This window comes from Arcticibacter pallidicorallinus (assembly GCF_003002875.1).
In the GTDB taxonomy this organism is placed as follows: Bacteria; Bacteroidota; Bacteroidia; order Sphingobacteriales; family Sphingobacteriaceae; genus Arcticibacter; species Arcticibacter pallidicorallinus.
Window position 1 is genome coordinate 1 of record NZ_PVTH01000001.1, and the last position, 57671, is coordinate 57671.

General features: G+C 44.0%; 55 protein-coding genes and 6 tRNA genes (1 of these 61 running past the window's edge). 41 read left to right on the forward strand and 20 right to left on the reverse strand.

The window, feature by feature from the left end; translation table 11 throughout:
• The first annotated feature begins 423 nt into the window (after window positions 1-423).
• Complete coding sequence (locus B0I27_RS00005; protein ID WP_106290145.1) at window positions 424-1407, forward strand: acyl-ACP desaturase; 984 nt, start codon at window positions 424-426, stop codon at window positions 1405-1407.
• A 52-nt stretch (window positions 1408-1459) separates the two neighbouring features.
• Here the strand turns inward: B0I27_RS00005 and B0I27_RS00010 are convergent, their stop codons facing one another.
• The 8 genes from B0I27_RS00010 to B0I27_RS00045 form a co-directional block, all read right to left on the reverse strand.
• Window positions 1460-2416, reverse strand: coding sequence for a transglutaminase family protein (locus B0I27_RS00010; protein WP_106290147.1), 957 nt, complete (start codon window positions 2414-2416; stop codon window positions 1460-1462).
• 17 nt (window positions 2417-2433) lie between these two features.
• On the reverse strand, window positions 2434-3369 hold the full coding sequence (locus tag B0I27_RS00015) for an alpha-E domain-containing protein (RefSeq protein ID WP_106290149.1): 936 nt from the start codon (window positions 3367-3369) through the stop codon (window positions 2434-2436).
• Window positions 3370-3384: 15 nt separating this feature from the next.
• Window positions 3385-4836, reverse strand: coding sequence for a circularly permuted type 2 ATP-grasp protein (locus tag B0I27_RS00020; RefSeq protein ID WP_106290151.1), 1452 nt, complete (start codon window positions 4834-4836; stop codon window positions 3385-3387).
• 104 nt (window positions 4837-4940) lie between these two features.
• On the reverse strand, window positions 4941-6140 hold the full coding sequence (locus B0I27_RS00025) for an aspartate aminotransferase family protein (RefSeq protein ID WP_106290153.1): 1200 nt from the start codon (window positions 6138-6140) through the stop codon (window positions 4941-4943).
• 67 nt (window positions 6141-6207) lie between these two features.
• Entirely contained in the window at window positions 6208-6636 is a 429-nt protein-coding gene (locus B0I27_RS00030) for a hypothetical protein (RefSeq protein WP_146133065.1), read from the reverse strand.
• Between the two features lie 7 nt (window positions 6637-6643).
• Complete coding sequence (locus B0I27_RS00035) at window positions 6644-7270, reverse strand: hypothetical protein (protein ID WP_106290157.1); 627 nt, start codon at window positions 7268-7270, stop codon at window positions 6644-6646.
• Between the two features lie 33 nt (window positions 7271-7303).
• Window positions 7304-7846, reverse strand: coding sequence for an RNA polymerase sigma factor (locus B0I27_RS00040; RefSeq protein WP_483860636.1), 543 nt, complete (start codon window positions 7844-7846; stop codon window positions 7304-7306).
• A 110-nt stretch (window positions 7847-7956) separates the two neighbouring features.
• Window positions 7957-8781, reverse strand: coding sequence for an alpha/beta hydrolase family protein (locus tag B0I27_RS00045; RefSeq protein WP_106290161.1), 825 nt, complete (start codon window positions 8779-8781; stop codon window positions 7957-7959).
• 236 nt (window positions 8782-9017) lie between these two features.
• Between B0I27_RS00045 and hemA the strand changes: the two genes are divergently transcribed.
• From hemA to B0I27_RS00115, 14 genes are all read left to right on the forward strand, one after another.
• On the forward strand, window positions 9018-10244 hold the full coding sequence (gene hemA / locus B0I27_RS00050; protein ID WP_106290163.1) for a glutamyl-tRNA reductase: 1227 nt from the start codon (window positions 9018-9020) through the stop codon (window positions 10242-10244).
• A gap of 63 nt (window positions 10245-10307) precedes the next feature.
• Window positions 10308-11888: a hydroxymethylbilane synthase gene (gene hemC / locus B0I27_RS00055; RefSeq protein WP_106290165.1), complete on the forward strand. Its 1581-nt coding sequence runs from the start codon at window positions 10308-10310 to the stop codon at window positions 11886-11888.
• Between the two features lie 9 nt (window positions 11889-11897).
• Complete coding sequence (hemB, locus tag B0I27_RS00060) at window positions 11898-12869, forward strand: porphobilinogen synthase (protein WP_106290167.1); 972 nt, start codon at window positions 11898-11900, stop codon at window positions 12867-12869.
• 33 nt (window positions 12870-12902) lie between these two features.
• Window positions 12903-14252, forward strand: a complete 1350-nt coding sequence (gene hemL, locus B0I27_RS00065; protein ID WP_106290169.1) for a glutamate-1-semialdehyde 2,1-aminomutase — start codon at window positions 12903-12905, stop codon at window positions 14250-14252.
• Complete coding sequence (locus tag B0I27_RS00070; RefSeq protein ID WP_106290171.1) at window positions 14245-15120, forward strand: sensor histidine kinase; 876 nt, start codon at window positions 14245-14247, stop codon at window positions 15118-15120. Before hemL ends, B0I27_RS00070 begins: the two co-directional genes overlap by 8 nt.
• Entirely contained in the window at window positions 15110-15814 is a 705-nt protein-coding gene (locus tag B0I27_RS00075; RefSeq protein WP_106290173.1) for a response regulator transcription factor, read from the forward strand. The genes B0I27_RS00070 and B0I27_RS00075 overlap by 11 nt, the downstream gene beginning before the upstream one ends.
• A gap of 2 nt (window positions 15815-15816) precedes the next feature.
• Window positions 15817-16332 (forward strand): hypothetical protein, encoded by a 516-nt coding sequence (locus tag B0I27_RS00080; protein ID WP_106290175.1) that lies wholly within the window; start codon window positions 15817-15819, stop codon window positions 16330-16332.
• Window positions 16332-17375 carry a uroporphyrinogen decarboxylase gene (gene hemE, locus B0I27_RS00085; protein WP_106290177.1) on the forward strand — a complete coding sequence of 348 codons (1044 nt, stop codon included), beginning with the start codon at window positions 16332-16334 and terminating at the stop codon, window positions 17373-17375. Before B0I27_RS00080 ends, hemE begins: the two co-directional genes overlap by 1 nt.
• A gap of 11 nt (window positions 17376-17386) precedes the next feature.
• Window positions 17387-17926: a CopD family protein gene (locus tag B0I27_RS00090; RefSeq protein ID WP_106290179.1), complete on the forward strand. Its 540-nt coding sequence runs from the start codon at window positions 17387-17389 to the stop codon at window positions 17924-17926.
• A gap of 26 nt (window positions 17927-17952) precedes the next feature.
• Entirely contained in the window at window positions 17953-19080 is a 1128-nt protein-coding gene (locus B0I27_RS00095) for a hypothetical protein (protein WP_106290181.1), read from the forward strand.
• A gap of 49 nt (window positions 19081-19129) precedes the next feature.
• Window positions 19130-19699 carry an RNA polymerase sigma factor gene (locus B0I27_RS00100; RefSeq protein WP_106290183.1) on the forward strand — a complete coding sequence of 190 codons (570 nt, stop codon included), beginning with the start codon at window positions 19130-19132 and terminating at the stop codon, window positions 19697-19699.
• Window positions 19680-20435: a hypothetical protein gene (locus tag B0I27_RS00105; RefSeq protein ID WP_106290185.1), complete on the forward strand. Its 756-nt coding sequence runs from the start codon at window positions 19680-19682 to the stop codon at window positions 20433-20435. The genes B0I27_RS00100 and B0I27_RS00105 overlap by 20 nt, the downstream gene beginning before the upstream one ends.
• 12 nt (window positions 20436-20447) lie before the next feature.
• Window positions 20448-21269: an outer membrane beta-barrel protein gene (locus tag B0I27_RS00110; RefSeq protein ID WP_106290187.1), complete on the forward strand. Its 822-nt coding sequence runs from the start codon at window positions 20448-20450 to the stop codon at window positions 21267-21269.
• Window positions 21270-21381: 112 nt separating this feature from the next.
• Window positions 21382-22371: an ABC transporter ATP-binding protein gene (locus tag B0I27_RS00115; RefSeq protein ID WP_106290189.1), complete on the forward strand. Its 990-nt coding sequence runs from the start codon at window positions 21382-21384 to the stop codon at window positions 22369-22371.
• A 65-nt stretch (window positions 22372-22436) separates the two neighbouring features.
• Here B0I27_RS00115 and ilvA read toward each other — a convergent pair whose 3' ends face one another.
• From ilvA to ilvD, 10 genes are all read right to left on the reverse strand, one after another.
• Complete coding sequence (gene ilvA, locus B0I27_RS00120; protein WP_106290191.1) at window positions 22437-23684, reverse strand: threonine ammonia-lyase IlvA; 1248 nt, start codon at window positions 23682-23684, stop codon at window positions 22437-22439.
• 175 nt (window positions 23685-23859) lie between these two features.
• A complete protein-coding gene (leuB, locus tag B0I27_RS00125; protein ID WP_106290193.1) occupies window positions 23860-24921 on the reverse strand; it encodes a 3-isopropylmalate dehydrogenase in 1062 nt (353 codons plus the stop codon).
• A gap of 37 nt (window positions 24922-24958) precedes the next feature.
• Window positions 24959-26476, reverse strand: coding sequence for an alpha-isopropylmalate synthase regulatory domain-containing protein (locus B0I27_RS00130; protein WP_106291161.1), 1518 nt, complete (start codon window positions 26474-26476; stop codon window positions 24959-24961).
• A gap of 100 nt (window positions 26477-26576) precedes the next feature.
• Complete coding sequence (gene leuD, locus B0I27_RS00135) at window positions 26577-27173, reverse strand: 3-isopropylmalate dehydratase small subunit (RefSeq protein ID WP_106290195.1); 597 nt, start codon at window positions 27171-27173, stop codon at window positions 26577-26579.
• Window positions 27174-27213: 40 nt separating this feature from the next.
• Window positions 27214-28611 carry a 3-isopropylmalate dehydratase large subunit gene (leuC, locus tag B0I27_RS00140; RefSeq protein WP_106290197.1) on the reverse strand — a complete coding sequence of 466 codons (1398 nt, stop codon included), beginning with the start codon at window positions 28609-28611 and terminating at the stop codon, window positions 27214-27216.
• Between the two features lie 74 nt (window positions 28612-28685).
• The gene (locus B0I27_RS00145; RefSeq protein ID WP_106290199.1) at window positions 28686-30194 is read right to left on the reverse strand and encodes a 2-isopropylmalate synthase; all 1509 of its coding nucleotides are present in this window, start codon (window positions 30192-30194) and stop codon (window positions 28686-28688) included.
• Window positions 30195-30308: 114 nt separating this feature from the next.
• Window positions 30309-31367 (reverse strand): ketol-acid reductoisomerase, encoded by a 1059-nt coding sequence (gene ilvC, locus B0I27_RS00150; protein WP_106290201.1) that lies wholly within the window; start codon window positions 31365-31367, stop codon window positions 30309-30311.
• A gap of 58 nt (window positions 31368-31425) precedes the next feature.
• Window positions 31426-32046, reverse strand: a complete 621-nt coding sequence (gene ilvN, locus B0I27_RS00155; RefSeq protein WP_106290203.1) for an acetolactate synthase small subunit — start codon at window positions 32044-32046, stop codon at window positions 31426-31428.
• Window positions 32047-32064: 18 nt separating this feature from the next.
• Entirely contained in the window at window positions 32065-33804 is a 1740-nt protein-coding gene (ilvB, locus tag B0I27_RS00160; RefSeq protein WP_106290205.1) for a biosynthetic-type acetolactate synthase large subunit, read from the reverse strand.
• 61 nt (window positions 33805-33865) lie between these two features.
• Entirely contained in the window at window positions 33866-35584 is a 1719-nt protein-coding gene (gene ilvD / locus B0I27_RS00165; RefSeq protein WP_106290207.1) for a dihydroxy-acid dehydratase, read from the reverse strand.
• A 782-nt stretch (window positions 35585-36366) separates the two neighbouring features.
• Between ilvD and B0I27_RS00175 the strand changes: the two genes are divergently transcribed.
• Window positions 36367-37341 carry a hypothetical protein gene (locus B0I27_RS00175; RefSeq protein WP_106290211.1) on the forward strand — a complete coding sequence of 325 codons (975 nt, stop codon included), beginning with the start codon at window positions 36367-36369 and terminating at the stop codon, window positions 37339-37341.
• Between the two features lie 123 nt (window positions 37342-37464).
• Here the strand turns inward: B0I27_RS00175 and atpC are convergent, their stop codons facing one another.
• Both atpC and atpD read right to left on the reverse strand, forming a co-directional pair.
• Window positions 37465-37710, reverse strand: coding sequence for an ATP synthase F1 subunit epsilon (gene atpC, locus B0I27_RS00180; RefSeq protein WP_106290213.1), 246 nt, complete (start codon window positions 37708-37710; stop codon window positions 37465-37467).
• A 6-nt stretch (window positions 37711-37716) separates the two neighbouring features.
• Window positions 37717-39222 carry a F0F1 ATP synthase subunit beta gene (gene atpD, locus B0I27_RS00185; RefSeq protein WP_106290215.1) on the reverse strand — a complete coding sequence of 502 codons (1506 nt, stop codon included), beginning with the start codon at window positions 39220-39222 and terminating at the stop codon, window positions 37717-37719.
• A gap of 204 nt (window positions 39223-39426) precedes the next feature.
• Here atpD and B0I27_RS00190 point away from each other — a divergent pair, with 204 nt between their 5' ends.
• The 25 genes from B0I27_RS00190 to rpoC form a co-directional block, all read left to right on the forward strand.
• Window positions 39427-39690 (forward strand): hypothetical protein, encoded by a 264-nt coding sequence (locus B0I27_RS00190; protein WP_146133066.1) that lies wholly within the window; start codon window positions 39427-39429, stop codon window positions 39688-39690.
• A gap of 115 nt (window positions 39691-39805) precedes the next feature.
• Window positions 39806-40267, forward strand: coding sequence for a redoxin domain-containing protein (locus B0I27_RS00195; RefSeq protein WP_106290219.1), 462 nt, complete (start codon window positions 39806-39808; stop codon window positions 40265-40267).
• A 10-nt stretch (window positions 40268-40277) separates the two neighbouring features.
• Window positions 40278-41261, forward strand: coding sequence for a flotillin-like protein FloA (gene floA / locus B0I27_RS00200; protein ID WP_106290221.1), 984 nt, complete (start codon window positions 40278-40280; stop codon window positions 41259-41261).
• Window positions 41262-41402: 141 nt separating this feature from the next.
• A tRNA-Arg gene (locus B0I27_RS00205) sits at window positions 41403-41479 on the forward strand.
• Window positions 41480-41535: 56 nt separating this feature from the next.
• The gene (locus B0I27_RS00210) at window positions 41536-42114 is read left to right on the forward strand and encodes an adenylate kinase (protein ID WP_106290223.1); all 579 of its coding nucleotides are present in this window, start codon (window positions 41536-41538) and stop codon (window positions 42112-42114) included.
• Between the two features lie 21 nt (window positions 42115-42135).
• Window positions 42136-43131 (forward strand): GTPase ObgE, encoded by a 996-nt coding sequence (obgE, locus tag B0I27_RS00215; protein ID WP_106290225.1) that lies wholly within the window; start codon window positions 42136-42138, stop codon window positions 43129-43131.
• A 157-nt stretch (window positions 43132-43288) separates the two neighbouring features.
• A complete protein-coding gene (locus tag B0I27_RS00220; protein WP_106290227.1) occupies window positions 43289-44233 on the forward strand; it encodes a ComEA family DNA-binding protein in 945 nt (314 codons plus the stop codon).
• Window positions 44226-44753, forward strand: a complete 528-nt coding sequence (locus B0I27_RS00225; RefSeq protein WP_106290229.1) for an adenine phosphoribosyltransferase — start codon at window positions 44226-44228, stop codon at window positions 44751-44753. Before B0I27_RS00220 ends, B0I27_RS00225 begins: the two co-directional genes overlap by 8 nt.
• Before the next feature lie 655 nt (window positions 44754-45408).
• Window positions 45409-45600, forward strand: coding sequence for a 30S ribosomal protein S21 (gene rpsU / locus B0I27_RS00230; protein WP_106290231.1), 192 nt, complete (start codon window positions 45409-45411; stop codon window positions 45598-45600).
• A gap of 68 nt (window positions 45601-45668) precedes the next feature.
• The gene (locus B0I27_RS00235; RefSeq protein WP_106290233.1) at window positions 45669-46547 is read left to right on the forward strand and encodes a tyrosine-type recombinase/integrase; all 879 of its coding nucleotides are present in this window, start codon (window positions 45669-45671) and stop codon (window positions 46545-46547) included.
• Window positions 46548-46560: 13 nt separating this feature from the next.
• Entirely contained in the window at window positions 46561-46908 is a 348-nt protein-coding gene (gene hpf / locus B0I27_RS00240) for a ribosome hibernation-promoting factor, HPF/YfiA family (RefSeq protein ID WP_106290235.1), read from the forward strand.
• A 253-nt stretch (window positions 46909-47161) separates the two neighbouring features.
• Window positions 47162-47237 (forward strand) — tRNA-Thr (locus tag B0I27_RS00245).
• Between the two features lie 32 nt (window positions 47238-47269).
• Window positions 47270-47350 (forward strand) — tRNA-Tyr (locus B0I27_RS00250).
• Window positions 47351-47438: 88 nt separating this feature from the next.
• Window positions 47439-47514: transfer RNA gene (locus B0I27_RS00255), tRNA-Gly, on the forward strand.
• An 84-nt stretch (window positions 47515-47598) separates the two neighbouring features.
• Window positions 47599-47670 (forward strand) — tRNA-Thr (locus B0I27_RS00260).
• 62 nt (window positions 47671-47732) lie between these two features.
• On the forward strand, window positions 47733-48920 hold the full coding sequence (gene tuf / locus B0I27_RS00265; protein ID WP_106290237.1) for an elongation factor Tu: 1188 nt from the start codon (window positions 47733-47735) through the stop codon (window positions 48918-48920).
• Window positions 48921-49022: 102 nt separating this feature from the next.
• Window positions 49023-49093: transfer RNA gene (locus B0I27_RS00270), tRNA-Trp, on the forward strand.
• A 15-nt stretch (window positions 49094-49108) separates the two neighbouring features.
• Complete coding sequence (gene secE, locus B0I27_RS00275) at window positions 49109-49306, forward strand: preprotein translocase subunit SecE (protein ID WP_106290239.1); 198 nt, start codon at window positions 49109-49111, stop codon at window positions 49304-49306.
• Between the two features lie 12 nt (window positions 49307-49318).
• Window positions 49319-49861 (forward strand): transcription termination/antitermination protein NusG, encoded by a 543-nt coding sequence (gene nusG, locus B0I27_RS00280; protein WP_106291163.1) that lies wholly within the window; start codon window positions 49319-49321, stop codon window positions 49859-49861.
• A gap of 70 nt (window positions 49862-49931) precedes the next feature.
• The gene (gene rplK / locus B0I27_RS00285) at window positions 49932-50375 is read left to right on the forward strand and encodes a 50S ribosomal protein L11 (protein WP_106290241.1); all 444 of its coding nucleotides are present in this window, start codon (window positions 49932-49934) and stop codon (window positions 50373-50375) included.
• A 20-nt stretch (window positions 50376-50395) separates the two neighbouring features.
• Window positions 50396-51094, forward strand: a complete 699-nt coding sequence (gene rplA / locus B0I27_RS00290) for a 50S ribosomal protein L1 (protein WP_106290243.1) — start codon at window positions 50396-50398, stop codon at window positions 51092-51094.
• A gap of 2 nt (window positions 51095-51096) precedes the next feature.
• Window positions 51097-51615, forward strand: a complete 519-nt coding sequence (gene rplJ / locus B0I27_RS00295; RefSeq protein WP_106290245.1) for a 50S ribosomal protein L10 — start codon at window positions 51097-51099, stop codon at window positions 51613-51615.
• 57 nt (window positions 51616-51672) lie between these two features.
• Window positions 51673-52050, forward strand: coding sequence for a 50S ribosomal protein L7/L12 (rplL, locus tag B0I27_RS00300; protein ID WP_106290247.1), 378 nt, complete (start codon window positions 51673-51675; stop codon window positions 52048-52050).
• A 146-nt stretch (window positions 52051-52196) separates the two neighbouring features.
• A complete protein-coding gene (gene rpoB / locus B0I27_RS00305; RefSeq protein ID WP_106290249.1) occupies window positions 52197-56003 on the forward strand; it encodes a DNA-directed RNA polymerase subunit beta in 3807 nt (1268 codons plus the stop codon).
• 75 nt (window positions 56004-56078) lie between these two features.
• A protein-coding gene (gene rpoC, locus B0I27_RS00310; RefSeq protein WP_106290251.1) for a DNA-directed RNA polymerase subunit beta' crosses the window boundary here: on the forward strand, window positions 56079-57671 show its 5' end (the start). It continues 2694 nt past the right edge of the window; 1593 of the gene's 4287 nt are visible here — the first part of the coding sequence; its start codon is at window positions 56079-56081; the stop codon falls past the right edge of the window.

The window sequence follows — 57671 nt, forward strand, 5'->3', positions numbered from 1 at the left end:
CCGATGGTACTGCAGTAACATGTGGGAGAGTAGGTCGGTGCCAAATCTTAAATCAGCCCGGTAGTTTCAGTACTACCGGGCTTTTTTGTGCGTTATGCTTTTTTGCTTAGGCGTTAAAACTCCGTACTAACCTACTATTTATTACAAGCAAAAAGCGTATTTGTATATTTTACCCAATCTTTTTATTTTAGTATAAGACGGCTGTCGCGATTGTTCACCAGGTACGTTACTTCGCGAGATCGCAGGAGTGACTCTATACCTATAAAGGTTGAATATTCCCTTCAGGTGGGTTTCTCTTTTGAGTTTCCTGACATTCCGCGTAACACCCGATGTTTTTTAGTAAGAAACTTAAATCGTCAACTCCTGTTATACACTGATAGGACGTCGGATAATTACTTTAAACATCATATAATATCAATTCCCATGGAAATCAACGTAGGAGCAAGGAGAGAAGTTATGCAGCATATTGAAAAGTATATGCTGGACAATATGTTTAATTATCTCAAACCTGTTGAAACTATCTGGCAACCGGCCGACTTTCTGCCGGATTCAACTGCTGAGGATTTCTTTGAAAAAGTTAAGGAACTGCGTCAAAGTGCAGAGGGTCTTCCTTATGATCTTATAGCAGTTCTTATCGGTGATACCATTACGGAGGAGGCCCTGCCAACTTATGAGTCCTGGTTGTCTATGGTTGAAGGTGTCTCTAAAGATGAGGAAGGCGGATGGATGAAGTGGTTAAGGCACTGGACCTCGGAGGAGAACAGGCACGGAGATCTTCTGAATAAGTACCTTTATCTTTCCGGGCGTGTTAATATGAAACAACTCGAGATATCTACCCAATATTTACTCGCCGATGGGTTTGATATTGGCACCGACCAGGATCCATATCGCAACTTTATATACACGAGTTTCCAAGAGCTGGCCACGAATGTTTCTCATAGACGGGTTGCGTCGCAGGCTAAGAAGAATGGGGATACCCTGCTTTCTAAAATGTGCGGAGTAATTGCAGCTGATGAGGCGCGCCATGCTAGAGCCTATACGGATTTTATATACCAGATCATAAAGGTTGATCCTAACGAGGTGATGATCGCGTTTGAAGATATGATGCGTAAAAAGATAGTCATGCCAGCGCATTTCCTTCGCGAATTAGGCAAGAAGGCAGGCGAAACGTTCACTCATTTTGCTGATGCCGCTCAGCGCCTGGGTGTGTACACGGCAATAGACTATGTTGATATACTGAAGCAACTCACCGCAGAGTGGGATTTAGCAGGTTTGAAAGATCTGAATGAGCAGGGTGAGAAAGCAAGGGACTATGTAATGAAATTACCCGATCGCCTGATACGGATCGCCGACCGAATGAAGAACCCTTCATTGGATTACAAGTTTAGCTGGATTCATTCGGCATAACGGATAAAGCCATCGTCTCATGTGCGTTGTATGGATTGTTAAGGATATGAAGCTATTGCTGTTGCTGCTGCATTTCTTCGTATCGGCGGTAGCTATTATCAGATATGTCTTCAGTCGCTTTTTCAATTACAATATTAGGTAGTTCCTGCAAATAGTCTTCGTCATCCTCGTATGACACACTAACGGAGACCTCCAGTTTATGCTGCGGCAATCCTTTGTAGACTCCTTTTACCGGAGAGCAATCACTGAAATTTCTTCCCACAGCGAGTCTGACATGTGTTTCGTTTGCTATACAATTATTCGTTGGATCGAGTCCCAGCCATCCATAATCTGGAATATAGGCTTCGACCCAGGCATGTGTAGCGCCTTCGCCCCGCATACCGTTCTTATGGGGGCAGATGTATCCGCTAACGTAACGGGCAGGGATACTTGCCAATCTCAACATGACAAGCAGAATATGTGCAAAGTCCTGACATACTCCGGCTTTCAGCTGCCAGATAACGTCCGTCGTAGTTTCCACCGTGGTAATCCCCGGGATGTAACTGAAGTTTTCGTAAACATACTTGCAGTACCTTAGGGCAAGTTGATAGGGACTGTTTTGCGTCTGGTTCTCGTTGCTGAGAATGGATTGCAGAGCCTCCATGCCCTCGATATGCTCTCTATGGAGGAAGTCGATGAAGCCGATGTCACGTTTCAGTGCCTGAAGCTTATTCCATTGAATTTCCAGTGGCATATCATCTACGGGAAGCGGCTTACTGCGTGTATCAACAACTATTGTTGAGAGAATGACCAACTCGGTGTGTGGGCTGCTATAGCTGAAGTTACCTACTTCGTTGCCATAATAGTCCTTGGAAACATACACTACTGGATCCCCGCTTATAGAAAGATCGTGCATCTGCACGGTTTGATAGTCATCGTTTATTGGAAACAAAATAATTTGATTCGCGCTGTCTCTTACCGGTTTCTGGTAGGTATACTGCGTTAGATGCTTTATCTTAAATTCTGGCATTTTGAGGCTTGCTAATGTTATGCGTAGGCAAAATAGTTCAGGTTGAGCGCATTGCCTATTCCATACAAATCTTTCTTAATCTGACCCAGGTAGGCATGAAGTCCTTGATGGGTAATGGATTCTACTGTACTATATTTGATTGTGCTCTGGAGCTTTCCTATCATAAAGGAGAGCTCTTTTGATTCTACTATATCGTTGTTCTGCTTCAGGCGTTCAAAATAGCGAAAAATGTTGTTTACCGAGTATAACACCGAACGCGGAAAGTCATTATTCAGAACAACAAGTTCAAGAACGTTTTCCGGATCAAATCCTTGCCTGTACGTCTTCAAATACAGATCATACGCTCCTAAGGAGAGCAAGAGATAGCGCAGGTATGTAGTGCCCCTTAACAGGTCGGGATCACTGTTTGCTTTATTGAATTTGATATCCAGAATATCGGTTGATTGAATGCTTCGTTCCAGGTATTTGCCGATATTCATGAAGCTGCGGCCTTCCCCTCTCTCCATGGTGACTTCGCCAATGCCGTAATACAACATAACTTGCTTGATGAGTTCATCCAGAACAGAAACCGGGTCTCCTTTCTTTAACGAAGAGATAAGACGTTTATCGTTGACGAGATGGTAATACTCGTTGAGGCATTGCCACAAGTCTTTGGTCAGGTGGTCTTGCACACTCCTTGCGTTTTCGCGTGCGAGGGTAATGATATTGATTATCGAGTTGGGATTGCTTTTTCCGGTGATCATATATTGAAGCACATCCCTGCTTTTAAATTCAATGTCTCGTATTATGGCTTCTTCCGGAGAATCGTAAATCCGTATTACCGGGCGCCAGGAGAATTCGTTCAAGGCGTCTTGAGAAGATGCATAGTTAATTTTCAGGATGCGTAGTATTCCGTCGCTTCTTTCCATATAGCGACTCAACCAATATAAGTTTGAAGCAACTCTGCTTAGCATATTTCGGATTTTAAATTATGATGCCAGTACCCAGGTATCTTTGCTTCCGCCGCCCTGTGAACTGTTTACTACCAATGAACCTTCATTCAAGGCTACTCTTGTTAAGCCTCCCGGTACGATTTCGATACCATCAGGCCCACATAGCGCGAAGGGGCGAAGGTCAATTCGTCGTGGATGCAGGGCTTTGTTGATGAAGCAAGGTGCTGCTGAAAGGCTGATCGTGGGCTGTGCTATAAATTGACGCGGATCGCTGTTTATTTCCTGCTTGTACTGATGGATTTCCTCGTCGGAAGCGACATGACCCATTAGCATACCATACCCGCCACTGCCGTTTGTTCGCTTCACTACCATCGAATTTATATTTGCGAATACATACTCCCGCTCATCTTTGTTGCCTAGTTGATAGGTAGGAACGTTTTTCAGCAAGGGTTCTTCATTCAGATAATATCTTATCATTTGAGGAACATAGGAATATATCGCTTTATCGTCTGCAACTCCGTTACCTACAGCGTTGACGATAGCGACGTTCCCTTTCTTGTATGCACTCATTATGCCTGCTACGCCTAAAATACTGTCGGGATTAAAGACAAGCGGATCAAGGTATTCGTCATCAACCCTGCGGTAAATAACGTCAACTTGCTGACGCCCGTTCGTCGTTTTCATGTATACCGTTTGATTCTCTACGAGCAGATCGCGCCCTTCAACGAGTTCCACACCCATAAGACGGGCGAGGGTGGTATGTTCAAAATAAGCCGAGTTGTAGCTCCCGGGACTTAACAACACGATGGTAGGGTTCGAAATCTGTCGGGGAGATATGGCTTTGAGGTTTTTATAGAGAATCTCAGGATATTCGGTCACGCTTCTGACTTTGCACTGAGGCAGGAGGTCGGGAAAGAGGCGCTTGGTAATCTCTCTGTTCTCCAACATATAGCTAACTCCGGAGGGCGTTCGCAAATTGTCTTCGAGCACGTAAAACGTGCCGTCAAAGTCGCGAATCAGATCAATACCTGCAATGTGGACATATATATCGTAGGGTACTTTTACTTTGTACATCTCGCGCAGGAAGTGCGGACATGAATAGATGATGTCGGCGGGCACCACCCCGTCTTTCACGATAAACATGTTACTGTAGATGTCTTTTAGGAAGGTATTCAGCGCTTTTAGCCGCTGTTTAATTCCTTTTTCGATGAAGCTCCAGTCTTGAGCAGTAATGATGCGTGGAATAATGTCGAAGGGGAAAATCTTCTCAATGCCTTCGCCACTATTATAGACGGTAAAGGTTATACCCTGACTCATGAAAAGATTTTTTGCCAAATCTTCTTTTTTGGCTAAGCCGTCGGCAGATTCTGTCGACAGATATTCAATTACTTTTTGATAAGGAGGTCGAATATTGTTGTCTGAGCTGAACATTTCATCCCAGGTGTCGGGGGTTTGAGGATAATGATTTAAAAAGTCCAGTTCGCTCATTCTTTATTCGTGGTTTTTTATAAAAATACCAAATTATTTGCGAAAATAACCGCCGGAAAATCAATAAATGGGAAAAAATAGGAAGAAGAGTCGATAGATTGTTTTTATTTTGCTCTCATTTCATATTCTGTTAGTGCATTTTTGATGATATTACATGCACTAATAATCTCGCGATGAGAAATTATCAGTGGAGGCGCAATACGAAGTGCAGTATCGCAATGCAGGAACCAGTCGACAATAACACCTTGGGCGATGCAAAGCTTACTTACCTCCTCAACTTGTGCAAAGGAATCGAGCTGAATGCAAAGCATCAGTCCCTTTCCCCGCACTTCCTTGATAGCGGGATGGATAAGTTCGCTCCGAAGCAACGCTTCTTTCTCATCAATACCGGCCATCATGTCTTCCTCAATGATGGCTGACAGCGTTGCCAGCCCTGCCGCACAGCAAACCGGATGTCCACCGAAGGTAGTGATATGACCCAAAATCGGATTATCTGCTAACACACTCATCACATCGCGATTGGCGCAGAAAGCACCTATAGGCATTCCACCGCCGATTCCTTTCGCCAGAAGAAGGATATCTGGAACGATATCAAAGTGTTCAAAGGCAAAAAGTTTGCCTGTTCTGCCAAAGCCTGTCTGGATTTCGTCGAGTATCAACAGCGTACCCGTCTCGGTACAACGTTTTCTTAAGGCCTGCATATAAACCTGGTCGGGAACCCTAACGCCAGCTTCGCCCTGGATAGTTTCCATAATGACACAGGCAGTCTCCTCATCTATCTTTAGCAGGTCAGCCTCTTTGTTGAATTCGATAAATTCCACACCAGGAAGCAGAGGCTGATACGCGTCTTTATAATATTCGTTGCCCATCACGCTTAAAGCGCCATGAGTGCTTCCATGATAAGCTTTGTTGCAGGATAGAATCTTTTTCCTTCCGGTGTATCGTTTAGCCAGTTTCAACGCTCCTTCGGTAGCTTCGGCTCCTGAATTAACGAAATAAACCGAATTAATACTCTCGGGAAGTACGGAGGTTATTTTAGCAGCGTAAAGAACCTGGGGTGATTGTATGTATTCGCCATACACAGCAAGATGCATGTAGCGGTCTACCTGATCCTTGATTGCCTGGACTACCTTTGGATGGCGATGTCCGACGTTGCTTACTGCGAATCCTGAGACGAAATCAATATAGGATTTATTATCAGGACCATAAAGGTAGACACCCTCTGCCCGTTCGATATGGAGCATCCGCGGAGTGAAGGAAGTTTGAGCGTTATTTAGAAGGAATAGCTGTCGTAAACTTAACATGTACAAAAATACAAAAGCCTGCGGCAGAACCGCAGGCTTAAACTATTATAAAAAATAAAACTACTAACTAATCTCGCTTTTCACGCCTTTCCTTGAGCTGATTGATCAGGTGTTCTCTGAACTCGCGTTCGGCAGGGTAGACCCGATCTGCTTTGCTTTTAGGCAGTACCTGATAGAACTGGCTGAGGTAACGTTTCTTTGTTTCCAACATACGCGTTTCAAAGTTCAGTCCGTTCACTGAAGAGGGGCTGCCTTCGTCTTTGGCGCGTTTCCGCGCTGCGTGCCTTTCCTTGAAGAGCTTATTCATCTCCTGTCGGTAAGTATTGTATACAGGCCAGAATCCCTGAGCTTCTTCCTTATTCAGATCAAGGCTCTTTGTAAGGAATTCAGCATTTAATGCCTCTATCTTTTCAAACTTGGCGCGATCTCCCGGCTGTGCCATAACGGTTGCCGTTAAAGAAAGTCCAAATAGTATGGTGAATATTATGTGTTTCATATATGTGCTAAAGTGTAGTCTCTAAATACTGTTCAATCTCCTGGTCTGATAATTCCAGTTCCGAACTGATGTCTGCTGTGTTATTTATATTATCAATAATAACGGGCATGTCTCCAGCATCGCTATTAACAAGAAGATAATCCACGATTGCTTCATCAGGGATGTAAGCAAGTTGCTTATCGATGGAGTCGGATTTCTGAAACAGGTAAAAACCTGCGCTTGCTGATATCATAATACATGCCGCCGCCGCATATTTAAGCCATGATGGTACAAGCGTTCTGACTTTTGCGTCTTTGCTTTTCGCAAAGCCTGCTTTAAGTTTTATAGCATCATTCAGTGAATCGAAGTAACCTTCGGGAACAGTAAAGCCGCCGTCTTCAGCTGACTCTTTTAATTTCTCGACTCTGATGGAAGACATAATTTGATCTTCAAGCGTATCGAAGTAGCCTTCTGGTACGGTTAGGCTGCTTTTAGAGTCACTTGAGCTGACAGATTCGATAGCTATTCTGCTGGAAATCTGCTGTTGCATGCTATCAAAGTAACCATCGGGTACATTGAACGGATTTTCTTTTCCAACTGCTCCAAGCAGCGGAAACTGCTTATCCCATCTCTCGTCCATGTTATTTGCATCCATAATACTTTTTAGATTAATTTCGCTTATGAAGGTTTAATCCTTGCTTAATAAAAAACTTTCTATCTTTTTCACTGCATGGTGAAAAGAAGCCTTTAGCCCCCCCACACTTGTGCCCAGTATTTCTGAAATCTCTTCGTACTTTAAGTCGTCAAAATATTTCATGTTAAACACCAGGCGCTGCTTCTCCGGAAGTGTTAAAAGTGCTTGCTGAAGCTTCAATTCTGCCTGATTTCCGTTGAAATAGGATCCTTCCTTTAGCGACTCGGCAAGATCGTAGGACACCTCATCAAGTGGAATATTATTTTGTTGTTTCTTCTTGTTAAGAAAAGTCAGACATTCATTCGTCGCGATCCGGTAAATCCAGGTGTACAGCTGGGAATCGCTTCTGAAATTGCCGAGGTTCTTCCAGACTTTTATAAAAGCGTCTTGAACGAGATCATCAGCATCGTCATGATTTAAGACGAGCCTTCTGACATGCCAGTATATTTTCTGTTGATACTTCTTCAACAGAAGCGTAAATGCCTCTTCTTTAGTACGCTCGTTCGCGAACTTTTCGAGTATTACCGCGTCTTCGATTTGTTGCATTTTTATTGCTTAGTGCTCTTGAAATTCGGTCGACATATTTGTTCGACTCTAATTACGGTCTGATGGTTTAATCTGGACTGTCAAATCGCGAAGTATCACCATTATTGTCTTATGAATGATAAGGTACTGTCGCAAGCCTGCTTTAAGGCTTCCGGCAGGAATTTATCGGTCCATGGGTGCCGTGCGTTGAAAACATGGTCGGCATTTTCCAGTACCATCAGATAACTTGTAGGGTGCTGACGCTTCAGCAGCTGAGCTTGTTTAATATCTACCACGTTGTCCTGGTCTCCATGAATAATGAGCCAGGGCTGTTTAAGAGACTGGGCTGCGGCAAGAAGGTCCAGCTTTTCAGCATTCTTTTCCAGGTCTGTCAACACATCCAGATAAAGAGGCATTTGCTGGTTTGTTCTTGAATTAGACATATATATTACACCTTCTTTTCTCCAATAAGATTCATAGTCCACATTCCATAGACCTCTGAAATTGCTGATAGAAGCCCAGGTAACCAGTTTGTCAACTCTTTCATCAACGTTTGTCTGCAAGATACTGATACCGCCACCGAGGCTGTGTCCGATGAGAATGATCTTATGTGGAGACGGGAAATCTTTACCGCTTTTAGCATAGGTAATCACCTCGTCGAGGTCATTAAGTTCTTTACTGAACGTATTACGGGCGAATGTTTCCAGATCATCAAAAACATCAATACCGTCTTTCGTCATTCCGTTATGCGAGAAGTTGAATTTCAGGAAGCTAACGCCGTTATTAGCAAAGTATTCAGCTACCAAATAATGCGTGCCCCAATCTTTGAAGCCTTTAAATCCGTGGACGAAAATGACTAAAGGCGCATTCGCGCTTTCGGATATTATATAGTCTATAAGTATCGGCTTTCTTTCAAAACCCGGTATCTGCGTTTTTTGTAAAATCATGTGGATGCGCGTTTACTTAACTGTAAGCTATATAACTTTATATAGTTTTCAAAATTTAAAATGATCGACTGCGTTGCTGATATTTGATACGCCTTTTTTGATATATTTATTTACAAATTAACACATTATATCTTATTTATATATAATCTAAATAATCCTGTTTGACAAAGGAATGACAGCGGTGCTTATGGGTATTGGTACCTTTGATGAGGTTTTTTTTTTAAACATACTCAGAGTTGAAACAATTAAAAGTTTTAGCATTTACGCATCAGCAGATTGATCTTAAGGATTTAGGGAAATTGGTAATCTGTAATCAATCGTTGGTTGGCAGATTAAGTGCTGTTAAACAACAATTTGGTATTGCTGAAATCTTTTACGTCGGCACATGTAACAGGGTTGAATTCGTGTTCTGTGCGTCTCAGCAAATTACTCCTGCTTTTATAAAAGATTTTGTCCGCTCTCTCGATTTTTGTATCGAAGAAGATAAGCTGGATGATTTCGTTCATAAAGCAAAGTGGTATGAAGATGAAGAAGCGCTAAACCATTTGCTTCGTATTTCATGTTCTTTGGAAAGTCTGGTTGTAGGAGAGAAAGAGATACTGGCACAAGTTCGCAAATCTTATGAAATATGCAGAGAAGCGGGCTTTACGGGCGACTATCTTAGAATGATCATGAATCAGGTGGTGAAGGCAGCGAAGCGGGTTTATACGGAGACGAGGATCTCTAAAAATCCGGTATCCGTAGTTTCACTCGCTTACCGTAAGTTAAGAGAACTGAATATGTGCTCCAATTCCCGCATTCTTATCGTGGGCGCAGGAGAAACCAATAAGACCATTTCCAAATATCTTCAAAAACATAAGTACTCCAACTTTGCCGTCTTTAATCGTACGTTGTCTAAGGCGGAAGAACTTGCAAAAGACTTGCGAGGGGAGGCTTATCCGCTTGAAGAGCTTAAAAATTATAAGAAAGGGTTTGATGTGATTGTGACTTGTACAAGTGCCACAGAGCCTTTGATAACGAATGATATCTACCAGTCGCTTCTGAACGGAGAGACCGATAAGAAGGTGATTGTGGATCTTGCGATTCCAAACGATACAGATGAAGCGGTGCTGGATAGTAATCCGGTTCACTATATTGAGGTTAAAAGTCTTCAGGAGGTTGCAAACCGCAATATGCAGGAGAGATATCAGGAGCATGTTCATGCAGAAGTAATCATCGAGCAGACAATAGACGAATTCAGACCGCTTTTAAAGCAACGTCGTATTGAGCTGGCGATGCGTGAGGTTCCCCTGAAGATCAAGGAAATTAAGAGTACGGCGATAAATTCTGTATTTGCCGCCGATATCGAGCAGTTGGACGACAACTCAAGGGAGGTTCTGGAGCGTGTTATTAACTACATGGAGAAGAAATATATCAGTGTTCCTATGGTCATGGCCAAGGAAATATTGGTTAACAATAGTTAATTTTCAAGTCTCTGTGCATCAGATGCGATATTCGTTATTTTTGCAAAAAGGCTATATTTTATTTTGGATAGAAAACTTATTATTGGAACACGGGGGAGCGAACTTGCTCTCTGGCAAGCGAACTTCGTTAAAGACAGACTTTCGGAACTGGGTGTTGATGCAGATCTGAAAATTATAAAAACTCAGGGAGATAAAATTCTTAATCTCCGTTTAGACAAGCTGGAAGGTAAAGGGTTTTTTACCAAGGAATTAGAAGAGGGTTTACTCGATAATTCGATTGATATAGCTGTCCATTCACATAAAGACCTACCTACTCAACATCCTGAAGGATTGGTTATTGCGGCCGTCTCCGAGCGTGAAGATCCCCATGAACTTTTATTGATATTGAAAGACTGCGTGGATGTTAAACAAAAGCTATCCGTGAAGTTTGGTGGTATGGTGGGAACGTCTTCAAACAGAAGAAGGTCTCAGCTGCTGGCTTTTCGTCCGGATTTTGAAATCGAAGATCTGCGCGGTAACGTGCTGACGCGTATTCAGAAGCTGCGGGACGAGGACTATGATGCCATTATCCTGGCTAAGGCAGGTGTTGCACGATTAGGTCTTGACCTTAGCGAGTTTCATGTAGAAGAGCTTGAGCCAATAGAACTTATACCGGCACCGGCACAGGGTGTTTTGGCTATACAGATTCGTGAAGGAAATCCTGATCTTTATAATCTGCTTCAGCGTATCCATAACAAGGACGTCGCAGAGGTTATAGCCGTTGAGAGAAAGGTTCTTAATCTTTTCAATGGTGGTTGTCATATGCCCTTAGGGTGTTATTGCCGCAAGGAGGATGGAAAGTTTCATGTTTGGACCGCTAAAGCTGATGAGGGAGATATGTTCCCGAGCAGACTTTATATGGAGGCAGATTCTACCGAGGGGTTGGCAGAGCGTGTTGTTGCCAAGTTCTCTAAAGAGCGTAGCTTCCCGTCCAAGGTCTTCATCACCCGTGAAATATCCGAGTCAAGTTATTTCTACAAAGCGATGGCAGCAAATGGTATCGCGATAGACGGGCGTTCTTTAATTCGCACGTTTCCGATCATCAATAAGCTTGATTCTTATATACTTCGTGATATTGACTGGATTTTCTTCAGCAGTAAGAACGCTATCGAGTACTTCTTTAATCTTGATCCGCAGATTGCAAAGCGCACCAAATTTGGTGTTCTTGGTCGTGCTTCTGAAGAGACGTTAAGGCGCTTCGGCAGGGTACCGGATTTTAGCGGGGAAGATGAGGGAATTGACACAACTGAGATCGCAAAAGAGTTTGCGAGTATCGCAAGCGGTACGAAGGTCTTGTTCCCTGGCGCAAAAGGCTCTTTACGCACGGTGCAACAGCTTCTGTCAGAGCAGACCAAGATCATTGATCTTCCGATATACGAAACTGTTCAGGAAACTAACGTCGAGCAATCTCATGCAGAAGTGCTTATTTTCACAAGCCCCTCAAATGTTGAAGCCTATTTCAACAGCAACTTGCTTGAACCCGGACAAAAGGTAATCTGTATCGGCAAATCTACCGGGAAAAAGTTTGACGAGATGGGTGTTCATTATTCGCTGCCTTACTCGCCCGACGAAATCGGTCTTGCGGAGGCGGTATACGGACTTTAATCATTAAAAATGCTACAAAGACCAAGAAGAAACAGAAAGAGTGAAGTGATTCGCCAGATGGTTAAAGAGACTCATTTGACGGCTGCTAATCTTATTTTTCCGCTTTTTATAGTAGACGGACAAAATCAGAAAACAGAGGTAAGTTCCATGCCTGGGATTTACCGTTATTCCATCGATAACTTACTAAGAGAAGTTGAGAGTTGTATGAATCTGGGTCTTAAGTCCTTTGACCTGTTTCCCTATATCGAAGAATCGTTAAAAGACAAATACGCTTCGGAAAGTTACCGTGAAGGCTCACTTTACCTTCGCGCTATCGCAGAAGTGAAGCGTAATTTTCCTGAAGCTTGTGTCATTACCGATGTGGCGATGGATCCCTATAATTCTGACGGTCACGACGGGATTGTTGAAAACGGCGTTATCCTAAATGATGAAACCCTCGAAGTGTTGGGCAAAATGGCCCTGGCGCATGCCCGGATGGGTGCTGATATCATCGCTCCATCAGATATGATGGATGGGCGAATCGGTTATATACGTCAGGTGCTGGACGATAATGATTTTCAGCATGTATCGTTGATGTCTTACTGCGCGAAATATGCAAGCGCCTTCTACGGTCCTTTCCGCGATGCTTTGGGCTCTGCTCCGAAGGCGGGGGATAAGAAGACCTATCAAATGGATCCTGCGAATCAGCGCGAGGCACTGATTGAAGCGTCGCTGGATGAGCAGGAGGGTGCCGATTTTCTGATGGTTAAACCAGCACTTGCTTATCTTGATGTTATCAAATTATTGAAGGACCACACTGATCTGCCCATAGCGGCATATAATGTAAGTGGAGAATACTCGATGATAAAGGCAGCGGCTCAAAAGGGCTGGCTTGATGAACAGCGCACTATTGCAGAGGTTCTTACCAGTATCCGCCGTGCAGGGGCTACTGCCATTCTATCATATCATTCGAAGGAAGTTCTGCTCAATAAGTGGATCTAAGCCTTTTTACTTGGAAAATAAGTTATTTCAGACATGTCAAAACCCAGTATAGCATCAATCAATACCGTTAAATCGCCGGATATCAGCAGGGAAAAATCGTCTGCTCTCTATGAAACAGCGAAAGGATATTTTCCGGGAGGCGTGAACTCACCTGTGAGGGCATTTAAATCTGTTTTCGGATCTCCCCTGTTTATCGAAAAGGGCGACGGATGTTTTGTCTGGGATGCAGATGGAAACAAGTTTATCGATTTCTGCTGTTCCTGGGGGCCGCTGATTTTAGGTCATAATAATCCGGTGGTTAAAGAGCATGTATTGAAGGCTATTGATAACGGAATGAGCTTTGGTGCGCCAACCGCACTGGAGAATGATCTTGCATCACTTATCTTGAGCAATAACAAAAAGATCGAAAAGATTCGGTTTGTGAGTTCAGGTACGGAGGCCGTAATGTCGGCAATCCGCCTGGCGAGAGGATATACCAAACGCGATAAAATTCTGAAGTTTGACGGTTGCTACCACGGGCATGTTGACTCTTTGCTCGTTAAGGCAGGCTCAGGCCTCGTTACTTTTGGAGAAACTTCCTCAGCGGGAGTTCCGCAAAGTTTTGCTGAAGAGACGGTCGTTATACCCTTGAACGATAAAGATGCAGTAAGAGCAGCATTTGAGCAGTTTAAGGATCAGATAGCAGCAATCATTATAGAAGGAATTCCAGCGAATAACGGTTTGCTAATTCAGGACAAGGACTTTGTTCATTTCTTGCGTGACATAACCAAAGAAAATGGGTCGCTCCTGATCTTCGACGAAGTCATTACCGGCTTTCGGCTGGGTTTTGAAGGAGCTGCGGCTTATTATGACGTTAACCCCGATATCATTACCTACGGCAAGATCATAGGCGGTGGTATGCCTGTTGGTGCTTATGGCGCTTCAGCAGAAATAATGGGAAATATATCGCCTGAAGGCTCTGTTTATCAGGCAGGGACTTTATCGGGAAATCCGGTAGCGATGTCTGCCGGCATTGGTCAGCTTTCTCAATTGCTGAAGCCAGGGTTCTACGAGGAACTTCTGTCTAAAACAGCAGGCTTTGTTAGCGACATACAGGAATTTGCTGACCAGCGCGGATATGCGTTTAAGATATTTACCATCGGCTCACTTTTCTGGTTCGCCTTTACTGACAAGGATATTAAAACTGCGGCAGCTATTGATGCGTCAAGTATGCAATATTTCAAAGTTTTTCATCGTGAATTGCTGAATCGTGGAATCTACATAGGTCCTTCGGGCTATGAAGTAGGCTTCGTTTCTGCAGCGCATTCACAGGCAGAGCTCGAGAGTGCAAAAAAGGCTATCTTTGACAGTCTGGACATAGTGTTTTTGAAAGATCATGCGTAAGTCTCTGGTTATATTTTATGCTTTGGTTGTATATGCTTTCGCCGAGCTTATCTGGTGGGGCATATTGCTTGTTGAGATTCAGCCTGAGCGTAGAACGATGATCCTTGGCGAAGGCGCTGTATTTATCCTGCTCTTTTTTACAGGAGCCTACCAACTGCAAAAGACGCTGCGTAAGGAGCAAAAACTCCACGAGCAGCAGAAAAACTTTCTTTTGTCGGTTACCCACGAGTTAAAGTCGCCCCTTGCATCCATCAAGCTGTATCTGCAGACTATTCTCAAGAGGAATCTGGATAAAGAACAGATGCATTCTTTTCTGAATAATTCACTTAAAGATATTGAGCGCCTGGATGATCTGGTCGAGAATATGCTCATCGCCACTCGCATAGATAATCATTCCTATAGCTTCCCCAAGGAAGAATTTAATCTCTCGGATCTTGTTGAAAGAGTCGCAAGCCGACTGCAAATACACACCTGTAGTTCGCAGATTATTAAGCTTGATCTGGAACCTGAGATATGTGTTACCGGAGACAAGTTTGCATTAACTCTGGTGATCTCGAACCTGATCGAAAACGCCGTTAAATATTCTCCGCCATGTGAAGAGATCGCTGTGGGACTGAAGAAAACAAGTAACGGAATTAGCTTCACGGTTGCTGATAAGGGAATCGGAATAAAGGACGAAGAAAAAGCTCGTATTTTTGATAAGTTTTATCGTGTGGGTAGTGAGGATACGCGAAAAACTAAAGGGACTGGACTGGGTTTATATATTGTCAAGCAGGTGCTTGACAAGCATCTTGCATTAATCAAAGTGAAAAACAACCGGCCTGCCGGGAGTATTTTCGAAGTAACATTTAACTCAAATGGCCACTAAACAACGCATTTTATTAGTTGAAGATGAAGAACATCTTCTGGAAGCGATTAAGCTTAACCTGGAGCTGGAAGGTTACAAAGTAACAACAGCAAATGATGGTAAGAAAGCGCTTAAAGTATTCAAAGAGGAAAGGTTCAATTTGATCATTCTCGATGTAATGCTTCCGGAAATCGACGGCTTTCAGGTTGCAGAGACCATTCGTCTGGAAAACACGGAAGTTCCGATCATGTTTCTCACCGCCAAGAATACAAGCGAGGATAAGGTTACCGGACTTAAAAAAGGTGCTGATGACTATCTGGTGAAGCCATTTAATCTTGAAGAGCTTATACTTCGCGTAAATAACCTTGTGAAACGTGGTCTTTCGGGAGAAGAAAAGAAGGAGCTTAACACCTATAAAATAGGAGATAAGACCATTTATTTCAACTCGTTTGAATTAAGGAATGATGATGGCTCGGTAACACCGTTAACGAAAAAGGAGACGATGCTTCTTAAGCTTCTTATTGAGAGAAGGAATGAAGCAGTGTCAAGAGAGCAGATCCTTGAAACGGTGTGGAATTACGATGTATATCCATCCACTCGAACAATTGACAACTTCATCCTTACTTTTAGAAAATACTTCGAGCCAGATCAGAAGAATCCGGTATACTTCCACTCTATCCGCGGAGTAGGATATAAGTTTACTGACAATCACTAATTATGTTAACACGCAATGTCCGCTTTGCGCTTATAGCGTTAGCTACCGTATTACTGGCCTGGACAGTCTCCAGGGAAGAGTATGAGCTAACGGCTTTAGTGGCACTGGGTATTGTGCTATTAGTTGTCAGTTATTTCCGTGATGGTACCGTTTTACTTGCGGCACGCTCGCTTCAGAGTAAGGATTACGAAAAGACGGAACGCTTACTGAAAGAGATCAAGTATCCCGACCGTCTTCGTAAGAACAGACGTGGGTATTACGAGTTCATATACGGTAATATAGAACTGCAGCGTAAAAATTATGAAGAGGCGGAAACGCACTTTCAAATAGCAAGCCGCTTTCCGCTGAAGAATGAAAATGATAAAGCGCTTGTGTTCGTCCATCTGGCAAATCTCAATCTGAGGAAGAAAATGATGGACAGAGCAGAGGCTTATCTGGTCAAAGCACGCGAATTGAAGACAAGTGCCAGAGTCCAGAATATCATATTAAAAATTGAAACAGAAATACAAAAAGCATAGTGATTAACAACCAAAAAGATTCCTTGTTTATTAGAGCAGCGTTTTCGCAGCCAACCGAGCGCCCCCCTGTATGGATGATGCGTCAGGCAGGACGTTTTATGAAAGAATATTGGGAAATCAAGAACAAATATTCTTTTCTTGAGATGTGCAAAACTCCCGAGATTGCAGCTGATGTAACTATGTTACCTGTTGACTTGTTGGGTATCGACGCAGCTATTTTATTCTCTGATATCCTGGTTACAGGCGAGGCAATGGGAGGGGATTTGAGCTTCACTCAAGGGATCGGTCCGAAGTACGCGAACCCTGTCCGCACTCAACAGGATGTTGATAACCTTACTACTGATGTCGAGGAGAAGCTTCAGTATGTTCCTGACGCTATCAAGGTCATTCAGCAAAGGCTGAATGGGAAGACGCCTTTGATCGGTTTTGCAGGTGCTCCTTTTACCGTCATGAGCTACCTGGTAGAAGGCGGCTCTTCAAAGGACTTCAAGCTGACCAAGCTGATGATCCATAACCAGCCGGAACTTGCTCATCAGTTGCTGAACAAAATTGCCGATGTAACGATTACCTACCTCAATATGCAGATAGATGCCGGGGTTAATGCCTTGCAGCTGTTTGATAGCTGGGCTTTAGCGCTTTCATGGGATGACTATAGGGAGTTCTCGCATCAGTACAACACACGGATTATAGCCGGACTGAAACGACAAGACATACCCATCATATCATTCTGCAAGGGTAGCTCTGTGTTTGCACCTGTCATGGCAGAAGCAAAACCTGACGTTATATCAGTAGACTGGAATGCAGATCTTTTAAATATCAAAAAAAGCATCCCTGCCGGTATTGCCGTTCAGGGAAACCTGGACCCTCATATCCTGTACGCCGATAAAAAGGTGATCAGAGAGCGTATCCTCAGGTTGCATGATCGTATGAAAGAAGAGAACGGCTTTATATTCAATCTGGGTCACGGGATAATGCCTGATATTCCATTCGATAACGTAAAGTATGCCGTTCAGGTAATTCAAAATGAACTCGTTAACTCCTAACCGATAAGCCGTTGTTATACCTCTACGTAAAAGCAATTCATATCATTTTCGTCATCTGCTGGATGGCAGGTCTTTTCTATATAGTGAGACTTTTCATTTACCATGTTGAAGCGAATGATAAATCAGAGGTAGAACGGAACATTTTGCATCCACAGTATGAACTGATGGAAAGCCGGTTATGGAATGTAATTACGACTCCCGCGATGGTGCTGAGCGTCCTCGCGGGGGCTTATATGTTTTACCTGAATCCCTATCTTTTGGAGATGAACTGGATGTGGGTCAAGATAGGATTCGTAATAGGATTGCTGGTTTATCATTTCATATGCCAGAGAATGATTCATCAGCTGAGAAAAGGTATCTTTAAGTGGACGTCTATGCAGTTGCGGATGTGGAATGAGGTCGCTACATTGCTGTTATTTGCGATCGTGTTTGTTGTTATCCTGAAAAGTGCGCTGAACTGGATCTACGGACTCGTCGGTTTGTTTCTCATCATGATCCTCCTGATGATCGGTATAAAGGCTTATAAGCGTTACCGGCTAAGGAAAGGATAACCGCCATATAATTATACCATTCTTAAATGAAAAAGATTATTCTGCTTGCCCTGCTCATAAATTTGCCGTGGTTAGTCAGTGCCCAGATAGCAAATGATAGTTTAGAGTATAGGATCCGTCCGGATAGTGCTAAAACAGGAGAACTTCATTTAAGCATCAATAATTTCAATTACCTCCGGAACTACGAGTTCTTTAGCAAGTTTCAGGATGGATATACCTTGTATGGTACCCAGCTGGAACCCCAGGTTGTTTATTACGCACATCCCCGTCTGGCCATTACCGCTGGTATTCACCTGCGAAAGGACTTTGGCGAAGAAGGGATATATAAAACCTACCCATTATTCAGTATCAAATATCAGCATAAGGGCCTGGCGCTAATTAATGGCGTGCTCGAAGGAAATATCCACCATCGCTTTATTGAGCCGGTGTTTGATATGGAAAGAAGGATCACCAATCCGGTCGAATATGGTACCCAGCTGCAAATTACAAAGCCGCGTCTTTTTGTAGACGCGTTCCTCAACTGGAATAAAATGATCTATAAGCCTTCTGCAGAACAAGAACAATTGTTCGCCGGAGGTTCCGCAGATATTACACTTTTTAAATCAGACAAAGCTATCCTGTCCATTCCCCTGCAGATACTGGCTTTCCATCAGGGAGGCCAGATTGACACAGTCGATGCGCCATTAAAAACCATCATCAACGGTGCAGCAGGATTCAAGCTCCAGTATTCGCTTGGCGGAACGTTCAGGTCGGTCTTTACGGAAAACTACCTCGTAGGATACACCGACAATTCCAGCACGCAACTGCAAACTTACGATAAAGGCAATGGCGTGTATCTTAATGCGGGACTTAAAAGCAAATATGGCGATTTGATATTCTCTTATTGGAATGCCGATTCGTACCTCTCTTCCGCCGGTATGCCTCTTTACCAATCTGTTTCTTATAAGATCGGCAATGAAGGATACAGCGAGAAGAACAGAGAACTTCTGATCGTCCGCTATGCCTATCAGAAAACGCTTATCCCCAACTTTTACCTCGACTTCCGGGTAGAACCCGTGTTCGACCTCGGTAGTAATGCCTCCAAGTCTTTTGACTTCCATCACTCACTTTTCCTTGTTTATAAGCAAGAATTCAGGTTATTTAAAAGAAAATAGATTTTCATGCAACCTATGTTGCTAAAATTTCATCTACCTTCTGATTAATATGAATTCAAGTCGTAAAGTGCTCGTTGCCGATTTACTGGATGGATGCCGTAGGGGAGATTCTAAGACACAGGAACTTCTTTATAAGGTGCTTTCCAATAAGATGCTGGGTGTCTGTGCAAGATACGCCCGCAATAGCTACGAAGCAGAAGAAATGTTGCAGCTCGGATTCATTAAAGTGTTCAGGAAAATAAACGACTTCAGAGAGGAAGGATCTTTTGAAGGATGGATACGGCGGGTCATGGTGAATACGGCAATAGAGGTTTACCGGAAAGAGCAGAAGTCGCTAGGCCTGGTTGACCTTAGTGATGTCCATGATGCTCCACAGCAGATGTTCGCTATGGACAGTCTCGAAGTGAAAGACCTGCTCGCCATGGTTCAGGAATTATCGGTCGGATATCGTCTGGTATTCAACCTGTATGCCATAGAGGGATATTCGCACAAGGAAATAGCGCAGCAATTGGGTATAACAGAAGGAGCATCAAAATCTCAACTGTCGAGAGCGCGTGCTGTACTGAGAGAAAAGTTATCAAGAATGGAGGCTAAGAAGTATGAAAGCAATGTCAGATGAAGAAATAGATGAAATGTTCCGTCAGAAGCTGCGGTCGTATGAAGATACGCCTTCGGTTCAGGTGTGGAAGAATATCTCGGCTGAACTGAACCCAAAAAAGCAGAGCAACAGCGGCACTCCCCGCATTTGGATGGCAGCGGCAAGTTTTATTCTGCTTGCTTCTCTTGCACTGCTTTTATCACCCGGAAAGCCACCCGTAAAGCTACAGGCATCAAGGTCTATAGAGCCTAAGCCCCTTGAACATAAAGAAACCCCCAGAGCAGAGACGACTAAGTCCCACGAACCTAAAGGCATATTGTTTCTTGAACGTCTCGCATCGATGAAAATTGAGGGGGATAAGCAGGTGCAGGAGTATAAAAAAAGGGGCAGGGCAATTTCTGAAAATATCGCTCATATTAACGAAGTTCAGCAAACAGAAAGGGAGGTAGTAAGCGTCGCAGCAGCGCTCAGCCAGGTGGATGCACCTCAGATTCCTATAACTGAGGAGGTAAGCGTTGAGAAAGCATCGCCAGCCGTGGTTTTAGCTTTAGCCAAACAGGAAGAGGAAGACCCCGTAGCCCATAAAGGAAAAATAAAGTCACTGGGAGATATTGTCAACTTTGTGGTACGGCAGGTTGATCCCCGCAAGGAAAAGATAATTGAATTTACTAACCATGACGAAGGAAGCTCGGTTTCTTCCATAAATCTTGGCGTTCTTAAGATAAAGACAAAACAAAACGAAGCTAAATTGAATTAAGGATACGATATTATGAAGCAATTAATTTTCTCTCTCATCCTGATGGCGGGTTTTCAGTTTACCCAGGCTGCGGTCAACACCGATACATCGGCAGTATCCCCGGAAGCCGACTCCGCCGGCTCGGCTAAGAATAAAAGGACAAACGTCACCTTAACCTGGGGCAAGAATGAAAGGACCTCCAGTGATACCATTCGCACAAAGTCTAAAGCGCCGGGTGTGTCATTTGGCCTAACCTTGTCGCGCTTTGACCTGGGCTTTTCCAAGCTCGTCGACAATGGAAGTTTCACCTTATCCGATCAGAACAGCTTTCTGGACTACCACGGCTGGAAAACCAGCACCGTAGGCTTCGACGTTGTGCAGTTTGGATATCGTTTTAATAGTAGCTTCAAGATATACTTGTCAGGGGGCTTTGACTGGACGCATATCCGTCTGCGGAGAGACATAACCATCCGTCAGGATGCTCCCGTTCTCCAATATGACGAGTCGGATATCGATTTTGACAAAAACAGATTCTCTTCGACGTATATACGCTTGCCTCTTTCCTTTGAATGGCGTTCTAAAGACAATGATCGCGGCAAGAAGTTCCGGATTATCGCAGGACCTGACTTTGGCTTCCTGCTGAACGGTAAAGTGAAGCAGAAGAGTGATGAGAATGGAAAACAGAAATTTAATGATAATTACCACTTTACCAAGTTCCGCTATGGAGGCTTCGCCCGTCTTGGATATGGTTCAACAGGTATCTTTGCCAAGTACTATCTCAATGATATGTTTGAGAATAGCCCGGCACAGGAGGGACTTCAGAATATGTCCTTCGGCGTAACCTTCGGGTTTTAATACCGTACGCTCTTAATTTGTTATCTATTAATTACACACTAGATAAATTCCGGTTAACCTAACCCTGCTTTCCGTAATATGGAACTGCAGGGTTTTTTATTTAATATTGTGCATGAACAACCTGCCTGCTATAGAACTAGAGCAAGTAACGAAGATATATCAGACTCAACCGCGTTCCGGGGTGGAATCAGTGAGCTTAAGCATTGAGAAAGGTACCATAAACGTAATTGCGGGCGCGAGTGGAAGTGGTAAGAGTACGCTGTTGAAACTTATAGCCGGACTGCTCACTCCTGACTCAGGAGAAATCAGATATCTGGGGAAACGGGTGCTTGGCCCAACCGAGAAGCTTATCCCCGGACATGAAGCCATGAAGGTTGTGGCCCAGGATTTTAATCTGAACATCTACGCCAAGGTCTACGATAACATCGCAGGACTTCTTTCCAATACCGATCTCAAAGGCAAACAGCGCAAGACGCTCGAGGTAATGGAGTTTCTCCGAATTGATCACCTCGCACAGAAGCGTGCTGTCGATCTAAGCGGAGGCGAACAGCAACGGGTAGCGATTGCAAGGGCAATTATCACCGGACCCGAAGTACTGTTGCTTGATGAGCCCTTTAGTCAGGTAGACGCTATGTTTAAAAATGAACTGAGGGCCGATATCCGCCGTATGGCTACCTATCTGGGGATAACAGTCGTCCTCGTGTCGCACGATCCCGTAGACGGTCTTTCTATGGCCGATAAGATGATGATCATTAAAGATGGTAACCTGGTAGAGGAGGGGAGTCCGCATTCTCTCTATAACCGTCCAAAAGAATTGTATACGGCTACACTACTCACTAACTGCAATGTATTAAGTGCAGATGAAGCCCGGGTCATTGGTATTCATACAAACAAGGATCAAGTGGTCATATATCCTGAATGGATCGATCTGGCTGAAGGCGGACAAGAATGGCGTGTAAAAGAGCGTCTTTTTAAGGGCTTCTATGAGGAAATTTTATTGGAGTACGAAGGAGTGGAGTTACGGGCATTGAACACAGAGCCAGGCCTCTATAAGACTGATTCGATTATCAACTCCGGGATCCGCAAGTTCCGGGAATACTAGCTCCCGGAATTAGCAGTAGGCCCGAGCCATACCCATACATCCGGGAAATCATGTACCATACCCAGCTATACCAGGTATTCAAATAACGTTTTATCCCGGTTAATCTCCTTATAGTCGAAGCGGTGCGCCTCCATCCGCTGTATCAAAGACGCATAATCATCGGCAGATTTTAATTCGATACCTACCAATGCCGGTCCGTACTCCCGCTGCGTTTTCTTGATAAACTCAAATCGGGTGATATCATCAGTAGGGCCCAGTACGTTGTTGACGAACATTTTCAGAGCACCCGGACGCTGAGGAAAGCGCACAACAAAATAATGTTTTAAATTTTCATATAACAGCGACAACTCCTTGATCTCCTGCATACGTTCAATATCATTATTGCCCCCACTGATCACGCAGACTACTTTCTTACCCTTTATCTGTTCCTTACAGAAGTCGAGAGCCGCTACTGACAGCGCTCCTGCCGGCTCAGCAACAATGGCTTCCTGATTATACATCTGGAGGATGGTCGTGCATACTTTCCCTTCGGGAACCAGCAAAACCTGATCCACGGTATCCTTGCAAATGGCAAATGTTAATTCACCCATACGCTTTACAGCTGCACCATCTATGAACGAATTAACGGTTTCAAGAGTAACGGGACCTCCATTCTCGAGCGCTCTTGTCATAGAGGGTGCACCCAGAGGCTCAACACCAATGACGTTCAAGTCCGGACGCGCCTGCTTCAAATAACTGCCGGCACCGGCCGCCAATCCTCCTCCACCCATCGGAAAGAGCACAACCTCCACATCTTCCAGATCCTCGAGTATCTCCACACCAACCGTCCCCTGTCCCTCAATAATATGCCCATTATCGAAAGGAGGAATGAAGGTCATGTCATTAGCCTCCGTATACAAAAGTGCTTCCCGCAGGCAGTCGTCAAATGTGTCGCCCACCAAAATGATCTCCACCATCCCATCACCAAACATCCTCGTCTGATCAATCTTCTGTTTAGGCGTGATCTCCGGCATAAAGATCACTCCGCGCGTATTCAACTTGCGGCATGAAAATGCAACACCCTGAGCATGATTCCCTGCACTTGCACACACTACGCCCCGCGATAGTTGAGCAGCATTCAGCTGGACAATCATGTTATACGCACCACGGAGCTTATATGAACGCACTACCTGCAAGTCCTCCCGCTTCAGGTAGATCTCAGCATCATATTTTGCAGAAAGCCGCGGGTTGAACTGTAAAGGTGTACGGTTGATAACTGACCTTAAACGTTCAGCAGCAGCCTTTGGATGGAGGGTGTAATCAGAATAAGACATGGATCATCAAATAAGAGGGTCATTACAAATCTAAGATTCTAAGTCTGATAAAAAAAGAAAGGCCGCTATCATATATCATGATGCGGCCCCTCCCGAAATTTTAATATGTATCTCCAGATACCTTAATTGAAATCGCAATATTCGGATTGCGAAATATCAGGCAGTAAACAACAGCCTAGATATTTGCAGCCAACCAATCGCCTACTTCACTGGTTTTGTATGCCTTTTTATCTTTTCCGGAAAGATCTTCAGTAACTATACCTTCTGCCAATGATTTGTTGACAACAGATCTAATCAGCTCAGCCTCTTCTTTTAAACCGAAGCCATCCTCAAACATCATCGCTGCAGATAGAACAGTCGCCAATGGATTCGCGATATCTTTGCCGGCAGCCTGTGGATAAGAACCGTGAATCGGCTCAAACAAAGAAGTATGCAGACCGATAGAAGACGAAGGCATCAGACCCATAGAACCTGAAATCACAGAAGCCTCATCAGTAAGAATATCACCGAATAAGTTCTCCGTAATAATCACGTCATATGAGCTTGGCCACTGTACCAAACGCATCGCAACAGCGTCGACAAACTCATAGCTTACCTCTACTTCTGGATAATCCTTTTCCATGTCCTGAACGGTTTCTCTCCATAGACGTGAAGACTCCAGGACATTTGCTTTATCCACACAGCAAAGCTTTTTGCTGCGGCTCATTGCCATTTCAAAACCAAGTTTTGCCAGTCTTTGAATCTCAGCTCTGGTATACGTACAGGTATCAAAAGCCGTGTTTCCATCGTCTTTCCGTCCTCTTTCTCCAAAGTAGATACCACCTGTCAGCTCACGAAGAATAACCAGGTCGGTGCCTTCGATACGCTCTCTTTTCAACGGAGAGTTGTCAATCAAAGAAGGGAAGGTAAATGTAGGGCGAACATTGGCGAATAGGCCTAGCTTTTGGCGCATCTTCAAGAGTCCCTGCTCCGGACGTACCTTAGCCTTAGGATCATTGTCAAATCGCGGATGTCCGATAGCACCGAACAGCACCGCGTCAGCAGCCATACATACTTCATGGGTCTCGTCAGGATAAGGTTCGCCAACAGCGTCAATCGCGGCAGCACCGGTAAGAGCCGATGTCCAGTTTACCTCATGATTAAATTTATTTGCAACGGCGTTCACAACTTTAACAGCCTGGTCTATGACCTCCGGACCTATTCCATCTCCTGCTAGAAGAGCGATATTTAATTTCATGCTTTTAGTACTATGTTTTGTTTGAATGATTATATGATCAGATAATATTTAACATCTTTTGTGTTGCCTTGATCGCGCAAACGGTTTGATCAGAGTCCAAACCTCTGGTGATGAAAGTTTTATGAGAGGTCTCCCAGGTGATGATGGTTTCGCACAAGGCGTCTGAGTTACTACCAGGAGCGATCCTCACCGCGTAGTCAACCAAAGTAGGCAGAGTGAGATCCTTTGACTCATATACCTTCGCCAGTGCGTTCATAAACGCATCAAACTGTCCGTCTCCCTGAGCATGCTCCTCAAAGCTCTCGCCCTCTATGCGCACGGAGATCGTCGCCGAGGGTCTCAGTCCCTTTGAGTGCGTGAGCACATACGATTCCACTATGACCTTATCTTCATACGTGTTACTATCCAGTACATCCGATATGATATACGGAAGATCCTCCGTAGTCACGGTTTCCTTTTTATCGCCCAGCTCAATAACACGTTGAGTCACCTTTTTCAGATCCTCATCGTTCAGCTTCAGACCCAGCTCCTGCAGGTTTTTCGCAATGTTAGCTTTGCCGGAAGTCTTCCCAAGCGCATACTTCCGCTTTCTGCCGAAGCGCTCTGGTACCAGATCACTGCAATACAGGTTGTTCTTGTTGTCACCATCCGCATGTATTCCTGCGGTTTGTGTGAAAACATTCTCGCCAATGATCGGCTTATTCGCGGGGATTCTGATTCCGGAGAAGGTTTCTACCAGCTTGCTTACTTTATAGATGGAAGCTTCCTCGATTGACGTTTCAATGCCCGGAAGGAAGTCTTTGATCACCGCCACGGCGCTCGCAATTGACGCGTTTCCTGCCCTCTCGCCCATACCATTTACGGTCAGGTGCAAACCATCCGCCCCGGCTTTTAATGCCTCGAGGATATTTGCATTTCCCAGGTCATAATCGTTATGAGCATGGAAGTCGAAATGAAACTGTGGGTACCGCACACGCAACTCCGAAATGTAGCTGTAAGACTCAGTAGGAGAGAGTATACCCAGCGTATCAGGCAGCAGCACTCTTTTGATATTCTGAGTAGAGAGGAAGTCTAGAAACTGCAGTACATATTCTCTGGAATTGCGCATCCCGTTGCTCCAATCCTCCAGATAAACATTGGTAATGATATTATGCTCCAGGCCCAGCTCAATCACCTCATGGATATCATTAAAATGCTGTTCCGGAGTTTTCTTTAGCTGATAGGTGAGGTGGTTCAGAGAGCCTTTCGTAAGCAGGTTCTGCACGCAAACGCCGGCTTCAAGCATCCATTTGATCGATGCTCCCTTGTCCACAAAGGTCAAAACCTCAACTTTATCAATATAATTATTGGTTTTAGCCCAGGTCGATATCGCCTTCACTGCATCCAGTTCACCTGCTGATACGCGGGCCGAGGCTACCTCCACCCGGTCCACAGCGAGTTCTTCCAGCAAGAGCTGACAGATCGTAAGTTTTTCTGAAGTAGAAAAAGACACACCCGAGGTTTGTTCGCCATCCCGCAGCGTGGTGTCCATTATTTCTATTTTCCTTTTTTCCATGTGATAGCTCGTTCGGTGGTCTACACCTTTGAATGCATAAAAGCGTTTCGGCAAAGAATGCGAAACGCTTTTAAACTATGTATGATTTCTGCGTATCGTATTATAAAGGAAGCTGCAAAGCAAACTCCTGAATTTCTGATTTTATGTTTTGAAGATAATCAATATCATCAAAACCGTTTATCATATTGTCCTTTTTATAGCTGCTGATGTCAAAGCTTTCTTTATCTCCGGTAGCAAGCAGCGTGATCGTCTGCTCAGGAAGGTTTACTTCGAGCTGCGTGTTAGGATCAGCGAAAACGGCTGCAAAGATCTTTTCTAAAAACTCAGGACTTACCTGAACTGGCAGCACGCCAATGTTCAGACAGTTGTTTCTAAAGATATCAGCGAAGAAACTCGAAACCACGCATCTGAATCCATAGTCATACACTGCCCATGCAGCATGCTCCCTGGATGATCCTGATCCGAAGTTTTTTCCGCCAACTAAGATTTTTCCACTATAAACGGGGTTGTTTAAAACGAAGTCTGCCTTAGGCGTATTGTCCGGATTGTATCTCCAGTCCCGGAACAAATTGTCTCCGAATCCGACCCGCTCAGTGGCCTTCAAAAAACGTGCAGGTATAAGCTGATCTGTATCCACGTTCTCAATAGGAAGAGGAACTGCGGTACTGGTTAATATGTTAAATTTATCGTATGCCATTTGTTGTAAATCTGAATAATGAAGAAACTGTTAAATTCCCTTACTGTATTAAAGTCCTTGGGTCGGTTACCACACCAGTAACGGCCGCCGCTGCCGCAACAAGAGGGCTCGCAAGCATTGTTCTTGCACCAGGACCCTGACGACCTTCAAAGTTTCTGTTAGATGTACTAACAGCGTACTTGCCGGCAGGGATCTTGTCATCATTCATCGCCAGACATGCAGAGCATCCAGGCTGACGCAGCGTAAAACCGGCTTCGTTGAAAATATCCAATAGCCCTTCCTCTTTGATCTGCGCTTCAACAATATGTGATCCGGGAACCAACCAGGCGGTTACGTTTTCCGCTTTCTTCTTGCCTTTCACTATCGATGCAAATGCACGGAAGTCTTCGATACGCCCATTGGTACAGCTACCAACAAACACGTAGTCTACTTTCTTGCCTACCATGGTCTGACCTTCAGAGAAGCCCATATACTTCAGCGACTTTTCGTAAGTTGCCACACCACCTTCTACCTGCTCAGCATCAGGAATCGGGTTAGAGATACCCATACCCATACCCGGGTTAGTTCCGTAGGTGATCATTGGCTCGATGCTCGACCCGTCAAATGTCAGTTCCTTGTCGAATACCGCATCCTCATCAGTCTTCAGCGTCTTCCAGTATTCCATTGCTCTGTCCCAGGCTTCGCCTTTCGGACTGAATTCGCGGCCTTTCACGTAATTGATAGTGGTCTCGTCAGGAGCAATCATGCCACCACGAGCACCCATTTCAATACTCAGGTTACAAACCGTCATACGGCCTTCCATACTCATTTTTTCAAACACTTCACCTGCGTACTCCACGAAGTACCCTGTAGCTCCCGAAGTGGTCAGCTTAGAAATGATGAACAGTGCAACATCCTTAGGCGTAACACCTCTTCCGAGAGAACCCGTAACATTGATTCTCATCTTCTTTGGCTTAGGCTGCATGATACACTGTGTAGAAAGAACCATTTCAACCTCAGAAGTACCGATACCAAAGGCTATAGCACCGAACGCACCATGTGTAGACGTATGTGAGTCACCACATACAATCGTTGATCCCGGTTGGGTAATTCCGTATTCCGGACCAACTACGTGCACGATACCATTCTTCTGATGCCCCAGGCCCCAGTGGCTGATGCCATACTCATTGGAGTTCGTTTCCAGTGCCTTCAGCTGATTTGCTGAAAGTGGATCAGAAACCGGCAAGTGCTGGTTGATGGTAGGAGTATTATGATCTGCCGTAGCGAATGTACGCTCCGGATATAAAACTTTAATTCCCCGGCTTTTGAGTCCCAGGAAAGCTACCGGGCTGGTAACTTCGTGGATCAAATGGCGGTCTATAAAAAGTACATCCGGCCCGCCTTCTATCTTGCGCACTACGTGGGCATCCCACACCTTGTCAAATAATGTCTTACTCATCTTTTTGATATTATTATACTCTTGTTAACCCTCCGAAAAGGTTGCTATATCTTTGGGGCCAGAGCCCATAATTATTATACAAATTTGTTTAGGGCATCCAGATATGCATTCGCTGATGCTCTCACGATGTCGGTACTGAAGCCATATCCCATATACGATTTGTCCTCATAAATCACCCTCATGTCTACCTTGCTCACATCGTCGCTGCCACCATGGATAGAATGAATGTTGAATTCCTTAATATCCACCGGCTTGGTGATGATGCGCTGAATCGCATTGATTGTTGCACTCACCGGCCCGTTTCCGTTGGCCGTAGCGTGATGATCTTCCCCTTTATAATTCAGATGAATGGATGCAGAAGGATCTTTTTCGTCGCCGCATATCACTTCGAGGGAATTAATGGTAACACCATTGATAAAATTGGTGTCCGCCTCGTTCCCCATCAGCAGGAGCAAATCATCATCCTTGATCTCTTTTTTAGCGTCAGCCAGCGTCAGGAAGCGCTCATATACATGGTCTAAATCCAGACGCTCGTCAGCATAGCCTAAACGAGCCAGGTGATGCTTAAGTGCGTGACGGCCACTGCGTGCAGTCAAAATGATCTCCGACTGATCGATACCCACATCCTCAGGGTTAATAATCTCGTAGTTCTCGCGATGCTTCAGAACACCGTCCTGGTGAATACCGGAACTGTGGGCAAAAGCATTTCTTCCTACGATGGCTTTATTTGGCTGAACCGGCATGCGCATCATGCGGCTTACCATACCGCTCAGCTCGTATATGTGTTTGGTGTTGATATTATTGTGGAAGCCAAGAGAATGGTGTGTCTTCAGGATCATCACAACTTCTTCCAGAGAAGTATTACCTGCACGTTCACCTATACCGTTAATGGTACACTCCACCTGGCGTGCGCCGTTTTGAAGTCCGGCAATAGAGTTTGCTGTTGCCAGCCCCAGATCATTGTGGCAATGTACCGAGATAATGGCCTGGTCAATATTTTTTACGTTTTCTTTCAGATAAAGGATCTTAGCTCCGTATTGCTCGGGAAGGCAATATCCGTTTGTATCCGGGATATTAACTACTGTTGCACCTGCCGCGATTACCGCTTCGATCATCTGAGCCAGGAACTGATTGTCAGCCCTGCCCGCATCTTCTGCGTAGAATTCAATGTCTTCAACAGATTTCTTAGCATATTTTACCGCTTCAACCGCACGCTCAATGATTGCCTCACGTGTACTGTTGAATTTGTATTTAATATGCATATCTGATGCGCCAATACCGGTATGTATACGCGGATGCTTGGCATACTTCAATGCCTCCACTGCACAGTCAATATCCCCCTTATTTGCACGTGTCAACGCGCAAATGATAGGTTCGCGAACGGCCTTGGAAAGTTCTACCACACTTTGAAAGTCACCAGGACTTGAAATAGGGAAGCCTGCTTCTATAACGTCAACACCCAGAGACTGTAGGGCCTCACCGATAATGATCTTTTCAGGAGTTGTCAACTGTGAACCGGGTACCTGTTCTCCATCACGAAGCGTGGTGTCAAAAATAAATATGCGGTTAGGATCGTGTAACATTTGTTTTGCTTTATTGCCAGTATTATGCCGGCTTTGAATGCTGTGTAAGTTGTGTGTGTATGAAGAGCATTAGCTGCTCCTAAAAGAAACAGCTAATGCTTTAAGATAATATAATTATGCTTCTACCGACTGGTTCTCAGGACGCAGACTTCTAACAGTCTTGCCTGCCTGCCATAATTCACTTTCGCGAAGTTCAGCAAGTTCAGCATCAAGTTTAACACGGTAGTCAGGCTGGCTGTTCAGGTCAATAGAACGCTGAGACTCTTTTCCTGTAGCTACGCTGTTATATAGTTCTTCGAATACTGGTTTGGTAGCATCTCTGAATTTTTTCCACCAGTCAAGCGCACCACGCTGAGCGGTTGTAGAACAATTTGCATACATCCAGTCCATTCCGTTCTCTGCAACCAACGGCATAAGAGACTGAGTTAATTCTTCAACAGTTTCGTTGAATGCTTCAGAAGGGCTATGACCATTGCTTCTCAATACTTCGTACTGAGCAGCGAAGATACCCTGGATACATCCCATCAAAGTACCACGCTCACCTGTAAGGTCACTGAATACTTCTTTTTTGAAATCTGTTTCAAACAGGTAACCGCTACCCACCGCGATACCTAAAGCTACAACACGCTCGAACGCTTTTCCTGTAGCATCCTGGAAGATAGCATAGCTCGAGTTCAAGCCACGACCTTCAAGGAACATTCTGCGAAGAGATGTACCTGAACCTTTAGGTGCAACCAGGAATACGTCTACGTCAGCAGGAGGGATGATGCCGGTCTGCTCGTTGAAAGTAATACCGAAACCATGAGAGAAGTATAAAGCCTTACCTGGAGTAAGATTTTTCTTAACAGTTGGCCAAAGCTCGATTTGAGCAGCATCACTTAACAGGTAGCAAATGATCGTACCTTTTTCAAGTGCTTCTTCAATTTCGAAAAGCGTTTCTCCCGGTACGAAACCATCGCTTACCGCTTTATCCCAAGATTTAGAATTCTTACGTTGACCAACGATAACGTTAATACCGTTGTCTTTTTGGTTAAGTGCTTGTCCCGGACCTTGTACTCCGTAACCGATTACAGCTACAGTTTCATTTGCGAGTACTTCCTGTGCTTTAGATAATGGGAACTCTTCGCGGGTTACGACATTTTCTTCTACACCGCCGAAATTTAATTTTGCCATGATTTTGTTTTTTAGCTAAAAGCTTATTATTTGAAAAGTGATTGTTAATTAACCTGTCTTACATACTGAAAACTTTCTCTCTGTCATTCAGAAACTCGTTTTCGGCCGGATCTTGTCCCGGTTCTATACGCTCAAACTCTCTTAGTTTGCGGTTGAAGCCATCGCTGTCTTTAATAATAGCGATACGTGCACTTCTGACGAATTCGATCAGGCCGAAAGGCTGAAGTGCTGCGATCAGGCTGTCGGTTTCCGAACGGTGACCTGTAGTTTCAAACACTGTATAATCCTTGCGGATCAATACCGCACGTGCTCCATTTTCTCTCAGCAGTCTTTCAACCAATGCTTTTTCAGCGATAGCATCCGTAGGTACCTTATACAGGGCCATTTCCTGCCAAACCACATCTTCGTTAGTGTGGTAATATACTTTCAGTACCTCAACCTGTTTCTCGATCTGACGGGTAACTTTTCTTACCACATCTTCCGTTTCATTAATAACAATGTTGAAACGATGGATGCTGTCAATCTCCGAAGGGGAGGTGTTCAAGCTGTCTATATTGATCTTTCTGCGTGTAAAAATAATCGCAATACGACTTAGAAGACCAATCTGGTTCTCCGTATAAACAGTAATGTTGTATTCCTGCTTTTCGGGCGTTGTTTCTTTTTGATTCTGATTACTCATGATTCAATGCTTTACTATTTATTTAAGTCTGATTTCACTTACGCTGCATCCTTGTGGTACCATCGGGAATACGTTATTTTCCTTCGTAACCATTACTTCAAGGAAGTATGAGCCCTTGGTGTCAAGCATTGCTTGTATCGCATTGCGGAGATCTTCTCTTTTTGATACTGAACTTCCCGGGATGCCGTACGCTTCTGCAACTTTTACAAAGTTCGGACTGGTGATATCCACGAAAGAATATCTGCGCTCATTGAAAAGCTCCTGCCATTGGCGAACCATTCCGAGGAACTGGTTATTTAGAACAATGATCTTTACATCCACGTCGAACTGCATGATCGTTCCAAGTTCCTGGATCGTCATCTGTACGCCACCATCACCAATAATCGCTACTACTGTTCTGTCAAGCGCACCGTATTTCGCTCCGATAGCTGCCGGAAGTGCAAATCCCATTGTTCCCAATCCGCCGCTCGTTACGTTGCTACGCGTCTTGTTGAACTTCGCATAACGGCAGGTTACCATCTGATGCTGACCTACGTCAGTTACCATCACCGCTTCGCCATTCGTGATTTCATTCAGAATCTGGATAACCTCACCCATTGTCAGCTCGTCGCTTGTCGGGAAGATCTCGTCCTGGATAACCTGCAGCTGCTCTTCTTTTTCGTAGCTTCTGAACTTGGCAAGCCATTCTGTGTGTTGCTTGGCATCGCACAGTTCCGTCAGTAGCGGTAAAGTTTCCTTGCAGTCGCCCCAAACCGGAACGGTAGTTTGCACATTCTTGTCGATCTCAGCAGGGTCGATATCCAGATGGACCACCTTAGCCTGCTTGGCATATTTATCCAAACGTCCTGTTACGCGGTCATCGAAACGCATACCGATAGCGATAAGCACATCGCAATCGTTGGTCAGTACATTCGGTCCGTAATTTCCGTGCATACCCAGCATTCCTACATTCAGCTCATGATCACTCTCAATTGCTCCCGCACCCAGGATAGTCCATGCCGCCGGTATACCGGTTTTTTCAATGAATGCTCTGAATTCCTGTTCGGCGCTACCCAGTAAAACACCTTGTCCCCAAAGCACAAATGGTTTCTTAGCAGCGTTGATCAGTTCTGCAGCTTGTTCAATATATTCTTTTCTGACAATTGGCTTCGGTCTGTAGCTTCTTATGTGATTGCAAGCCTGGTATCCTTTGAAGTCAAACTTCTGAATTTGTGCGTTCTTGGTAATGTCAATCAGCACAGGCCCCGGTCTGCCACTGCGGGCAATATAGAAAGCCTTAGCCAAAATTTCAGGAATCTCCGTAGCATCAGTGATCTGATAATTCCACTTGGTAACCGGAGACGTAATGTTGATCACGTCAATTTCCTGGAATGCATCAGTTCCCAATAAGTGGGCAAATACCTGACCGGTAATACATACCAGGGGAGTACTGTCAATCTGCGCATCTGCCAGTCCGGTAACCAGGTTAGTAGCACCCGGACCGCTTGTTGCAAACACAACACCAACCTTGCCCGAAGTACGGGCATATCCCTGACCAGCATGAATTCCACCCTGCTCATGACGGACCAGGATATGATTCAACTTCTCTTTATAATCGTAAAGGGCATCATAAATAGGCATGATAGCACCTCCCGGATAACCAAAGATGGTATCTACTCCTTCTGCAAGAAGGCCTTCAAGTAAAGCAGCTGATCCCGTCATTTCAATTCCCGAGCTAACTTCCTGCTCGGTCAATACTTCCTGTTGTGCTGTTTCCATAGTTAAATCCTTTCAGGTCCTTAGGACATTTCAGTGTTGTTAATTATCTTTTTTTGCTTGCTTATAGATCGGTTACGCATCCCTCAGCAGCATTGCTTACCTGTTTTGCGTATTTATATAACAAGCCTTTTTTAACGCGTAGTTCTGGCTGCGTCCAGGCTGCCTTTCTTTTGGCAATCTCCTCTTCAGATACCTTCAGCGTGATGCTGTTGGTAATAGCACTCACCTCAATGGTGTCATTATCCTGTACCAAGCCGATCAGGCCGCCTTCGAAGGCTTCCGGAGTGATATGGCCTACTACGAATCCATGCGTACCACCGCTAAAGCGTCCATCTGTAATCAGTGCGATAGATTTCCCTAAGCCTGCGCCGATTAGTGCCGACGTTGGCTTCAACATCTCCGGCATGCCCGGAGCACCCTTTGGACCAACGTTGCGAATTACCACCACGTCGCCATGCTGTACCCGTCCGGAGCTGATACCGGCAATCAGTTCAAACTCCCCGTCGAATACACGAGCAGGTCCTTCAAAACGCTCACCTTCCTTACCGCTGATCTTGGCAACGCTACCACCTTCAGCAAGATTTCCGTATAGGATCTGTAAGTGACCGGTTGCTTTAACAGGGGACTCCGCAGGGAGAATAACTTTTTGAGTGTCAAAATCCAGGGAAGGAACGTCAGCCAGGTTTTCGGCAAGTGTTTTGCCGGTACAAGTAAGGCAGTCGCCGTGCAACCAGCCTTTTTCCAGTAAATATTTCATCACCGCAGGAACACCTCCGATATTGTGCAGGTCTTCCATCATGTAACGTCCGCTTGGCTTCATGTCAGCCAACACCGGAATTCTGTTACTTACCGCCTGGAAATCATCCTGCGTAAGTTCCACATCTACACTCTTCGCCATAGCGATAAGGTGCAGTACAGCGTTGGTAGATCCACCCAAAACCATCAACGTAACGATCGCATTTTCAAATGCTTCTTTCGTCATGATGTCCTTAGGCTTGATATCTCTTTCCAGCAAAAGCTTGATAGCCTTACCAGCATCCATACATTCCTGGTTCTTCGCCTCGCTCAACGCGGGGTTTGAAGAAGAGTAAGGCAAGCTCATTCCCAAAGCTTCAATAGCTGCAGCCATGGTGTTTGCCGTATATATACCGCCGCATGCTCCCGCAGAAGGGCAGGCATTTTTTATAATTTCTTTGAAGTCGATTTCGTCAATCTGGCCGGCGATCTTTTTGCCAAGGGCCTCGAATGCCGAAACGATGTTCAGGTCTTCACCTTTATAATGGCCCGGATGAATTGTTCCGCCATATACCATTATCGCCGGTCTGTTCAAACGACCCATGGCCATAACGGATCCAGGCATGTTTTTATCGCAGCCCGGAAGAGCGATTAGTCCATCATAGTACTGAGCGCCACATACAGCTTCGATAGAATCTGCAATAACGTCACGGCTCACGAGCGAATAACGCATCCCTTCTGTACCGTTGCTCATCCCGTCACTTACCCCGATGGTGTGGAAGATCAAACCTACAAGGTCTTCTTTCCATACGCCTTCTTTCACGACGGCAGCCAGACCATTCAGGTGCATATTACAAGTATTGCCATCATAACCCATGCTCACTATACCGACCTGCGCTTTTTCCATGTCCTCGTCTGTAAGTCCGATTCCATAAAGCATCGCCTGTGCTGCAGGCTGAGTTGGATCCTGCGTAAGAGTCTTACTGTAGCGGTTTAATTCTGCAGTCTCGGTTGCGTTCTCAGTTGTATTTGATAATGTTGTCATAATTTTTTTTCAATTCAGAGCAATCGGAATCCATCTCAGGTCCCCGTACAATTTCCTGAATAATAATATTTCTTAAGGTATGAACAACTTGGTTGATAGTCAATAGGGTCGAGTTAGATTTTAAAATAAGAATAAAATAATGCAGAATGTATTTTTTAGAAATTAAATATTGCTATATACGGAATGTTGCTTACATTAATTTGGAAGCCATATACCAAAACTGTTTTCGGTATACGGTTTTCGGTCTTGGGGCCGCTTCTGAAATTGCTTGATTTCTTCCTGAAAATAGGTTTTTGGTCAAAAAAGCTGTTGAAAAAGGTAGCGGAAAAAACATATCCCAGAGAGATGTATTGGCCTTAAAAACTGAATTTTGAAAGCCTTTATTTTCCCTTAGCGATTTGTTTCTTTTCTCTTCCGGAACGGGATCGTCGGGCTTGGCCCTTGCATCTTCTGGTCTGCCCTTTGAACACGTGCTTACTGATAAGATTATCAAATATACGCCGCTTTTATAAAATCAAGATGGACTATTATATCTTACCCATAAAAGCCGGGCAACATGCCGTGATATGTCCGACTGTAGCAGCTTAAAGTCGGACGTATTACCGCATTTCAGCTGCACATATAGCTCTTCATATAAAGAAGGTCGAAGCTCAGTCTCTGCGATGCTTGACTGCTTTTGAGGTACGGAATTTTAAAAAATCCATAAAATTTTGTCGATTTTGGCTAAAAAATCGTCGCGCCTTCTCTGCCGCGCTACCTTGCCCTCTAAAACAAACAACGTTATGGCAAAAGTAGACAAGAAAGGAATCGTTCGCGGCAAAGCAGGTTCCGTCATCTATCGCGGGTACCGCGAATTGAACATCATCCAGGGGAAACCCCGCAAATTCGAACAGACCAGTGCCAGCATCCGGGCCTCCACGGAGTTTGGTCTCTCCAGTACGACGGCGGCAGTGATCCGTCAGGCCTTTGAGCCGGCTTATGTGCACCGGGATGGAGAGGCGGTGAGCCGCAGTACACAGCTGGTGTACCGGGGTCTTCGGGATAGCCTCACAGGAAGCCAAGGTCAGCGTGATTTGCATGATGCAGACCTGAACAGTATCATCGGAATGGACTTCAATATCAAAAGCCGGCTGAGCGAAGTGCTGCAGGTCAGTCAGCGAGTGGAGCGGGATGAAGAGGGGCGCCTAAGCGTGTTCATGGGGGCTTTGAACGCCAAAACCGACCTGAGGGTGCCGCTAAGCATCAGTAAACCAGTGAGTAAGTACCGGATCCGGTTCAGTCTGATCGGCTTTAACTTTCGCAAGGAGTATTATGAATATCTGGAAGTGAAAGATCTGGAGTTCCGTTGGCAGGGAAAGCTCGAAGCCCAAGAAATCCGCTTTGAAACCCTGCCGGAACCCGATCAGTTGCTGATGCTCAGCGTATCGCTTTTGGCTTATAGTGAAACCCGGATGGAAGAAGGCTATGTATTGCTCAACAGCAAGGAGTTCAGTCCATGTTCGATTATCGCTGCTTTCCACGCCGAAGAAGCGGGAGGATACCCTGCGCGTCCTGTGAATATGGAACTTAATGAGGCGCAGCAACTAAGGGGAGCATCTATATACAACATGTGTTATGAAGGTAACAGGCTGCTAAGGGATCAGGAACGAAGGAAAGAGAAAATAACAACGAAGACATCCGCGGAGAAACGTTCGAAAGAAAATGAAAGAGTAACGCATCTCCAGCCAGGGAAGCGGGTGTCGTTTTCTTTCAGGTAATGAATACTCCGTGATGAAAGGAGACTGTGAAGCTTTTATGTACGTTTGTAAAGGGCCAAAAAAAGAGGCTGTACCCAGTATTACCTGAGACAGCCTCCCTTAAAATTATTTTATGAAGAAAACTTAGCTAACCACTCCTTCAGCCAGAACGGTGATCTTGTTGTTAAGAACTTCGACCACTCCGCCTTTAATCTGAATGCTTTCTTCTGCCTTTCCATTGCGGATAATTACCTTTCCATCATCAAGAATGGATATGATGGGAGCGTGATTGTTCAGTACTTCGAAAGAACCAAGCACGCCTGGTACGGTTACAGATGTAACTTCTCCCTGGAATACGGCTTTGTCGGGTGTTAAGATTTCTAAAGTCATTTGCAATTAGTTATTTGCTTCTGCTAATATTTTCTTGCCTTTTTCGATGGCTTCTTCAATATTACCTACAAGGTTGAAAGCAGCTTCAGGATACTCATCCACTTCTCCGTCCATGATCATATTAAATCCTTTGATGGTGTCTTTAATGTCAACCAATACACCTTTAAGACCAGTAAACTGCTCTGCAACGTGGAAAGGCTGAGATAAGAAACGCTGAACACGACGAGCGCGCGCCACAACTAATTTATCTTCTTCAGAAAGCTCATCCATACCTAAGATGGCAATGATATCCTGAAGTTCTTTATAGCGTTGCAGAATTTCTTTTACGCGTTGTGCTGTATTGTAATGCTCATCACCAAGAACCATCGGGCTCAGGATTCTGGAAGTAGAATCCAATGGATCCACCGCAGGATAGATACCTAGCTCGGCAATTTTACGGGATAATACAGTGGTTGCATCTAAGTGGGCGAACGTTGTAGCTGGCGCAGGGTCAGTCAAGTCATCCGCAGGTACATAAACCGCCTGAACAGAAGTAATAGATCCACGCTTAGTAGAAGTAATACGTTCCTGCATCAGACCCATCTCAGTAGCCAGGGTTGGTTGGTAACCTACCGCTGAAGGCATACGTCCTAATAGAGCCGATACCTCAGATCCTGCCTGGGTGAAACGGAAAATGTTGTCAATGAAGAAAAGGATATCACGTCCCTGACCCTGACCGTCACCGTCACGGAAGTATTCCGCAATAGTTAAACCAGATAGCGCAACACGTGCACGTGCACCTGGAGGCTCGTTCATCTGTCCGAATACGAATGTACACTTAGAATCTTTCAATTCATTGTGATCTACCTTATCTAAAGGCCATTCTCCTTTTTCCATTCCATGCATGAATTCCTCACCGTATCTGATGATTCCTGATTCAAGCATCTCACGAAGTAAGTCATTTCCTTCACGGGTACGCTCACCTACACCTGCAAACACTGATAAACCTTCATACGCCTTGGCGATGTTGTTGATCAGCTCCTGGATTAATACTGTTTTACCAACACCGGCACCACCGAACAGACCGATCTTTCCACCTTTTGAATATGGCTCAAGTAAGTCGATTACTTTAATACCAGTGAAGAGAACTTCAGTTTCAGTAGAAAGGTCTTCAAAACGTGGAGGTGTTGCGTGGATCGAGCGACCTGTGGATTTGTCCAGATCAGCGATACCATCAATTGCATCACCAACTACGTTGAATACTCTACCTTTTACGTTTTCACCGATAGGCATCCTGATAGGGAATCCTGTGTCAACAACAGGCATACCACGCAATAGTCCGTCTGTGGAATCCATCGCGATGGCACGTACACGATCCTCTCCAAGGTGTTGTTGAACTTCCAGAATGATCTTCTTTCCGTTCTCCCTTGTGATTTCCAGTGCATTGTAAATTTGTGGGAGTTTAGCATCATTGGAGAAGCTGACGTCAACTACGGCTCCGATGATCTGCGTTATTTTTCCAGTGCTTGGCATATGATATTGAAATAAAATGCGTTATTAATCAATGTTTAAGCCCCTTTTTAGGTCACTTTTTTGGGTCTGCAATAATACGCTTTATCTTTGAAAAAAAAATGTCTTAATTCAAAAGATTTTCAATAAAATAACATATAAATTTTATCTTGTTAAAACTAAAGTAACCTGAGGATGTTAAAGGATCAGTGCGAAATTGTCCGCTTAATGAAAATAAAAGATGTTTTAAGAGACAAGTCATTCCGATTGATTGCTTGTTTCTATGTGTTTTTAGGGATCCTTATCTTTCACCTGGAAGCATACGCTCAGTCAGCTCAAAGTGATTATGGGCTGATGACCCCAAGGAATGATCATTGGTATAGCCAGCCCTGGATATTTGCTGTTCTCACCGCGGTGCTGATTTTGCTTGTTGCCATCAATGGCCGTATTGAGAAGCCCTCGGGCGTAAAGAGTAAAATCCGACAGTTCTAAGTCAACTCCTTTCTTATTGTATCTTTTCAGACAGATTGCTGAATTTAGATATCCTCGTCCATAATATTACCTATATTAGCCAGTGATCCTAAATTATTAACATCACGAATCACATATGGCTTTAATACCAGGACAGAAAGCACCCGATTTTACTCTTTATAGTTCTGAGTTGAAAGAGGTGTCACTGAGCGACTTCAAATCGAGGAAGCTCATTATTCATTTTTTTCCGATGGCTTTTACCGTTGTGTGCACCGACCAGCTGTGCACTATGCGCGATTCTTTCGGCTTTTACGAGGGATTGAATGCTGATGTTGTGGGAATATCAGTGGATTCCCCTTTCACTCTAGCTAAGTTCAAGGAGGAAAATCACTATCCTTTTCCTCTGTTGTCAGACTTTAACAAGGAAGTTTCTCAGGCATACGGTGCCTTCTACGAGGATTTTGTCTTTGGAATGAAAGGCGTTTCGAAACGAGCAGCTTTTGTCATTGATGAAGAACAGCGTGTAATATATGCTGAAGTATTAGAAGCAGCCTCTGATCTCCCGGACTTTGATGCAATTCAAAACAGTTTAATATAATAATTAACGAATGGATAGTAATGTTCAATTAATCATGATTGTAGTAGGTGCGATTGTCGCCCTATTCTTTTTTCTCTACTTGTTGCCTGTCAACTTGTGGTTTACCGCTCAACTCTCGGGAGTAAAGATCTCCCTGCTGAATTTATTTCTGATGCGTCTTCGTAAAGTACCACCGTCTTTGGTTACCAATGCCATGATCACTTCTACGAAGGCAGGATTAAATATCACATCCAATGATATTGAAACGCACTTTCTGGCAGGAGGGAATGTAAATAACGTTATCAAAGCGCTCATATCGGCCGATAAGGCGAATATCCCGCTGACATTTAAGCTGGCCACAGCGATAGATCTTGCCGGGCGTGATGTGTTCGACGCGGTTCAGCTGTCCGTTAACCCGCGGGTGATCAATACGCCTCCGGTTGCTGCAGTAGCGAAGGACGGTATTCAGCTGATTGCAAAAGCAAGGGTAACGGTTCGTGCAAACATCAACCAGTTGGTGGGTGGTGCCGGTGAGGAAACGATCCTGGCCCGTGTAGGTGAAGGTATTGTGACCACGATCGGTTCTGCAGTAAACCATAAAGAGGTACTTGAGAATCCCGACCGGATATCCAAGACAGTTCTGGGCAAAGGCCTTGACAGCGGAACGGCTTTCGAAATATTATCCATTGATATCGCGGATATCGATATCGGCGAGAACATCGGTGCTAAGCTTCAAACCGACCAGGCAGAGGCCGATTTGAAGGTTGCTAACGCGAGAGCGGAAGAAAGACGGGCGATGGCTGTTGCTTCTGAGCAGGAGATGAGATCAAAGGCTCAGGAAGCGCGCGCTAAAGTTATTGAAGCGGAGGCACAGCTTCCTCTGGCTATGGCTGAAGCGTTCCGTTCCGGAAACCTTGGAATAATGGATTACTACAAAATGGAGAACCTGAAATCGGATACGGATATGAGAGAATCAATATCCAGACCGGGTAAGGGAACACCGAATACGCCATAGGCGGCAATGGAATGTAAAGCGGAGTTTTTAATTTGTTGATAATTAATTAAATAGACGTTTAGATTAATTTTAAGCCCTATTTTTTCAAAATTATTTAGAAAATGTAGAAAGAACTTCTATCTTTGCATTCCATTAGCGAAGGGACTTATAGCTTAATTGGATAGAGCACCTGACTACGGATCAGGAGGTTGGGGGTTCGACTCCCTCTAAGTCCACCATCTTAAAAAGCCTTTTCGACAAACGGAAAGGCTTTTAAAATTTTAAAATCACCCAGATGCTAAATCTCGTTCTATTTGGCCCTCCGGGAGCCGGTAAAGGGACCCAATCCCAAAAGCTAATTGAAAAATATAAGCTTGTACACCTCTCCACAGGAGATATTCTCAGAAGTGAAATTTCAAATGGTACCGAACTAGGAACAGAAGCAAAGAAGCTTATGGATCAGGGACTGCTTGTGCCTGATGCTGTTGTTATTGGTATGATCAGCAACAAGCTGGATTCTAATAAGGACGCAAATGGCTTTATCTTTGATGGTTTCCCGCGTACGGTTGCTCAGGCAGAGGCTTTAGATAGCTTGCTGGAGTCAAAAAATACCGCCATCTCCGGAATGATTGCATTGATCGTTGATAACGACGAGCTGCAGAAGCGCTTGTTGTTAAGAGGCAAGGATTCTGGCAGACCTGATGATGCGAACCCTGAAATTATCAGCAAACGTATTCAGGAATATAATGACAAAACTGCGCCTGTAGCTAATTTCTACAAAGCTCAGAATAAATATCAAAGCGTTAACGGTATCGGCAGCATAGAAGACATTTTCGCTTCTATCACCCAGGTAACGGAGAGCTTTAGCAAATAATTTTTTTTCAAATATTACGGTATGTCCCAGGGTTCCAACTTTGTTGATTATGTGAAGATATGTTGTCGCTCTGGTCGTGGTGGTGCAGGTTCTGCGCACTTACACCGCGACATTCTGACCTCTAAAGGAGGTCCGGACGGTGGTGATGGCGGCAGAGGCGGACACGTTATCCTGAAGGGTAACAGTCAGCTCTGGACGATGCTTCATCTGAAATACCGTAAGCATGTGATTGCCGGCGACGGAGAATCTGGCGGAAGTTCGTTGAGAAGCGGGAAAACGGGAAGGGACGAATTTCTGGAGGTGCCTCTTGGTACCATTGCGAAAGATGCGGAGACCGGGGAGATCTTATTTGAAATTACGGCTGACGGCCAAACGGAGATATTGACCAGCGGTGGTCGGGGAGGGCTGGGTAACTGGCATTTCAAATCTTCAACACAGCAAACTCCCAGGTTTGCACAGCCTGGTGAAACGGGGCAGGAGCAGTGGATGATCCTGGAATTGAAGGTGCTTGCGGACGTTGGATTAGTAGGTTTTCCGAATGCAGGTAAATCAACTCTTTTGTCGGTCGTCTCTGCTGCTAAGCCCGAAATAGCGGATTACGCTTTTACTACACTCGTTCCGAATCTGGGGATCGTTTCTTATCGTGATAACCGATCCTTTGTAATGGCCGATATTCCGGGAATCATCGAAGGTGCTTCTCAGGGTAAAGGATTGGGACTTCGGTTCCTTCGCCATATCGAGCGGAACTCGGTTCTGCTTTTCATGGTGCCTGCTGATACTAACAGAACCATTGAGCAGGAGTATAGTATTCTGCTTTCAGAACTGGAAGATTATAATCCGGAGCTGATGCATAAACCGAGAATTCTGGCGATAAGTAAGTCGGACGTTCTGGATGAAGAACTGATGGAAGAAATGAAGCAGGAACTTCCTGCCGGAGTTCCTTATGTCTTTATATCTTCTGTAGCGCAAAAAGGCATACAGGAGTTGAAAGACCTTCTTTGGAAATCGATAGTATAATCCGATAGAAGCGGGCGCAATTCAAATGTCGCTGCAGTCGATTTTACAAGTATACATGAGGGCTTCCTAATAAGGAGCCCTTTATTTTTTTAGCTTTTTTTTCTGACGCATTTTTGTTTATATGTTTGGTCTGACATTGCGCTAACCTTATCATGTTATGAACAAGTGGCTAAATGCAGTTTTCGGTTTCAGCAAGAAAGAGCAGAACGGACTGATTGTATTGTGTATCCTAATTCTATTGGTCCTTTTTATACCGGTAATATATAAGGCCGAATCCAAAGACGATGTGGCCGATCTGGAAGATCTTTCCTTTGAGCAGCATGTAACCAAGGGCGGAGGAATTGGGAGGCATTCTGAAGGCTTGGCTAAGGGAGATCGATTACGCAGCAGAAGCGGCGACAATGGCCGATTTCGGAAGCATGTAACCAAACAGCTGTTTCCTTTCAATCCTAACCATCTTCCTGCGGAGCAATGGCGAAAGCTTGGGCTAACCGACAGGCAAATCAAAGTCATTCACAATTATGAGAGCAAGGGCGGATCGTTCAGACGAAGGGAAGATCTGCGAAAAATCTACTCCATTAGCGAAGTCTCTTATCGGGAGCTAGCACCCTATATCGAGATCCCGGAGGTTGAAAAATCATTTTTTACCAAAGCGAGTCCTTATCCGGATCAAAAGGCCCGGGAAGGAAAGAAGGTAATCCGCATTATTGAGCTTAATTCAGCGGATTCAGCCGCTCTTGTTGAAGTAAGAGGCATAGGCCCCGTTCTTGCTTCCCGAATACTTCAATACCGAAACCGGCTAGGTGGATTCCGCGAAGTGGGTCAGCTCCGCGAGGTATTTGGTATTGATTCTGTTCGGTACGGAGAAATTGTCGGTCAGTTGGCCGTCGACAGTTCAGCTTTACGGAAAATTTACATCAATCGGGTCGGGTTCGATGAGCTGAAGACGTTTCCCTATCTCAGGTATAAGCAGATGAATGCGATCATTCAGTACCGAAAACAACATGGGAAATACGTATCTATCAAAGACCTGACGAAGATCAATATCCTGGATGCTGAAATTTTGCGTAAAATTGCACCTTATTTGATTTTTGATGATTAGCACGAAGATACAGTCTGTAATAAGAGATATACACGATTTTCCGAAGCCCGGAATTGTTTTTAAGGATGTTACTCCGATTTTTAAGGATGCCGGATTATGTTTGGAGATCGTAGATGCCTTTGCTGATCAGCTCTCGGGCTTAGAAATTGATGTAGTTGCGGGAGTGGAGAGCCGGGGATTTCTGTTCGGACTGATGCTTGCTGCGAAGTTAAACGTTCCTTTTGTGCCAGTGAGGAAGCCCGGCAAGTTACCCTTTAGCATTGTGAAGAAGTCGTATGAGCTGGAGTATGGGTCGGCTACTATTGAAATGCATACGGATGCCATCGAACCGGGAAACAGGGTGTTGGTGCACGATGATCTGCTGGCGACAGGCGGAACAGCAGTTGCTGCATCGGAGCTGATCCAGGAGCTTGGGGGTGTTGTAGCAGGTTATGCTTTTGTGATTAACCTTGACTTTTTGAAAGGGAGTGAGAGATTAAGGGAGTTCTCTCCGAATATTGTGAGTTTGGCAAGTTATTAAGCCATTCAATTGTTTCTTCCAACAGGCTCGTATCCGGCCTGGTCGCTGTCATAAAGTTGTATTCTTTAGTGCTACAAATATCTTTCATTTGTATTGAAAGAAACGTTCAATTATGATAGGGCAGGATACAATCGCATCAGTGATCAATTCACAGCGAGACACTTTCATTAAAGAGAGATATGGGTTTTCAGCGCGACGTATTGGAAAAAATACCTTTTCAGATTCGTATCTTCACAAAAGATAACCTTTTGTCCATATGGTCCCTGCCCATGAATTTTTAGTGCGATAAGAGGAGCAACGCCTTGCAGGGGTGGTTTAATGATCTATTGAAAGCGTATTAAAAAGGAAAGCCGCTACTGTGCAGTATCGGCCCCTTATCAACAAACTCAAACTCAAAACAAACTTTTTCTCTTATACTCAGATTGCTGGCTGAAGTATAAGCTTTTAATCCTCTCAATGATTATACAACAAAGGTAATGCCGGCGCGGTGTAAGCGGAATGACCGGGGTCATTTATGACTGAGATTGAAATCATATTTCGTAAGATTAGCGGAGATGAATTTCGACGTCTGATTATTTGCAGATCAATGTTTTAGTTTCAGAAAAATTCCTTACTTTTGCAGTCCTTTAAAAAGCGAAAGGAGGTATATTAGCAGATGATTATTATCAACGTAAAAGATGGCGAGTCTTTAGATAAAGCCCTTAAACGATTCAAGAAGAAATTTGAGAAAACCGGAGTATTAAGAGAACTACGTAGCCGTCAGGCATACGAGAAGAAATCAATTACCCGCCGTACTACCGTTAAACGTGCAGTATACAAACAAACCCTTAACCAGGATGTAGTTTAATTTCTTTATAAATTTTAACCCGAAAACTATTTGTATATTGCATTTTTGTAATACGCAAATAGTTTTTGATGTTTATAACCAGGTTTAGCCATCATATTGAGTTTGAAAAGCGGTTTTCGAAGCATACGATCTCGGCTTATTTGCAGGACCTGAGTCAGTTCGAATCTTTCCTATCTTCGAATGAGCTGGACTTCGATTCGGTTACACATCGGGATATCAGAACCTGGCTGGTTGGCCTCATGGCAGATTCCGGACCACGGACTGTAAACAGAAAGCTCTCCTCTCTGCGGGCTTTTTATAAATTCCTAAATAGGGAAGGTCTCTCTACGGCCAATCCCCTAGTTCAAATCAAAGCCTTAAAGACTCCCAAGCGTTTGCCTGTGGCCTTGCATCAGAATGATCTGAACCAGCTTCTAGATCATCATGATTATTTTTCACAGGATTTCGGGGGGCTACGGGACAGGCTCGTTATTGAGTTTCTGTTTGGTACCGGAATCAGGCTTGCCGAGCTGCTTGGCGTGCGGGAGAGTGACATTAATTTTTATGAACAGACGGTGCTTGTAAATGGAAAGCGTAATAAACAACGTATTATTCCGTTGAACAAGACATTGATTGAGTTAATAACTCATTATATTAAGGAAAAACATACGCAGGGTTTCAGTTGTTGCTCTGATGTGTTGATCTTAACTGATAAGGGGAAAGCAGCGTATTCCGGGCTAATTTATAGGATCGTAACGAAGCATTTATCCTATATCACGAGTAAGGAGAAGAAGAGTCCGCATATTTTACGCCACTCATTTGCTACCAACCTGCTTGATAATGGAGCCGATCTTAATTCGGTAAAGGAGTTGCTCGGACATTCAAGTCTCGCGTCGACGCAGGTCTATACCCATACAACAGTTGAGAAGTTGAAAACAATTTATAAACAAGCCCATCCAAAGGCTTAAAAAAGGAGGTCAAATGAAAATCAGTATCCAGTCAATCCATTTCACTGCAGACAAAAAATTGTTGGCATTTATTCAGAAGAAAGCAGATAAACTAGATCAGATGTCGGATCAGATCATAAGCGGGGAGATTTATCTAAAGCTGGAGAACACGGTTAATGAGGAGAATAAAATCACCGAGATTAAGATTATCATGCCGGGAACTCAGTTATTCGCTAAGGAGCAGTGTAAAACCTTTGAGGAAGCAACGGATCTGGCTATCGAGTCATTAAAGCGCCAGATTGACAAGCATAAAGTAAGGTCGAAACCACATTTGAGTAACCATAAAGTGGACCGGGAGATCTTAGAGATAGAAGAGGATTAGGCTAAGTCAGAGCTAAATTCGTAAGTATCCGGCAGTTACAAAACTGCCGGATTTTTTTTTCAAAAAAATTTTGACGGATGTGTATTTTATGTAGATTTGCAAACCCTTTCAAAGAGGCTCTAAACGTAGAGAATCACACAGAAAAGGTAGTTCTTTAAAAGTTGAAATTTTATTTTTGAATTTAAAAAGTATTCATATCTTTGCAGCCCATTAACGATTAAGTTAATGCTTGTGAAGAACGAGAATAAAATAAGCCTCCTTAGCTCAGCTGGTAGAGCAACTGACTTGTAATCAGTAGGTCATTGGTTCGATCCCGATAGGAGGCTCCAGGTTGGAGATTATAATGATCGACAATCAGGCTGGGGGGATACCAGAGCGGTCAAATGGGACGGACTGTAAATCCGTTGCTTCGGCTACGAAGGTTCGAATCCTTCTCCCCCCACCGAAATCTTAGATTTTGAAGTTTGCGTTTCTCCAGGGAATCGGAACTTTAAAATCCGGGAGGGAAAATTTGGAAAGAATTAAAATAAGCGGAAGTAGCTCAGTTGGTAGAGCGATAGCCTTCCAAGCTATAGGTCGCGAGTTCGAACCTCGTCTTCCGCTCCATTTTAACAATAAGCAGTCGGCAGTATGCCGTTTGCAGTTTTGTGTTTCAGGGTTATGGGAAACGAACTGCGGACTGACTGATAAGCCGATGTAGCTCAGCGGTAGAGCACTTCCTTGGTAAGGAAGAGGTCATGGGTTCAAGTCCCATCATTGGCTCGGTTAAGGTATATAATCAAATACAATAAAAATAAAATTAACCTACTAATTAGTATAAAAAAATGGCAAAAGAAAAATTTGACCGCAGCAAGCCGCACTTAAATATCGGTACAATCGGTCACGTTGACCACGGTAAAACTACTCTTACTGCAGCTATCACTAAAGTATTAGCTGATGCTGGTTTGTCTGAGGTCCGTTCATTTGATTCAATTGACTCTGCTCCTGAAGAGAAAGAGAGAGGTATCACTATCAATACATCACACGTTGAGTATTCAACAGCAAACCGTCACTACGCACACGTTGACTGTCCAGGTCACGCGGATTACGTAAAGAACATGGTTACTGGTGCTGCTCAGATGGACGGTGCAATCCTTGTGGTTGCTTCTACTGATGGTCCTATGCCACAAACTCGTGAGCACATCCTGTTGGCTCGCCAGGTAGGTGTACCAGCTCTTGTTGTTTTCATGAACAAGGTTGACATGGTAGATGATCCTGAGTTGTTAGAATTAGTTGAAATGGAAATCCGTGAACTATTATCTTTCTACGATTTCCCTGGTGATGATATTCCAGTTATCCAAGGATCTGCTTTAGGTGGATTGAACGGAGATGACAAATGGGTTGGTAAGATCATGGAGTTAATGGACGCTGTAGATAACTACATCCCAATTCCTCCACGTTTGACAGAACTTCCTTTCCTTATGCCTGTTGAGGACGTATTCTCGATCACTGGTCGTGGTACTGTTGCAACTGGTCGTATCGAGAGAGGTGTAATCAACTCCGGTGAGCCTGTTGAAATCTTAGGTATGGGTGCAGAAAATCTTAAATCAACTGTAACAGGTGTTGAGATGTTCCGTAAGATCCTTGACAGAGGTGAAGCTGGTGACAACGTAGGTTTATTGCTACGTGGTATTGAGAAAACTGATATCCGTCGTGGTATGGTTATCTGTAAGCCAGGTTCAGTAACTCCTCACACAGATTTCAAAGCTGAGGTTTACGTATTATCAAAGGCTGAAGGTGGACGTCACACTCCTTTCTTCAACAAATACCGTCCTCAGTTCTACTTCCGTACAACAGACGTAACTGGTGAGATTTCACTAGGAGAAGGTGTTGAAATGGTTATGCCTGGTGATAACGTTACAATCACTGTACAGTTAATCAACGCTATCGCAATGGAAAAAGGACTTCGTTTCGCTATCCGTGAAGGTGGTAGAACAGTAGGTGCTGGTCAGGTAACTGAAATCTTAAAATAATCAGAACAGGCTTTAGGGCTTATTCAGAGAAATAAAAAGCAAAATACTCAGGTTCTCCTGAGTATTTTGTTCTAAAAAGTCAACTGCTTAATCAGTTGTTATACGGGCATAGTTCAATGGTAGAATAGAGGTCTCCAAAACCTTTGATCAGGGTTCGAATCCTTGTGCCCGTGCTAAAGTTTGCAAATATGGCTAACGTAGTTGAGTTTCTTAAAGATTCATATGAGGAAATGACCCAAAGGGTGTCATGGCCGACATGGGCTGAGCTGCAGAATTCTGCAGTGATCGTCCTGGTTGCCTCAGTTATTATCGCTCTTTTAGTTTTGGCGATGGATGAATCGGTAGGTAACTTATTGAAGTTATTTTATAGATCAGTTGCTAACTAAATGAGTGCTATTATGAGTGATCAGCTGAAGTGGTATGTTGTACGTGCAGTTAGTGGCAAAGAAAAAAAGGTAAAGCAGTATCTTGAAGCCGAGATTAACCGTCTTGGTATTTCTCATTTATTACCTCAGGTGTTGATCCCTATGGAGAAATACTATCAGATGAGGGATGGAAAAAAAATAGCTAAAGAACGTAATTATTACCCAGGATATGTTTTGATTGAAGCCGTGTTGGACGGTGAATTGGAACATATTATTAAAAATATAAACAGTGTTATCGGTTTCCTTGGAGACAAGGGTGGTAATGCTGTTCCAATGCGCCCTGCAGAGGTGAACCGGATACTTGGTAAGGTAGACGAGATGACTCAGCAGAGTGAAACAATGAATGTTCCTTATTACGTTGGTGAAAACGTCAAGGTAATGGATGGTCCATTCAATGGGTTTACAGGTGTTATTGAAGAAGTTAATGAAGAGAAGAAGAAGCTTAAGGTCATGGTTAAGATCTTTGGTCGCCGTACTCCTCTCGAACTTAACTACATGCAGGTAGAGAAAGAATAATTATTCTATAAGAACTTAAATGTTACAGCTTCCAACTTACTAACATTGAGTAATAAATAAATAAACAAAAATGGCAAAAGAGGTCAGTGCGTTAGTAAAATTACAGATCAAAGGTGGCGCCGCAAATCCATCACCTCCAGTAGGACCTGCATTGGGTGCTAAGGGTGTGAATATCATGGAGTTTTGCAAGCAATTCAATGCTCGTACCCAAGATAAGCCAGGTAAAGTATTACCGGTTGTAATTACAGTCTATGCTGATAAGTCATTTGATTTTATCATTAAAACTCCTCCGGTAGCAATCCAGTTGATGGAAGCTACAGGTTTAAAGAGTGGTTCGGCAGAATCAAACCGTAAAAAGGTTGCTTCTGTAACCTGGGAACAGGTAGCGACTATTGCTAATGATAAAATGCCTGACTTAAACGCCTTCACTGTAGAGTCTGCTATGAGAATGGTGGCCGGTACAGCACGTAGTATGGGAATTACCGTTTCTGGTAATGCACCCTGGAACAGTTAATTAATTAAATCAGTTAAGAAGTGGCTAGATTATCAAAAAATCAAAAGAAGGCACTCTCCAAAATTGAGGTTGGAAAGGCGTATTCTTTACAAGATGCTTCGGCACTTGTTAAGGAAATCACGACGACCAAATTTGATGCTTCAGTAGATATCGACGTTCGTTTAGGCGTAGATCCTCGTAAAGCAAATCAGATGGTTCGTGGTATCGCGACCCTTCCTCATGGTACAGGTAAGACTGTTCGTGTTTTGGCTTTAGTAACTCCTGATAAGGAAGAAGAAGCTAAGGCAGCCGGAGCAGACTTTGTGGGTCTGGACGAGTATATTTCTAAAATAGAGGGTGGATGGACCGACGTGGATATCATCATCACCATGCCTAGTGTTATGGCAAAAGTAGGTAGACTTGGACGTATTTTAGGTCCGCGTAACCTGATGCCGAACCCTAAGTCTGGAACTGTAACTACCGAAGTTGGTAAAGCAGTAACAGATGTAAAGGCTGGTAAGATCGATTTCAAAGTTGACAAAACCGGTATCATCCATACGTCAATAGGAAAGGCATCTTTCAGTGCTGATAAGATCTACGATAATGCTTTAGAAGTAATTCAGACATTGTCAAGATTAAAACCGTCAGCAGCTAAAGGAACATATTTCAAGAGTATTCATATCTCTTCAACTATGTCTCCTGGAATCCAGGTTGAAACTAAATCAGTAGGGGGAATCTAATCATGAGAAAAGAAGAGAAACAAGAAATTGTTCAGTCCCTTACCGAACAGATTAAAGAATACGGTAATTTCTACATCACCGATACTTCAAATCTTTCAGTAGCTAAAGTAAATGCGATTCGTCGTAAGTTTTTTGATAGCGGAATTTCGATTCAGGTTGCAAAGAACACGCTGATCCGTAAAGCGATGGAAGGTGCAGGAGTAGATGCTGCTGAATTTGTCGATGTGTTAAAAGGTTCTTCTACCATCATCTTCACAAGCGTAGCAAATGCGCCTGCGAAATTGATCAAGGAATTAAGAAGAACTGGTGATAAGCCGCTTATTAAGGGTGCTTACATAGACAGTGCCGTATTTGTCGGTGACAATCAGTTAGACGCACTTGCAACGCTTAAATCGAAAGAAGAGCTTGTTGGTGAGATTATCGGATTACTGCAGTCTCCTGCGAAGAATGTTATCTCCGGACTTAAGTCTGGTGGTGCTACGATCGCCGGATTAGTTAAAACATTACAAGAAAGAGGTTAAGTAGGACACCTGTAAGTTCTTACACATAAAAAAGTATTATATTAAAATTTAAATACAATGGCAGATTTAAAAGCGTTTGCTGAACAATTAGTAAACTTAACTGTAAAAGAAGTTAACGAATTAGCTCAGATCCTAAAAGATGAATATGGTATAGAGCCTGCTGCTGCTGCAGTAGCAGTTGCTGCTCCTGCTGCTGGTGATGGACCTGCTGCTGCTGAAGAAAAAACAGCGTTCGACGTGATCCTTAAAGAAGCTGGTGGTCAGAAATTAGCTGTTGTTAAATTGGTAAAAGACCTTACTGGTCTTGGTCTGAAAGAAGCTAAAGACTTAGTTGACGGTGCACCAAAAGAATTGAAAACTGGTGTTACTAAAGACGAAGCTGAAGCTCTTAAGAAACAATTAGAAGAAGCAGGAGCTGTAGTTGAGGTTAAATAATTTCTCAACTCAATAATTTTATACTTTAGACTCCGGTTTTCGCCGGGGTCTATTGTTGTTTGTATTATACCCAAGTTGTCCGACTTGCAACAAGGGCATAGATGCCTAAAGAAGTCACAGTTTTGATAAACTAAAATCGTAATCCATTGGCAACCAAAAATCAAAGCGAAAGAATAAACTTTGCAACCAGCAGACACGTAATCGATTATCCCGATTTCCTGGATGTTCAACTGCAATCTTTCAGGGAGTTTTTTCAGCTCGAAACTACTTCTGACAACCGTCACCAGGAAGGATTGTTTAAGGTTTTTGCTGAGAACTTTCCGATCTCTGACTCAAGAAACATCTTCGTTTTGGAGTTTCTTGATTATTTCATAGATCCGCCCCGTTATGACATACAGGAATGTATTGAGCGTGGTTTAACTTATAGCGTTCCTTTAAAAGCCAAATTGCGCTTATCATGTAACGATGAAGAGCATGAGGATTTTGAAACAATAGTACAGGATGTTTATTTGGGTACCATCCCATATATGACACCTAAAGGTACTTTTGTTATCAATGGTGCAGAGCGTGTAATTGTATCTCAGCTGCACAGATCCCCGGGTGTGTTCTTCGGCCAGAGCCGTCACACGAACGGAAGTAAGTTATACTCCGCCCGTGTAATACCTTTTAAAGGTTCCTGGATCGAGTTTGCGACTGACGTAAACAACGTCATGTATGCTTACATCGACCGTAAGAAAAAGTTCCCTGTAACTACATTGCTTCGTGCAATTGGTTATGATTCGGATAAAGATATTCTTGAGTTATTTGAGCTTGCTGATGAGGTTAAGGTTAGTAAATCAGGCTTAAAGAAATTTATTGGCCGCAGACTTGCTGCAAGGGTTCTTAAGAAGTGGGTAGAAGACTTTGTGGATGAGGATACTGGTGAGGTTGTTTCTATCGACCGAAATGAGATCATCCTTGAGCGCGAGACTGTTCTCGATGAAAACCACATCGATATGATCATTGATGCGGGTGTTAAGAGTGTAATCCTGACGAAGGAAGATGCTTCTAATAACGCGGATTATTCGATTATCTACAATACTCTGCAGAAAGATACTTCCAATTCGGAAAAAGAAGCGGTAGAGCATATCTATCGTCAGCTTCGTAATGCAGAACCACCTGATGAAGAAACAGCGCGTGGTATTATTGACCGCCTTTTCTTCTCAGATAAGAGATATGATCTGGGTGATGTTGGTCGTTACCGCATCAACCGTAAGCTTAAACTTAGTACATCGGAAGAAACTAAGGTGCTTACAAAGGATGATATCATTGCTATCGTTAAATACCTGATCAAACTGATCAACTCTAAAGCTGAGGTGGATGATATTGACCACTTATCAAACCGTCGCGTACGTACGGTAGGTGAGCAGTTATATGCCCAGTTTGGTGTTGGTTTGGCGCGTATGGCGAGAACAATCCGTGAGCGTATGAACATTCGTGATAACGAAGTATTCACGCCTACTGATCTGATCAACGCGCGTACGTTGTCATCGGTAATCAACTCTTTCTTTGGTACCAACCAGTTGTCTCAGTTTATGGATCAAACCAATCCACTTGCTGAGATCACCCATAAGCGCCGTTTGTCGGCCTTAGGTCCCGGTGGTCTTTCCAGAGAGCGTGCTGGTTTCGAGGTTCGTGACGTTCACTATACTCACTATGGTCGTCTTTGTACTATTGAAACTCCGGAAGGTCCGAATATCGGTCTGATTTCGTCTCTTTGTGTACATGCGAAGATCAACAATTTAGGATTCATTGAAACTCCTTACCGTAAGGTTGACAATGGCCGGGTTGTAGTGGAAGAACCTGTTATCTATTTGTCGGCTGAAGATGAGGATGGTAAAACCATCGCTCAGGCTAATGCTCACTATAATGGAGAGGGTATCTTCGAAACTCCAAAAGTTAAGGCTCGTTTTGAAGGTGACTTCCCGGTAATTGAGCCGGAAAGACTTGATCTGATCGACGTTGCTCCTAACCAGATCACGTCTATCGCGGCTTCATTGATTCCGTTCCTTGAGCATGATGATGCTAACCGTGCCCTGATGGGTTCGAACATGCAGCGTCAGGCAGTACCGTTACTTCGTCCGGAAGCTCCTGTAGTAGGTACAGGTCTTGAAGGAAGGGTTGCGCGTGACTCCCGTACGCTTATCAACGCTGAAGGTCCCGGTGTGGTTGAGTACGTAGACGCAAATGAGATCCGTATTATCTATGATCGTAATGATGACGATAGATTGGTTTCATTTGACGGAGAATCTAAATCATACAGCTTAATTAAATTTAAGAAAACCAACCAGAGCACTTGTATCAACCTGAAGCCTATCGTAAAGAAAGGTCAGCGTGTTGATAAAGGCCAGGTACTTTGTGAGGGATATGCAACTCAGGATGGAGAATTAGCATTGGGTAGAAACTTGAAAGTGGCTTTCATGCCTTGGCAGGGTTTCAACTTTGAGGATGCGATTGTTATCTCTGAGCGTGTTGTTTCTCAGGATATATTCACTTCACTTCACATTGAAGAGTTCGAGCTTGAGGTTCGTGACACGAAGCGTGGAGAGGAAGAACTGACTCCGGATATTCCTAACGTTTCGGAAGAAGCAACTAAGGACCTTGACGAGAATGGTATCATTCGCGTAGGTGCTGAGGTTAAGGAAGGTGATATCCTGATCGGTAAGATTACACCTAAGGGTGAGTCTGATCCTTCACCGGAAGAAAAACTTCTTCGTGCAATCTTTGGTGACAAGGCAGGTGATGTAAAAGATGCTTCATTGAAAACTCCTCCTTCTATTAAGGGTGTTGTTATCGATACCAAGCTTTTCTCACGTGCTAAGAAAACATCGAAAGCAGAAGAGAAGGCTCAACTTGAGAAATTAGATAATTCTCATAACAGGGCTGTTAAAAGTCTGAAGGAAAGCCTTATCGACAAGTTGTTTACTATTGTGAATGGCAAGACTTCTCAGGGAGTGTTCAATGTTTACAAAGAGCTTCTTGTACCTAAGGGCGCGAAGTTTACTCAGAAGATGCTGACAGAGCTTGAGTTTGCGAACATCAATCCTACGAAATGGACGACTGATGAGGACAAAAACGAACTGATTAAAGCATTACTGCACAACTACAATATCAAACTTAACGAAGAGCTTGGTGCTTACAAGAGAGATAAGTTTGCGATTAGTGTAGGGGATGAGCTTCCTTCGGGAATCGTTCAGATGGCTAAAGTTTATATCGCCAAAAAGCGTAAGCTTAAAGTTGGAGATAAAATGGCGGGTCGTCACGGAAACAAGGGTATTGTTGCGAGAATTGTTCGTGACGAAGACATGCCGTTCCTGGAAGACGGAACGCCGGTTGACATCGTTCTTAACCCATTAGGGGTACCTTCACGTATGAACCTTGGACAGATTTACGAGACTGTTCTTGGATGGGCAGGTAAGGAACTGGGACTTAAGTTTGCGACTCCAATCTTTGATGGTGCGAGCCATCACGAGGTTGAGGAGTGGATCTCTAAGGCTAAACTTCCGCCTTCTGGTCGTACATACTTATACAACGGATTAACAGGTGATCGTTTCGATCAGCCAACGACAGTAGGTATTATCTACATGCTGAAACTTGGACACATGGTTGATGACAAGATGCACGCACGTTCAATTGGACCATACTCATTAATTACGCAACAGCCTTTGGGTGGTAAAGCTCAGTTCGGTGGTCAGCGTTTCGGTGAGATGGAGGTTTGGGCACTTGAGGCATTTGGTGCAGCGAACATTCTGCAAGAGATACTAACCGTTAAGTCGGATGATGTGGTAGGCCGTGCGAAAACTTATGAAGCGATTGTTAAGGGCGAAACCCTTCCAACTCCTTCAGTTCCTGAATCATTCAACGTATTGGTTCATGAGTTAAGAGGTTTAGGTTTAGATATCACGTTAGATTAGTTAAAAGTTTAAAGCTGGAAGCGGACTGATCTGCTTCCGGCCTTATACTTTACACTTTTAACTTTAATAAAAGCTATGTCTTATAAAAAGGATAATAAAATAAAAAGCAATTTCACCTCGATTACGATTAGCCTGGCTTCTCCGGAATCTATCCTGGAGCGTTCAAGCGGTGAAGTTTTAAAGCCTGAGACGATTAACTATCGTACCTACAAACCGGAGCGTGACGGTTTATTTTGTGAGCGTATATTCGGTCCGGTAAAGGATTACGAATGTCATTGCGGTAAATACAAGCGTATTCGTTATAAAGGTATTGTTTGCGACCGTTGCGGTGTTGAAGTAACTGAGAAGAAAGTACGTCGTGAGCGTATGGGCCACATCAACCTTGTTGTGCCTGTTGCGCATATCTGGTACTTCCGTTCTTTGCCTAATAAAATCGGTTACCTGTTAGGTCTTCCTACCAAGAAACTAGATTTAATCATTTATTACGAGCGTTATGTTGTTATTCAGCCAGGTGTTAAAGAGGCTGATGGCATCAACAAAATGGATTTCCTGACTGAAGAGGAATACTTGGATATCCTGGATACCCTTCCTAAGGAAAACCAGTACCTGGATGATAAGGATCCGCAGAAATTCGTTGCTAAGATGGGAGCTGAAGCTCTTGAGGAACTTCTTAAGCGTCTGGATCTTGATCAGCAGTCATACGACCTGCGTCACCAGGCTGCAAACGAAACCTCTCAGCAACGTAAAAATGAGGCGTTAAAGCGTCTTCATGTTGTGGAGTCTTTCCGTGGTGCACGTAAAAATATTGAAAACCGTCCTGAGTGGATGATCGTAAAGATCGTTCCTGTTATACCTCCTGAGCTGCGCCCGTTGGTACCTCTTGAAGGTGGACGTTTCGCGACATCAGATTTGAATGATCTTTACCGTCGTGTAATCATCCGTAATAACCGTCTGAAAAGACTTATCGAGATTAAAGCTCCTGAAGTAATCTTACGTAATGAGAAGCGTATGTTACAGGAAGCTGTTGACTCTTTGTTTGACAATTCACGTAAGGTTAACGCGGTTAAAACGGAAGGTAACCGTGCTTTGAAATCTCTTTCGGATATTCTGAAAGGTAAACAAGGTCGTTTCCGTCAAAACTTATTAGGTAAACGTGTGGATTACTCTGCCCGTTCTGTAATTGTTGTAGGCCCTAGCCTGAAATTACATGAGTGTGGTTTACCAAAAGATATGGCTGCTGAGCTTTTCAAACCATTCATCATCCGCAAGATGATCGAAAGAGGTGTTGTTAAGACAGTAAAGTCTGCCAAGAAGATCGTAGATCGCAAGGATCCTATTGTTTGGGATATCCTGGAGAATGTGTTAAAGGGACACCCTGTGTTGCTTAACCGTGCTCCTACGCTACACAGATTGGGTATCCAGTCCTTCCAGCCTAAGCTGATTGAAGGAAAGGCTATTCAGCTTCACCCTCTTGTATGTACAGCATTCAACGCGGATTTTGACGGTGACCAGATGGCTGTTCACTTACCGCTTGGCCACGCTGCAATTCTTGAGGCGCAGATCTTGATGCTTGCTTCTCATAACATTTTGAACCCTGCGAACGGTACTCCTATTACAGTTCCTTCTCAGGATATGGTTTTGGGTCTTTATTATATTACTAAAGGCCGT

Coding starts and splice junctions, on each gene's coding strand:
- B0I27_RS00005 (WP_106290145.1), top strand. CDS start 424: ATGGAAATCAACGTAGGAGCAAGGAGAGAAGTTATGCAGCATATTGAA.
- B0I27_RS00010 (WP_106290147.1), bottom strand. CDS start 2,416: ATGCCAGAATTTAAGATAAAGCATCTAACGCAGTATACCTACCAGAAA.
- B0I27_RS00015 (WP_106290149.1), bottom strand. CDS start 3,369: ATGCTAAGCAGAGTTGCTTCAAACTTATATTGGTTGAGTCGCTATATG.
- B0I27_RS00020 (WP_106290151.1), bottom strand. CDS start 4,836: ATGAGCGAACTGGACTTTTTAAATCATTATCCTCAAACCCCCGACACC.
- B0I27_RS00025 (WP_106290153.1), bottom strand. CDS start 6,140: ATGTTAAGTTTACGACAGCTATTCCTTCTAAATAACGCTCAAACTTCC.
- B0I27_RS00030 (WP_146133065.1), bottom strand. CDS start 6,636: ATGAAACACATAATATTCACCATACTATTTGGACTTTCTTTAACGGCA.
- B0I27_RS00035 (WP_106290157.1), bottom strand. CDS start 7,270: ATGGATGCAAATAACATGGACGAGAGATGGGATAAGCAGTTTCCGCTG.
- B0I27_RS00045 (WP_106290161.1), bottom strand. CDS start 8,781: ATGATTTTACAAAAAACGCAGATACCGGGTTTTGAAAGAAAGCCGATA.
- hemB (WP_106290167.1), top strand. CDS start 11,898: ATGCTACAAAGACCAAGAAGAAACAGAAAGAGTGAAGTGATTCGCCAG.
- hemL (WP_106290169.1), top strand. CDS start 12,903: ATGTCAAAACCCAGTATAGCATCAATCAATACCGTTAAATCGCCGGAT.
- B0I27_RS00070 (WP_106290171.1), top strand. CDS start 14,245: ATGCGTAAGTCTCTGGTTATATTTTATGCTTTGGTTGTATATGCTTTC.
- B0I27_RS00075 (WP_106290173.1), top strand. CDS start 15,110: ATGGCCACTAAACAACGCATTTTATTAGTTGAAGATGAAGAACATCTT.
- B0I27_RS00080 (WP_106290175.1), top strand. CDS start 15,817: ATGTTAACACGCAATGTCCGCTTTGCGCTTATAGCGTTAGCTACCGTA.
- B0I27_RS00095 (WP_106290181.1), top strand. CDS start 17,953: ATGAAAAAGATTATTCTGCTTGCCCTGCTCATAAATTTGCCGTGGTTA.
- B0I27_RS00100 (WP_106290183.1), top strand. CDS start 19,130: ATGAATTCAAGTCGTAAAGTGCTCGTTGCCGATTTACTGGATGGATGC.
- B0I27_RS00105 (WP_106290185.1), top strand. CDS start 19,680: ATGAAAGCAATGTCAGATGAAGAAATAGATGAAATGTTCCGTCAGAAG.
- B0I27_RS00110 (WP_106290187.1), top strand. CDS start 20,448: ATGAAGCAATTAATTTTCTCTCTCATCCTGATGGCGGGTTTTCAGTTT.
- B0I27_RS00115 (WP_106290189.1), top strand. CDS start 21,382: ATGAACAACCTGCCTGCTATAGAACTAGAGCAAGTAACGAAGATATAT.
- ilvA (WP_106290191.1), bottom strand. CDS start 23,684: ATGTCTTATTCTGATTACACCCTCCATCCAAAGGCTGCTGCTGAACGT.
- leuB (WP_106290193.1), bottom strand. CDS start 24,921: ATGAAATTAAATATCGCTCTTCTAGCAGGAGATGGAATAGGTCCGGAG.
- B0I27_RS00130 (WP_106291161.1), bottom strand. CDS start 26,476: ATGGAAAAAAGGAAAATAGAAATAATGGACACCACGCTGCGGGATGGC.
- leuD (WP_106290195.1), bottom strand. CDS start 27,173: ATGGCATACGATAAATTTAACATATTAACCAGTACCGCAGTTCCTCTT.
- leuC (WP_106290197.1), bottom strand. CDS start 28,611: ATGAGTAAGACATTATTTGACAAGGTGTGGGATGCCCACGTAGTGCGC.
- B0I27_RS00145 (WP_106290199.1), bottom strand. CDS start 30,194: ATGTTACACGATCCTAACCGCATATTTATTTTTGACACCACGCTTCGT.
- ilvC (WP_106290201.1), bottom strand. CDS start 31,367: ATGGCAAAATTAAATTTCGGCGGTGTAGAAGAAAATGTCGTAACCCGC.
- ilvN (WP_106290203.1), bottom strand. CDS start 32,046: ATGAGTAATCAGAATCAAAAAGAAACAACGCCCGAAAAGCAGGAATAC.
- ilvB (WP_106290205.1), bottom strand. CDS start 33,804: ATGGAAACAGCACAACAGGAAGTATTGACCGAGCAGGAAGTTAGCTCG.
- ilvD (WP_106290207.1), bottom strand. CDS start 35,584: ATGACAACATTATCAAATACAACTGAGAACGCAACCGAGACTGCAGAA.
- B0I27_RS00175 (WP_106290211.1), top strand. CDS start 36,367: ATGGCAAAAGTAGACAAGAAAGGAATCGTTCGCGGCAAAGCAGGTTCC.
- atpC (WP_106290213.1), bottom strand. CDS start 37,710: ATGACTTTAGAAATCTTAACACCCGACAAAGCCGTATTCCAGGGAGAA.
- atpD (WP_106290215.1), bottom strand. CDS start 39,222: ATGCCAAGCACTGGAAAAATAACGCAGATCATCGGAGCCGTAGTTGAC.
- B0I27_RS00190 (WP_146133066.1), top strand. CDS start 39,427: ATGAAAATAAAAGATGTTTTAAGAGACAAGTCATTCCGATTGATTGCT.
- B0I27_RS00195 (WP_106290219.1), top strand. CDS start 39,806: ATGGCTTTAATACCAGGACAGAAAGCACCCGATTTTACTCTTTATAGT.
- floA (WP_106290221.1), top strand. CDS start 40,278: ATGGATAGTAATGTTCAATTAATCATGATTGTAGTAGGTGCGATTGTC.
- B0I27_RS00210 (WP_106290223.1), top strand. CDS start 41,536: ATGCTAAATCTCGTTCTATTTGGCCCTCCGGGAGCCGGTAAAGGGACC.
- obgE (WP_106290225.1), top strand. CDS start 42,136: ATGTCCCAGGGTTCCAACTTTGTTGATTATGTGAAGATATGTTGTCGC.
- B0I27_RS00220 (WP_106290227.1), top strand. CDS start 43,289: ATGAACAAGTGGCTAAATGCAGTTTTCGGTTTCAGCAAGAAAGAGCAG.
- B0I27_RS00225 (WP_106290229.1), top strand. CDS start 44,226: ATGATTAGCACGAAGATACAGTCTGTAATAAGAGATATACACGATTTT.
- rpsU (WP_106290231.1), top strand. CDS start 45,409: ATGATTATTATCAACGTAAAAGATGGCGAGTCTTTAGATAAAGCCCTT.
- B0I27_RS00235 (WP_106290233.1), top strand. CDS start 45,669: ATGTTTATAACCAGGTTTAGCCATCATATTGAGTTTGAAAAGCGGTTT.
- hpf (WP_106290235.1), top strand. CDS start 46,561: ATGAAAATCAGTATCCAGTCAATCCATTTCACTGCAGACAAAAAATTG.
- tuf (WP_106290237.1), top strand. CDS start 47,733: ATGGCAAAAGAAAAATTTGACCGCAGCAAGCCGCACTTAAATATCGGT.
- secE (WP_106290239.1), top strand. CDS start 49,109: ATGGCTAACGTAGTTGAGTTTCTTAAAGATTCATATGAGGAAATGACC.
- nusG (WP_106291163.1), top strand. CDS start 49,319: ATGAGTGATCAGCTGAAGTGGTATGTTGTACGTGCAGTTAGTGGCAAA.
- rplK (WP_106290241.1), top strand. CDS start 49,932: ATGGCAAAAGAGGTCAGTGCGTTAGTAAAATTACAGATCAAAGGTGGC.
- rplJ (WP_106290245.1), top strand. CDS start 51,097: ATGAGAAAAGAAGAGAAACAAGAAATTGTTCAGTCCCTTACCGAACAG.
- rplL (WP_106290247.1), top strand. CDS start 51,673: ATGGCAGATTTAAAAGCGTTTGCTGAACAATTAGTAAACTTAACTGTA.